Origin of the sequence: Streptomyces sp. NBC_01244 (assembly GCF_035987325.1) — a bacterium.
Classification (GTDB): domain Bacteria; phylum Actinomycetota; class Actinomycetes; order Streptomycetales; family Streptomycetaceae; genus Streptomyces.
This window is the reverse complement of sequence record NZ_CP108488.1, coordinates 2,114,232-2,171,693: the sequence shown is the minus strand read 5'-3', so window position 1 is coordinate 2,171,693 and position 57,462 is coordinate 2,114,232. Positions and strand designations below refer to the sequence as shown.

Sequence of the window (57,462 nt, the reverse complement as noted above, 5' to 3'; positions counted from 1 at the left end):
ACCTCTGGGTCCCTCGGACGGCGGATCCAAACGACCATTCACGTGTGCTGGGACCTCCGGTAGATTCGTCCCCATGAACACGGGGAGTGACCGCGAGACCAACGAGTCCGCCGCCGAATCCGCAGTCGAGTCCGCAGCCGAATCCACCACCGGGGCCGCGGCCGATTCCGCGGCGGGGCCCGCCACCGAGGAGGCGCCGCACGTCTCCAAGGCGCCGGCCTTCATCAAGGCCCGCCGGGGCCTGCATCTGAGCTGGCAGGTCGGCGTCTTCGTCGTCGGCCTCGCCGTCATCGGCGCGGGCATCGCCATGCTGGTCCTGCCCGGGCCGGGCTGGGTGGCGATCTTCGCGGGCCTCGCGATCTGGGCCACCGAATTCGCCTGGGCCCACCTCGCCTTGCGCTGGACCAAGCGCAAGGTCAGCGAAGCCGCCCAGAAGGCCCTGGACCCGAAGGTCCGCCGGCGCAACATCATCCTGACCAGCGTCGGGCTCGTGATCGCGGGCGTCCTGATCGGCTTCTACCTGTGGAAGTACGGGCTCGTGCTGCCCTGGAACCGCGAGGTGGAGTGAGCCCGCCCGACCATGGCGGAGAGCACCGCTGACATGCGGTAATGTTTGCGGTGCGTCCGGGCGATTAGCTCAGTGGGAGAGCACTTCGTTCACACCGAAGGGGTCACTGGTTCGAACCCAGTATCGCCCACCCGGACCAGCGGCCCGGAGACTTTCACAGTCTCCGGGCCGCTGGCGTTTTCACCCGTCCGGCCCCGGCTCCGGCCCCGCCGGGCTACCTCAGCCGGCCGATGGCCTCCCGCAGCCGGCGGGCGTCGCGCAGCCGCTTCTCGTAGGTGGCCCCCACCACCAGCAGCAGCACCCCCGCCAGGGCCGGCGGCAGCCAGCGCGGCAGCGCGTCCACCACCTGGACGACGTACGGGGTCAGCTCGTGCAGGGCCACCGCCGCCAGCGTCGCCCCGCCCAGCAGCAGCGGGGCCCGGAGCCGGCCGCGGGCACCGGCCAGGGTCACCCCGAGCGCGGCCGTCCCCAGCAGCAGCGGCCGCAGCCAGTGCGGATCGCCCCACACCGCGAGGGTGCTCGGCAGCAGGGTCGCCGCCAGACCCGGTCCGTACGCCGCCCAGGACCCGGCCAGCGGATCACGGCGCCGCCGCAGGAACCCCACGGCCAGCGCCGCCGCCGTCACCGGCAGGGTGTACGCCTCGGGCACCGTCACCTCCGAAGCCGCGAGCCGTACCCAGGTCGCCGCGAGGAGCAGCGCCCCGGCCGGCCAGCCCGCCGCCGACCGGCGCTCGGGCCGTACCGCCGCCGCCGCGCACACCACCCCGGCCAGCGCCAGGACCAGCGCGAGCACCGGAGCGTCCCCGGTGGCCAGGGCCACCGCGAGGAGGCCCGCCGCGGCCGCCGCGGCTTCCGCCGGGACCCGTACGGGGCCCAGCCGCGGCCCGAGCGCCGCCACCGCGGCCGGGACCACCAGCAGCGGCGGGGCCCACCAGGCCACCGGCCGCTCCAGCAGTGCGCCCAGCGCCACCACGAGCAGCGCCGCGTACCCGACGGCGAGCGCCGCCGCCCCCGCGCGGGCCCACGCCGGAGCGGCCCGGTACGCCGCCCCCGCGGCGCAGGCGGCCCCCAGCAGGCCGAGCACCCCGAAGGTGGCCAGTCGGCCGTCCAGGGCCGCCACGGACACGTTCCCGGCCCCCGCCAGCGCACACACCCCAGCGGCGATCCCCGCCGGTCCGCGACCGGCGCCCGTGGACCCGGCGCCCGTGGACCCGGCGCCCGCGGGGCTGCCGTCGCCGGCGACCGCCACCTCCGTGGACCGCAGCGCGAGCGCTCCCGCCGCCAGCGTCACCGCGAGCTGGGCCGCGAAGACCGCGCCCGGAGCCGGGTCCAGCACGACGGGCGCCGTGAACAGCGCCGCCCAGCCCAGGGCCACCGCGGCGACCCCCGGTTCCCGGCGCCCCGGGAGCACCCGGACCAGCCACCACGCGGCCCCGGCCGTCAGCAGCAGCGCCACCAGCGGAGCGAGCCCGGGGCCGTTCCCGGCCGCCGTGGCGGGAGTCGTCACCGACCAGACCTCTTCCAACGCCCGCAGCCGGCCCATCAGCACCCTCGCCACCCAGGCCAAGGCGGTGACCGCCTCCAGGACGGCCACCCCCGCACCGGCCAGGGCGAGGCCGCGCCGGACCGGCTCCGGGAGCGCGGAGACCCGTAGCGCCCCCAGCAGGGGGAGGGCCACCACCAGGTATCCGACCGCACCCCAGGGCGGGCGCAGCTCCGGCGCCGCCAGACCTCCCAGGGCGGCCACCGCCGCGAGGGCGCCCGTCACGGCGAACGCCACCGGCATCCGGGCGCTGCGCCAGGCCACCACCACCGCCAGTGCGGCGACCGCCGCCAGCAGCGCCGACGGGCCCAGGGCCCCGCCCGCCGACTCCGCCGCCACCGAATCCGCCAGACCCGTCAGCAGCGCCGCCCCGCCCGCCACCGAGCCCGCCGCCCCCGCCCAGGAGGACCAGCGCCCCGGCCGGAGCAGCGCGAGCCCCGCGTCCAGGGCCCCCGTCGCCAGCAGGGCCCAGCCCAGCTCCGGTCCCGTCGCCCCGCCGGCCAGCGCCGCCAGCGGCAGCGGGAGCTGGGCCGTCAGCAGCGCCGCGGGCAAGGGGGCCCGCAGCGCCCGCGCGGCCGGCACCCAGCCGTACGCGGCCCAGCCCGCGGCCAGTACCGCGGTCGCGCCCGCCGCGTAGGCCGTGCCGTCCACCTCCGGCATGCCGACGGCGTACAGCGCGTACGCGTCCAGCACCGTCAGCAGCAGGCCGACGGCGGCCACCGCCTCGGCGGTCGAGCGCAGCCCCCGGCGCAGCAGCGCCACCGGGGCGCCCAGCGCCGCCGCGGTCACCACGGCGAGCACCGCGCTGCGCCCGGTGATTCCGAGGGATCCCCAGCTGACCAGCGTGAACGCCAGCGCAGCGACCGCGAGCAGCACCGCGCCCAGGACCAGCAGCACGTTCTGCGCACTGGGGGCCGAGGCCTCCGTGGCCTGCGCGGACGCCTTCGGCCGGGCGGGCGCACCCCACGCGTGGGGTGCCTGAGCGGCCAGCAGCCACGCGCGGCGACTCAGCAGGAAGTGGCGCCGGGCGTCGAGTTGGATCAGTTCGCGGTCGATGAGCACGAGCTCCTCGGCCGGCGGCAGGGGGTTGTCCATGGTTCGGAGTGTGGTGCCCGTCACCCCGTCAGGACATGGGTGCGCGTACTCATCTCCGGATGAGTTCCGGCTGAGTACCCGGTGTGCGCCCCCGCCCCGCGCAAGACTGGGGACATGGACCGAAGCAGCCGCGGCGGCAGGCCCGGCCGCGGCCGCGTTGCCCCCGCCAACCCCGGTGGCCGGTGGACCCGTTACCGCTTCCGCAGCGTGTGGGACCTCGACGCGGCGCCCGCCCGGGTCTACGCCGCCCTGGAACGCCCCGAGTCCTACCCCCTGTGGTGGCCCCAGATCCGCTCCGTCGCCCCCGCCGGAGACGGGAGCAGCGGCACCGCCTTCATCCGCTCCGCCCTCCTGTACACCCTGCGCGTGAGCGCGGCCGAACTCCTGCGGGACCCCGTGCGCGGGATCCTGGAGGTCGCCCTGCTCGGCGACCTGGAGGGCTGGGCGCGCTGGACCGTACGACCGCGGTCCGGCGGGACGCGGGCCCTGTACGAGCAGGAGGTCGAGGTGCGCCGCCCCCTGATGCGCGTGCTCGCGTTCCCCGGGCGGCCGGTGTTCCGGCTCAACCACGCCCTGATGATGCGGGCCGGTCGGCGTGGGCTCGCCGCACATCTCGCGGCCCGGCCGGAAGCGGTTTGAACCAGCCCCGAGCCTTCTGTATTGTTCACACCGTTCCCGGGCGATTAGCTCAGCGGGAGAGCACTTCGTTCACACCGAAGGGGTCACTGGTTCGATCCCAGTATCGCCCACCGGGACAGGCCGGTCCGTCTTATGACGGACCGGCCTTCCGCATGTACGGGGCCTTCCGTGCGGGCCCCTTCCGTACCGGCCCTTCCGTGCGGGCCCCTTCCGTGCGGGCCCCTCACGCCGCCGCGGGCAGCTCCGGCCGCAGCGGCCAGTGCGGATCCACCGACTCCGGTGTGCCCTGCCGCGCGAACCACGCCTGCAGTCCCCGCGCCTGAGCCGCGTGCCACACCTGCTGGAGCGTGTGCAGCTCCGCAGGCGACAACCGCTCCAGCCGGCCCGCGAACCGGCGCCCCACGGCCCGTACGAGCTCCAGCGACGCCAGCGCGTCCGCGCCCGCGTCATGGGCCCCCTCCAGCTCTATCCCGTAGTGCGCGCACAGATCCGTCAGCGTCCGGCGCCCCTTGCGGTAGCGGTCCAGATGCTTGTCCAGCACCCGCGGATCCAGCACCGTCAGCGGCCTGTTGTCCAGGTACCGGGCCAGTGAGGACGCCCGGTGCCGGCGCAACTCCCGGTCCAGCAGCGTCAGGTCGAACGGCGCGTTCATCACCACCACCGGCCTCCCCGCCACCTGCTGCTCCCCGAGCGCGCGGGCTATCTCCTCCACCACCGGCGCGGGCCACCGCCCGTTGCGCTGGAGGTGATCGTCGGTCAGACCGTGCACTTCCGTGGCCCCCGGAGGTACCGGGATGCCGGGATTGACCAGCCAGCGCGTCGAGCGGATCCGGCCGCCCGCGCACTCCTGCACGATGAGCGCGGCGGACACGATCCGGTCCCGTTCCACGTCCACCCCGGTCGTCTCCGTGTCGAATGCGGCCAGCGGGCCCTCGTACCAGCGTGTCATGGCGAACTCCTCGTCACCCGTCGGCAGATGGCCCCACCGGGCACCGCGCCCCAGGTCCGCCACCCTTGCCCGAAACGGTGATACCCGGGCTCTTTGCCCCGTACGCCGTTTGCGGCACGCCGACTGCGGAGACAACTCAACTGGGGGACCGCACACATGACCGGTCGTCAACCCCGACACCCTGAAACGGACCTGAATCGGACCGGACGCGGCCTGACACGGCCGCTTGAAACGGGACAGCCCGGAAGGCATGGGGAGCCGGCCATGGCGCTCGCGCAGCCCGAACCGGGCGGGGTGCTCGCGGGACGGATCGCTCCGCGGACCGACCCGCGGAGCGGACCGCTGCGCGGCACGCTCGCCACCACCGCCTGCATGGAGACCCTCCAGGTGGGATACCTGCACGCCGTCGTCGCCGCGGCCGGCTGCTCGCTGTCCCAGCCCTTTCCCGACAACGGCATCGACTGGCACGTCAGTCACGGCGCCCCCGAGCACGTCGTCGACGACGAGGTGACCATCAAGGTCCAGCTCAAGGCGACCTACCAGATACCGGCCGGACCGGCCGGGCCCACCTTCGGCTTCACCCTCGACAACGAGCACCTGGTGAAGCTGGCCCGCACCCCGGTCGCCGTGCACAAGATCCTCGTCGTGATGCTCGTCCCGCGGGAACGCGACCAATGGCTGAGCGCCGGACACGACCGGCTCGACCTGCGGCACTGCTGCTACTGGACCAATCTCGCCGGACACCCCGTGACCGGCCGGCGCCGGACCACCGTACGGATCCCGACCACGCGGATCTTCGACGACCGGGCGCTCTGCGAGATCATGACCCGGGTCGGGTCGGGAGGGACACCTTGATGAACTGGCAGTCACCGCACCTGGAGCCGCTCTCCCCACAGGAGTTCGCCGCGGGCGCCCCCGATCCCGCGGAGATCGATCCGCTCGTGCTCGGCGCACTGCTGCACCGGCACGGCTGGCTGCGCCGCGGCGGCGCCGCCGGACGGTACGGGCGCTGGACGCCGCCAGCCCCGTACGCCACGGGCAGCGGCGGCACCAGCCTCCTCGTCCCCGAGAGCCGGGCCTTCCCCGACTGCGCCGACCTGCTCGAAGAGGCGCTCAGCGCGCTCTCGCGCAGCGCGCTGCCGTCGGCGCGCGAGGTGTTGTACGGGCTCAGCGTGCCGAGCGACGAGATCCGCTGGGACCGCGAGATCCCGCGAGGGGCGTACGGACTCCAGGGCGAGGCTGACTGGACGATCCAGGAACAGCTCCGCTCGGCCGCCCGCCAGCTGCTCCTCGCCGGGGCCCTGGCCGACCGGGCGCGGGCCGGATACTACGGAGCCCGGCACCGGGGCCGGGCGGAGCGGTCGCTGGACGGGGTCCTGGTCGGGCCGGCTCCGGGCGGGCGGCGGCTGACCGCGTACGTCCCCGTCGACGGGGGCCGGGGCACCGTGACCCGGCTTCACCACGCGCTGCACGCCGCCCGAGAGGCCGTGGACTACCGGCGGGCCACCGGCGGCATGGAAGCCTTCGACGCGGCGGTCGAGGCCGGGGTCAGCCGGGAGCTCGCCGAGGCGCTCATCTCGCTGGTCCGCGGCTCGGAGGGGGCCCGGGTGGCCCTCGCGTGGGCCCCTGCGGCGGGGGTCCCGGCGGGGTGCGCGGCCCGGCCGGAGCCGGTGGAGTTCTCGCCCGGCGACCTCCCGGTGCTCCGGGAGGCGGCCGCGCGCTACACGCGGGACGAGCCGGCGGTCCCGGTCCGGGTGGCGGGCGCGGTGGTCAGGATGCGCCGCTCGGCCCCGGGCGGCGGGGGCACGGTCCGGCTGCGGGTCCTCGCCGGGGCGGAGATCCCGTACGTCCGGGTGGTGCTCGACGAGGAGTCGTACCGGGTGGCGGGCCACGCGCACCTGGTCGGCCTGCCGATCCGGGTCAGCGGCCGCCTGCAGCGCCGGGGCGGGTTCCGCCGCCTGACGGACGCGGCGGACGTCCGCCCGGTCCCCCTGGACGAGGTCGAGCGGGACCGGCTGATGAAGTCCCTGGACGAGTCCCTCGACGCCGGGGACGTGCTGCCGTCGGACGACTAGACGTGCAGCTCGGAGGGAAAGCCCGTCCAGCGCAGCTCGGGGGGCAGGTGCCGCATGTCGTTGGAGACGAGGACGCAGGCGGGCCGGCCGGGCGCGTAGCGGATGACCGTGAGGGCGGCGTTGGCGTGGTTGAGGCCGAGCCAGCGCCACCGCGGCGCGTCCATGGCCTCCCGGACGAGCCAGGCGACCAGGAAGTTGTGGGTCACGACCAGCTCGTGCCGGTCCTCCTCACCGTCCACCGGCCCGGTGAACAGGTCCAGCGCCCGCCTGGCCAGCACCGGTCCCCGCGCCCGCTCCTCCTCGGTGACATCCGCGAGGAAGCGGAGGAAGAGGTCCGCGGAATCCGCCGGAAGCTCCTGCCGCGCCGGCAGGTGGGGAACGTAGTCACCGGCAACGTCCGAGACGTGCAGGGGGACGTTCTCCAGCTGCTCGCCGATCAGACGCGCGGTCTGCCGCGCCCGGGGCAGCGGGCCGTGGTGAACGGCCGCGAGAGGGACGTCGCGCAGGCGCCGGCCGAGCAGTACGGCTTGCCGACGGCCGTCTTCCGTCAGCCCGCCCTCCTCCGACACCGCCTCTCCGTGCCGCACGAGATAGAGGTAACGGGTAGCCGTGCCGGTCATCACACACTCCTCCGAGCCCACTGACGATCTTGTGCATCCAGGGACGCCGCCACCTCCGGCGGCGGTTCCCACCGGCCCGGGCGGTAACCGTTTAGCGGCGCGGCCCATCCGCTCGGTACGATTCAGACGCGCAGTGATCCGCTCGCGCACCCCCTGAGTCAGGAGCAGACCGGTGTCAGACGTCCGTGTGATCATCCAACGCGATTCCGAGCGGGACGAGCGCGTGGTGGCCACGGGCACTACGGCGGCAGAGCTCTTCGCCGGCGAGCGCACCATCGTCGCCGCGCGCATCGCGGGTGAGCTGAAGGACCTCGCGTACGAGGTGCGGGACGGCGAGACCGTCGAACCCGTGGAGATCTCCTCCCCGGACGGCCTGGACATCCTGCGCCACTCCACCGCGCACGTCATGGCGCAGGCCGTGCAGGAGCTGTTCCCCGAGGCCAAGCTGGGCATCGGCCCGCCGGTCCGGGACGGCTTCTACTACGACTTCGACGTCGCGAGGCCCTTCACCCCCGATGACCTCAAGGCCATCGAGAAGAAGATGCAGGAGATCCAGAAGCGCGGTCAGCGCTTCGCCCGCCGCGTCGTCACCGATGAGGCGGCGCGCGAGGAGCTGGCGAACGAGCCGTACAAGCTGGAACTCATCGGCATCAAGGGCTCGGCCTCGACCGACGACGGCGCGAACGTCGAGGTGGGCGGCGGCGAGCTGACCATCTACGACAACTTCGACGCCAAGACCGGCGACCTGTGCTGGAAGGACCTCTGCCGAGGCCCCCACCTGCCCACCACCCGCAACATCCCGGCCTTCAAGCTGATGCGCAACGCCGCCGCCTACTGGCGCGGCAGCGAGAAGAACCCGATGCTCCAGCGCATCTACGGCACCGCGTGGCCGTCGAAGGAGGAGCTGAAGGCCCACCTCGACTTCCTCGTGGAGGCCGAGAAGCGCGATCACCGCAAGCTCGGCACCGAGCTCGACCTGTTCTCCGTACAGGACGAGATCGGCTCCGGCCTGGCCGTCTTCCACCCGCGCGGCGGCGTCATCCGCCGCACCATGGAGGACTACTCGCGCAAGCGGCACGAGGAAGAGGGCTACGAGTTCGTCTACACCCCGCACGCCACCAAGGGCACCCTCTTCGAGAAGAGCGGCCACCTGGACTGGTACGCGGAGGGCATGTACCCCCCCATGCAGCTCGACGGTGGTACCGACTACTACCTCAAGCCCATGAACTGCCCGATGCACAACCTGATCTTCGACGCGCGCGGTCGCTCCTACCGCGAACTGCCGCTGCGCCTCTTCGAGTTCGGCACCGTGTACCGGTACGAGAAGTCCGGTGTCGTGCACGGCCTGACCCGCTCGCGCGGTTTCACCCAGGACGACGCGCACATCTACTGCACCAAGGAGCAGATGGCGGAGGAGCTCGACCGCACGCTGACCTTCGTGCTGAACCTGCTCCGTGACTACGGTCTGACCGACTTCTACCTGGAGCTGTCGACCAAGGACCCGGAGAAGTTCGTCGGCTCGGACGAGATCTGGGAGGAGGCCACCGCCACCCTCCAGCAGGTCGCCGAGAAGCAGGGCCTGCCCCTGGTCCCGGACCCGGGCGGCGCCGCGTTCTACGGCCCGAAGATCTCGGTCCAGTGCCGTGACGCGATCGGCCGCACCTGGCAGATGTCGACCGTGCAGCTCGACTTCAACCTGCCGGAGCGCTTCAACCTGGAGTACACCGGCCCGGACGGCACCAAGCAGCGCCCGGTCATGATCCACCGTGCGCTGTTCGGTTCCATCGAGCGGTTCTTCGCCGTCCTGCTGGAGCACTACGCGGGCGTCATGCCGCCGTGGCTCGCCCCGGTCCAGGCGGTCGGCATCCCGATCGGCGACTCGCACATCGAGTACCTGCAGGAGTTCGCCGCCGAGGCGAAGAAGAAGGGCCTGCGCGTCGAGGTGGACGCCTCGTCCGACCGGATGCAGAAGAAGATCCGCAACCAGCAGAAGCTGAAGGTCCCCTTCATGATCATCGTCGGTGACGAGGACATGGCCGCGGGTACCGTCTCCTTCCGTTACCGCGACGGTTCGCAGGAGAACGGCGTCCCGCGCGACCAGGCCCTGGCGAAGCTCGTCGACGTCGTGGAGCGCCGCGTCCAGGTGTGATCGTGCTCACCGCACACGTGGGGCCGGCCCCCGGGAAGTCTCCTTGAGTTCTAGTGGTCGTCGCAACACCCCAGCTCAGGGGATGCGATGGATTTCAAGATCCGGGAGAACCGGGGACCAGGGGGCGGTGGCCGTCTGACGCGTGAGCGGGAGGCATACTCCCGGCTCATGCAGCAGGGCTACAGCAACAGAGAAGCCTGCCGGATCGTCGGTATCAACCTGCGGACCGGCAAGAGATGGCGCAACGGTTGGCACTCGCCGCCGTCTGGGAAGCCGAAGCCTCCGATCACCGTGGAGGCTTCGGCTTCTGGCGTATCCAGGTACCTCCGCGAAGAGGACCGCATCCACATAGCCGACCGACTGCGCGAGAAGGCGTCGATCCGCACCATCGCCGCCGAGCTGGGCCGCAGCCCCTCCACCATCAGCAGGGAGATCCGCCGCAACGGCATTCCCTCACGCGGCGACTCGTCCTGCTGGGCCTACCGGCCCCACGCAGCCCACCGCCGCGCCGAGCAACGGCGCCCCCGCCCCAAGCCCGGCAAGATCCGCCGGAGCGCCGAACTACGCCAGTTCATCCAGGCCCACCTCACACTCCGATGGAGTCCGGAACAGATCTGCCAGGCTCTGCAGGCACGGTTCCCCGCCCGGCCGGAGATGCACGTGGCCCACGAGACGATCTACCAGGCTCTCTACGTCCAGGGCCGCGGAGAGCTCCGCCGCGAACTCACCCGCGCCCTGCGGACGGGCCGGTCCCGCCGCCGGCCACACCGCCAGTCCTACAAGCGCAAGCCGCGCGCCATACCGAACATGGTGATGATCAGCGACCGGCCTGCCGAGGCCGCCGACAGGGCCGTCCCCGGCCACTGGGAAGGCGATCTCATCATCGGAAAGGACGGCAAGTCCGCGATCGGCACCCTCGTCGAACGCACCACCCGCTACGTGATGCTCGCCCACCTGCCCTTCGACCACACGGCGGCCAGCACCCGGGACGCGCTCGTGGAGACGGTGAAGACTCTCCCGCCCCACCTGCGGCGATCCCTGACCTGGGACCAGGGCGTGGAGATGGCCGCCCACCAGGCATTCACCGTCGCCACGAACATCCCGGTCTACTTCTGCAACCCGGCCAGTCCCTGGCAGCGCGGCTCCAACGAGAACACGAACGGCCTGCTGCGGCAGTACTTCCCCAAGGGCACCGACCTGTCCCGGCACACGCCCCAGGACCTGGCCACCGTCGCCGCCGAACTCAACGGGCGCCCACGCAAAACGCTCGGCTGGGAAACCCCAGCCGAGCGCCTGTCTAAACTGCTCGCGGCCTGATCAACCGACCACGTGTTGCAACGACCCCTCGAATTCACCCTCACTTCCCGGGGGCTTCCTCGTCCTCACGCCGGAAGGCCTGCAGCATCCAGGACGAGAACGAACCCGTCACCGCGCCCAGCAGTGCCAGCCCGCCGACCATCATGAACGCCGCGATGATCCGGCCCCCCGGGGTCACCGGGGCCATGTCCCCGTAGCCCACCGTCGTCAGCGTCTCGCACACCCACCACACCGCGTCCCCGAGCGTGAGGATCGAGGCTCCCGGGGCCTGGCGCTCGAAGTGGTGGACGCCGAGGGCGCCCGCGAAGCCGAGCAGCCCTGCCGACAGGCCCGCGTACGACATCACGCGCGCGTACAGGTTCCGGCGCGGGCGGTTGTAGCGGGCCTGGATCGCGTCGTGGACCTTGACCATGCGCAGCGGCCGCAGCAGCGGCAGCAGCACGATCAGGGTGTCCAGCCAGTGCACGCGGACGAAGCGCAGCGGCCGCATGCGGCTCAGGAGCAGCCGGGCCAGGTAGTCCACGACGAAGCAGGCCCAGGTCGCTGCGACCAGGCCGAGGCCGATGTCCCGCCACAGCGGGTGGGCCCGGTAGGCCACGACGGAGAGCGTGTAGCCGGCGAGGAAGAGCAGGGAAGCGTAGAACAGCGGCAGCTCGGTCCGGCGTTCCCAGGCCTGGTCACCGGTCTCGGGTGCATCGTTCATGGGCTCAGCATCGCGTCCCGCACACCGGTGTTCGCCCCGGCGACACGCCGCTCGGGGCCAAGGTCATATGCTGCATCCCATGACGATTGAGCCGGAGCAGCAGATCGGTGTGGGCACGCAGGACGCGTTCCAGCGTCTGTGGACGCCCCACCGGATGGCCTACATCCAGGGGGAGAACAAGCCGACCGGGCCGGAGGCCGGGGACGGCTGTCCCTTCTGCGGGATTCCGGAGATGTCGGACCAGGACGGACTGGTCGTGGCCCGGGGCAAGCACGTCTACGCCGTGCTGAACCTCTACCCGTACAACGGCGGCCACCTGATGGTCGTGCCGTACCGGCACGTCGCCGACTACACGGACCTGGACTCTGCCGAGACCCTCGAGCTCGCCGACCTCACGAAGCGGGCGATGGTCGCGCTGCGCAAGGCCTCCGGTGCGCACGGGTTCAACATCGGCATGAACCAGGGCCAGGCCGCCGGCGCCGGCATCGCCGCGCACCTGCACCAGCACATCGTGCCCCGCTGGGGCGGGGACACGAACTTCATGCCGGTCGTCGGTCACACCAAGGTGCTGCCCCAACTCCTCGCGGACACCCGCCAGATGCTCGCCGGCGCCTGGCCCAACGACTAGGGTGCCGTGCGGATGCCCGTACGGATGCCCGTACGGATGCCCGTACGGGCTCACGCGTCGTAGACGTCCGCCTTGCGCGGTGCGGCGTCCTGGACCATGCCGCTGACGATCATCGAGCGGTTGGTGAAGCGCTCGGTGTCGACGCCGTTCTCCTCCAGGACCCGCATCGCGGCGGTGTGCACCGCCCGCAGGACCGGGGTCGCGGCGCGCATCGCGTCGTCCGCCATGAAGCGGTGGCGCCACGGCTGGCCGGCCCAGACGTGGCGGACGCCGAAGGGCTCGGGGAGGACGAGCTTGCCGCCCAGGAAGTCCAGGAGCGGCGGGTACCAGGTGAAGGGGGCGCGCACGGCGAGGCGTACGACCTCGCTCGTGTCGACCACGGGTCGCTTGAGCTCCACGGTTTCCCAGAAGCGCACGGATTTGGCGACCTCGTCCACCGGGGCCGCCGATTTGGTGGTGAACAGGCCGTGCACCGGGCCGAGGGCGTGTCCGGTGACCTCCACGCGCAGGGTCTTGTAGAGCACGGTGACCGTGACCAGCATGGTGATCACGAGCTGGCCGTCCCAGAGCGGGTACTGGATGCCGAGGTAGTGCCGGTTGCCGGCGCTGAACTGCTGCTCGTTGCAGATCCGGGTGATCTCGTGCGGCTTGACCAGGAAGGTGTCCACGTCCGCTCCGCCGGGGCGGGCCACTTCCTTGGCGCCCTCGCCGACCGGGCTGACGATCCAGTGCTGGATCGAGGCGGGCGGGAGGCCGCCGGTGTGCAGGGGGCCGCGCTCCAGCTTGCGCAACTGGGCGTCGATCGCGCGTATGACGTCCCAGCTGCGGAACGGGTGGATCTCGGAGCCCTCGTTCTTGGGGGCGAGCTCCTCGGCCATCTGCCAGCTGCCCCAGCGGGTGCCCATGCCGAGTATGCCCTTGGGGCCGGCGTAGAAGACGGCGTTGCTGCGGTCCTCGGCGGTGAGCTTGGCCAGGGAGTGGCGCAGGTCCTCGCGGGCCTTCTCGTCGGGGTTGCCGGGGACGGCCTCCGGGATCTTGGCGGCCACCCCGCCGCCGCCCGCGAGCAGCCCGTCCCAGCGGGAGCGCAGGTCCTCGGCGGTGGCCTCGCAGAGCCGGCGGGCGAGGAACCAGCCGAGGACCGGGGCGATGACCATGGCGCGGACGTAGATGCCCAGGACGCCGGTCACCGGGAGCCGGAACATGAGCACGGCGACCGCCAGGCCCACGCCGACGAGGAGCGCGGTGCCCATCCACGAGGCCCGCTTGGCCTCGGAGGCCGCCAGGGCCTTGCGGGCCCAGAACAGGCCGAGCCACAGCAGCAGGCCGGGGAGGAAGACGACCCCGCAGACGAGCATGATCAGGCGGAGCTTGCGGTCGCGCTCCTTGCGGATGCGGGAGGCGGCCAGGCAGTGCTCGACGACGGTCTGCGGGTCGGCGCCGAAGGACTGGATGAGGGGCTTGCGGGTCGGCGGGATGGTGCGGGCCTCGACGGCACGGCAGAAGGCCTCGCCGAGATTGGGGGCCAGCAGGGACACCTTGGGGGGTTTGACGACGGACTCGTGGTACTCGTTGTTGGCCTTGAGTATCTCTTCCAGTTTGGTGTCGCGTCCGCCGTCCCGGTAGGCGGCCGAGGCGAGGGCGTTCGTCGCGGCGGTCTGGCCGCCGCCGCCCTGGAGCGGGATCTGTGCCCCGGGCCTGAAGTCGAATCCGTCGTCCGCCACCGCTGCCCCCATCGCTGTGCGTCGTACTCGTGTGCGGGCCTGCCCGCGATGCCGCCCGCCCCGGGTGGTGTTCCCGGTGCGGCGTTCCCGCCCTGCGTGCTCGGCCTATCCGCTTGGTCTACCCGTTCGGCCTGCCCGCCTCACGCGCGGACGAGCCTATCGGCCGATTCCTCCCCGTGGTCATGGGACAGCCAAATACCGCCCACCGCAAGCGGGTTGGGTGGGCGGCTCGGGTGATGCTATGTCAGCTGGCTTCCCTTCTCGGCCTGTTCGCGCAGCTTGTCCGCTATCTGTGGAGGCATCGGCTCGTGGCGCGCGTACGTACGGCTGAACAGCCCGGTGCCGTGCGATACGGAGCGCAGCTCGACGGCGTACCGGCCGATCTCGATCTCCGGGATCTCGGCGAGGACCCGGGTGCGGCCGGCGCCGGCCGCGTCGGTGCCGACGACGCGGCCCCGGCGGCCGGCGAGGTCGCTCATGACGGGGCCGACGTACTCGTCGGGAACGAGCACCGCGAGTTCGGCGACCGGTTCCAGGAGCCGGACCGCGGCCCCGGCGGCGGCTTCGCGCAGGGCCAGGGCGCCCGCGGTCTGGAAGGCGGCGTCGGAGGAGTCCACCGAGTGGGCCTTGCCGTCGAGCAGGGTGACGCGTACGTCGACCAGCGGATAGCCCGCCGCGAGCCCCCGGGCAGCCTGCGCGCGGACGCCCTTCTCCACGGACGGGATGAACTGTCGCGGCACGGATCCGCCGACCACCTTGTCGACGAACTCGATGCCGCTGCCCGGCGGCAGCGGCTCGACCTCGATCTCGCAGATGGCGAACTGGCCGTGCCCCCCGGACTGTTTGACGTGCCGTCCGCGGCCGCCGGCCTTGGCGCCGAAGGTCTCGCGGAGGCTGACCTTGTGCGGGACCGGGTCGACCTGGACCCCGTACCGGGCGCGTAGCCGTTCGAGGGCGAGGTCCTGATGGGCTTCGCCGAGGCACCACAGGACGAGCTGGCGGGTGTGCGGGTTCTGTTCGAGCCGCATGGTCGGGTCCTCGGCGACCAGCCGGGCCAGGCCCTGGGAGAGCTTGTCCTCGTCGGCCTTGCTGTGGGCCTCGATGGCGAGGGGGAGCAGCGGGTCGGGCATGGACCAGGCCTCCATCAGGAGGGGCTGGTCCTTGGCGGAGAGGGTGTCGCCGGTCTCGGCGCGGGTGAGTTTGGCCACGCAGGCCAGATCGCCCGCGATGCAGTGGGTGAGGGTGCGCTGCTGTTTGCCGAAGGGGGAGGTGAGCGCGCCGATGCGCTCGTCCACGTCGTGGTCCTCGTGCCCGCGGTCGGTGAGCCCGTGCCCGCTCACGTGGACCGTTTCGTCGGGGCGCAGGGTGCCGGAGAAGACGCGGACGAGCGAGACGCGGCCGACGTAGGGGTCGGAGGAGGTCTTCACCACCTCGGCGACCAGCGGCCCGTCGGGATCGCAGGTGACCGCGGGGCGGGCCGCGCCGCCGGGGGTGGTGACGCTGACGGGCGCGCGCTCCAGCGGGGTGGGGAAGCCGCCGGTGATCAGTTCCAGGAGTTCTACGGTTCCCAGGCCCTTGCGGGCTCCGTCGGCGGCGGGGGCGGCCATCAGGACGGGGTGGAAGGTGCCGCGGGCCACGGCGCGCTCCAGGTCGTCGACCAGGGTCTTGAGGTCGATGTCCTCGCCGCCGAGGTAGCGGTCCATGAGGGTCTCGTCCTCGCTCTCGGCGATGATCCCCTCGATCAGCCGGGCACGGGCGTCGGTGATCAGGGCGAGCTCGCCGGGGTCCGGGTCGCGTTCGACGCGGTCGCCGGAGGTGTAGTCGTAGACGCGCTGGGAGAGCAGCCCGAGCAGCCCGGCCACCGGGGCGTGGCCGTCGGGGCCGGCGGGGCCGTGCAGGGGCAGGTAGAGCGGGCGCACGGCATCGGGGTCGTCCGCTCCGAAGGCGTCGCCGCACACCGTGGTCATCTGCGTGTAGTCGGCGCGGGCGGCTTCCAGGTGGGTCACGACGATGGCGCGCGGCATGCCGACGGCGGCGCATTCGTCCCAGACCATCCGGGTGGCTCCGGAGAGACCGTCGCCGTCCTCGGCGGCCGAGACCACGAAGAGGGCCGCGTCGGCGGCGCGCAGGCCGGCCCGGAGCTCTCCGACGAAGTCGGCGTAACCGGGGGTGTCCAAGATGTTGATCTTGATTCCGGCCCACTCCACGGGGACCAGGGAGAGCTGGATGGAGCGCTGTCGGCGGTGCTCGATCTCGTCGTAGTCGGAGAGGGTGGCGCCGTCCTCGACGCGCCCGGCCCGGTTCACGGCGCCGGCGGTCAGGGCCAGGGCCTCGACCAGAGTGGTCTTGCCGGATCCGCTGTGGCCGACCAGCACGACGTTCCGTACGGAGGCCGGGCGGTCGGCCGTCGGCGCCCTGCCGGCGGCTCCGGATTGGTGTGATGCGGCTCCCACGATGCTCGTGCCTCCCGTTTGGAGGGGATGGAGGGGAAAAGACCTCCTTCGAGCTTTGCACTGCCGTCACACCCCGTCCATACGTCGTACCGGGGGCGCCGGGGGAGATGCCGGGGAAGGTGTCCGGAAACATGCCCGGAAACATGCCGCGCCGGGCGTGTGGAACGTGGCGAACGGCCCGAGAACGGCCCGTGTCGTGTGAACCGGTGGGTGCGCGGCGCCGATGGCCCGGGGCCCTGGCTACGATGGGCCAGCCGGTGGCCGTGGTGGCCGTGCGGCCCAGCGACCCTCCGGGAAGGCCATGCTGAACAAGTACGCGCGTGCATTCTTCACGCGTGTTCTCACGCCATTCGCCGCTCTTCTGCTCCGGATGGGAGTGAGTCCCGACGCGGTCACCCTCATCGGCACGGCCGGAGTGGTGGCCGGAGCCCTGGTCTTCTTCCCCATGGGCCAGTTCTTCTGGGGCACGATCACCATCACGCTCTTCGTCTTCTCCGACCTGGTGGACGGGAACATGGCCCGCCAGGCCGGCGTCTCCAGCCGGTGGGGCGCGTTCCTCGACTCCACCCTCGACCGGGTGGCGGACGCGGCGATCTTCGGCGGACTCGCGCTCTGGTACGCGGGTTCCGGGAACAACAACGCGCTCTGCGCGGTCGCCATCTTCTGCCTGGCCAGCGGCCAAGTGGTCTCGTACACCAAGGCCCGCGGCGAGTCGATCGGACTGCCGGTGGCCGTCAACGGGCTCATCGAGCGCGCCGAACGCCTGGTGATCACGCTGGTCGCGGCCGGTCTGTCCGGTCTGGAGACCTTCGGTGTCCCCTCGTGGATCGGTCTGCTGCTGCCGATCGCGCTGTGGGTGGTCGCGGCGGGCTCGCTCGTGACCCTGATCCAGCGCGTGGTGACCGTACGGCGCGAATCGGCCGAGGCCGATGCCGCCGCTGCCGCGGGTGCTCCCTCCGAAGGCGGTACGCCCTGATGGGCAAGGCACAGGACAAGCTGGTCGACGGGCTCTACGGGCTCGGCTGGGCCGGGGTCAAGAAACTGCCCGAGCCGGCCGCGGCGGCCCTCGGCCGGCGGATCGCGGACTTCGTCTGGAAGCGGCGCGGCAAGAGCGTGCTGCGCCTGGAGTCGAACCTGGCCCGGGTGGTGCCCGACGCGACGCCCGAGCGGCTGCGCGAGCTGTCGCACGAGGGCATGCGCTCCTACATGCGGTACTGGATGGAGTCCTTCCGCCTGCCGACCATGGCCAAGGAACGATTCAGCTCCGACGTGGAGATGAAGGACGACCACATCCTGCGCGAGGCCCTGGCCTCCGGGCGCGGAGTGGTGGTCGCCCTCCCGCACCTGGCCAACTGGGACCTCGCCGGCGCCTGGGCCGTCACCCACATCGGAGTCCCCTTCACCACCGTCGCCGAGCGGCTCAAGCCGGAGACGCTCTACGACCGCTTCGTCGCCTACCGCGAGAGCCTGGGCATGGAGGTGCTCCCGCACAACGGCGGCGCCGCCTTCGGCACGCTCGCGCGGCGGCTGCGCTCCGGCGGGCTGGTCTGCCTGGTCGCGGACCGGGACCTGTCGGCCTCCGGGGTGGAAGTCGACTTCTTCGGCTCGACCGCACGGATGCCCGCCGGGCCCGCCCTGCTGGCCCAGCAGACGGGCGCCGTCCTCCTCCCGGCCACCCTGTACTACGGGGACGCGCCGAAGATGTACGGCCGGATCCACCCCCCGGTGGAGGTGCCCGGGAAGGGCACCCGGCAGGAGAAGACGGCCGTCATGACGCAGGCGGTCGCCGACGCCTTCGCGCAGGGCATCGCCGAACACCCGCAGGACTGGCACATGCTCCAGCGGCTGTGGCTGGAGGACCTGGAGGACCTGCGACAGACCACCGACACCGCAGGCCCGCCCGAGGAGCGATCCGCGTGAAGATCGGCATCGTCTGCCCGTACTCCTGGGACGTGCCCGGCGGGGTCCAGTTCCACATCCGGGACCTGGCGGAACACCTGATCGGCCTCGGTCACGAAGTGTCGGTCCTGGCCCCGTCGGACGACGAGACCGGGCTGCCCCCCTACGTGGTGTCGGCGGGGCGGGCGGTGCCGGTGCCGTACAACGGATCGGTGGCCCGGCTCAACTTCGGCTTCCTGTCGGCGGCCCGCGTACGGCGCTGGCTGCACGACGGGGTCTTCGACGTGGTCCACATCCACGAGCCGACCGCCCCCTCGCTGGGGCTGCTGACCTGCTGGGCGGCACAGGGCCCGATCGTGGCCACCTTCCACACCTCCAACCCGCGCTCCCGGGCGATGCTCGCGGCGTACCCGATCCTGCAGCCGGCGCTGGAGAAGATCAGCGCCCGGATCGCGGTGAGCGAGTACGCGCGGCGCACGCTGGTCGAGCACCTCGGCGGGGACGCGGTGGTCATCCCCAACGGCGTGGACGTGGACTTCTTCGCCAAGGCCGACCCGAACCCGGCCTGGTCGGGCCAGACCCTCGGCTTCATCGGCCGGATCGACGAACCGCGCAAGGGCCTGCCGGTCCTCATGGCCGCCTTCCCCCGCATCGTGGAACAGTGCCCGGACGTACGCCTCCTGGTGGCGGGCCGCGGCGACGAGGAGGAGGCGGTCGCCTCCCTGCCGCCCGAGCTCCGCTCCCGGGTCGAGTTCCTCGGCATGGTCTCGGACGAGGACAAGGCGCGGCTGCTGCGCAGCGTCGACGTGTACGTGGCCCCGAACACGGGCGGCGAGAGCTTCGGCATCATCCTCGTCGAGGCCCTCTCGGCCGGGGCGGCCGTCCTCGCGGCCGACCTCGACGCCTTCGCGCAGGTCCTGGACCAGGGGGCGGCGGGGGAGCTGTTCTCGAACGAGGACCCCGACTCCCTGGCCGCTTCGGCCGTGGCCCTCCTGCGCGACCCCGCCCGCCGCGCGGAACTGAGCAGCCGGGGCTCGGCCCACGTACGCCGCTTCGACTGGTCGACGGTGGCGGCGGACATCCTGGCCGTCTACGAGACGGTGACCGACGGCGCGGCGGCGGTGGCCGAGGACGAGCGGATCCCGCTGCGCACCCGCCTGGGCCTCTCTCGCGACACGTAACCCCTCCGGCCCCTGGCCGGGCCCCGTCCGGCTCCGGCCCCCGGGCTCCGGTCCGGGTGGGGCCGCGGCGGCCCGCCCCCGCGGGACCCCGGCCGCGGGTGTGCCGCTGCGCGGTGCGGAGTCCCCTACCCACCCTTCGCCCGTTCCCCGGGGCTGCGCCCCGGACCCCCGCTCCTCAAACGCCGGAGGGGCTGGATTTGGGCCGGCGTCGGTTCTGAGCGGCTGGCCGGGGTTGGATTGCCCGCAGGGCAATTCCAGCCCCGCCGGCGTTTGAGGCGCGGGTCCGGGCGGAGCCCGGGGAACGGTGGAAGGGCGGGTAGGGGACTTCGCCCCGCAGGGCAGCCCACCCGCACCGGCCCAACGGCCCGGCAACTGGCGGCCGTGGCCGCACCCCGCCCGACCACCGCCGGACGGAGTTCGGCGCAGCGGGGCGAAGCCCGGGAAGCGCGCCAGCGCTGAGCGGTGCGAGCTCCGCGTCGAAAGGTAGAGTCGCGGCCCGTGATCGAAACCCTTGTCTGGATTGCCCTCGGCCTCGGCCTCGTCGGGGTTTACCTCAGTTGGACCGCCGGCCGCCTGGACCGGCTGCACTCCCGGATGGACGCCGCCCGCGCCGCCCTCGACGCGCAGCTGGTCCGCCGGGCCTCCGTGGTGCTGGAGGTCGCGACCTCCGGGGTGCTGGACCCCGCCTCCTCCCTCGTGCTGTACGAGGCCGCGCACGCCGCCCGCCAAGCGGAGGAGGAGCACCGCGAGGTCGCCGAGAGCGAGCTCAGCCAGGCACTGCGCGCGGTGTTCGCCGACGTCGGGCAGGTCGACGCGCTCAAGGCGGCCCCGGGCGGCGCGGAGGCCACCGAGGAGCTCGCGGCGGCGGTCCGCCGGGTGCCGATGGCCCGCCGGTTCCTCAACGATGCCGTACGCGCGGCCCGCGCCCTGCGCCGGCACCGCAAGGTCCGCTGGTTCCGGCTGGCGGGCCACGCACCCTTTCCGCTGGCCTTCGAGATGGACGACGAGCCTCCGGTGGATCTGGCGGAACGGCCGTAACTTGTACCCAATGGCCAAATCGCAAGGAGCCACCGGCTGCACATTGGCCCTTGCCGTGGACTGGTCGAGAAGGTTTCCTCGGTCGAGTACCACCAGGTCGCCAGGAGCGACCGCCAGTACCGCCTGAATCTTCCTTTCGAGTGAGGTCAATCCGTGAGCACGCTTCCCTCCACCCCGCAGTCCGCCGAGTCGGCGATCGGCACCTCCCGCGTCAAGCGCGGCATGGCCGAGCAGCTCAAGGGCGGCGTGATCATGGATGTGGTCAACGCCGAGCAGGCGAAGATCGCCGAGGACGCCGGCGCCGTGGCCGTCATGGCCCTGGAGCGGGTTCCCGCCGACATCCGCAAGGACGGCGGCGTCGCCCGGATGTCCGACCCGAACATGATCGAAGAGATCATCGAGGCCGTCTCCATCCCGGTCATGGCGAAGTCCCGCATCGGCCACTTCGTCGAGGCCCAGGTCCTCCAGTCCCTCGGCGTCGACTACATCGACGAGTCCGAGGTCCTGACCCCGGCCGACGAGGTCAACCACTCCGACAAGTGGGCGTTCACCACCCCCTTCGTCTGTGGCGCCACCAACCTGGGCGAGGCCCTGCGCCGCATCGCCGAGGGCGCGGCCATGATCCGCTCGAAGGGCGAGGCCGGCACCGGCAACGTGGTCGAGGCCGTCCGCCACCTGCGTCAGATCAAGAACGAGATCGCCCGCCTGCGCGGCTACGACAACAACGAGCTGTTCGCCGCCGCCAAGGAGCTGCGCGCCCCGTACGAGCTGGTCAAGGAAGTTGCCGAGCTCGGCAAGCTCCCGGTCGTGCTGTTCTCCGCCGGTGGCGTCGCCACCCCGGCCGACGCCGCGCTGATGCGCCAGCTCGGTGCCGAGGGCGTCTTCGTCGGCTCCGGCATCTTCAAGTCGGGCGACCCGGCCAAGCGCGCCGCCGCCATCGTGAAGGCCACCACCTTCTACGACGACCCGAAGATCATCGCGGACGCCTCCCGCAACCTGGGCGAGGCCATGGTCGGCATCAACTGCGACACCCTCCCCGAGTCCGAGCGCTACGCCAACCGCGGCTGGTAGTCATCACCATGACCACCCCCGTGATTGGTGTCCTGGCACTCCAGGGCGACGTACGGGAGCACTTGATCGCCCTGGCCTCGGCTGACGCCGTGGCCAGGCCGGTCCGGCGTCCCGAGGAGCTCGCCGAGGTCGACGCCCTGGTGATCCCCGGCGGCGAGTCCACGACCATGTCGAAGCTCGCCGTGCTGTTCGGCATGCTGGAGCCGCTGCGCGAGCGCGTGCGGGCCGGGATGCCGGTCTACGGCACCTGTGCCGGCATGATCATGCTCGCGGACAAGCTGCTGGACGGCCGTGAGGACCAGGAGACCCTGGGCGGCATCGACATGATCGTGCGCCGCAACGCCTTCGGCCGGCAGAACGAGTCCTTCGAGGCGCAGGTCGACTTCGCCGGCATCGAGGGCGGCCCCGTCGAGGGCGTCTTCATCCGTGCCCCCTGGGTCGAGTCCGTCGGCGGAGCCGCCGAGGTGCTCGCGACGTACGACGGTCACACCGTCGCCGTGCGCCAGGGCAATGTCCTCGCCACCTCGTTCCACCCGGAGCTCACGGGTGACGACCGGGTCCACGCGTACTTCGTCGACATGGTGCGCGCGGGGCTGTAACGGCGTCCCGGTAGGATCTGAGGCGAACATTGTTGGTGACGCGAAGGAGACAGGCAGATGTCCGGCCACTCTAAATGGGCTACGACGAAGCACAAGAAGGCCGTGGTTGACGCCAAGCGCGGCAAGCTCTTCGCGAAGCTGATCAAGAACATCGAGGTCGCGGCCCGTATGGGCGGCGCCGACATCGATGGCAACCCGACCCTTTTCGACGCCATCCAGAAGGCGAAGAAGAGCTCGGTCCCGAACAAGAACATCGACTCCGCGGTCAAGCGCGGCGGCGGCCTCGAGGCCGGCGGCGCCGACTACGAGACGATCATGTACGAAGGCTACGGCCCGAACGGCGTCGCGGTGCTCATCGAGTGCCTCACCGACAACCGCAACCGTGCCGCGTCCGACGTGCGTGTCGCCATGACCCGCAACGGCGGTTCGATGGCCGACCCGGGCTCGGTCTCGTACCTGTTCAACCGCAAGGGCGTCGTGCTGCTGCCCAAGGGCGAACTGTCCGAGGACGACGTGCTGGAGACGGTGCTGGAGGCGGGAGCCGAAGAGGTCAACGACCTCGGCGAGCAGTTCGAGATCATCAGCGAGGCCACCGACATGGTCGCGGTCCGTACCGCGCTCCAGCAGGCCGGCATCGACTACGACTCGGCCGACTCCAACTTCCTGCCGACCATGCAGGTCGAGCTGGACGAAGAGGGCGCGCGCAAGATCTTCAAGCTGATCGACGCGCTGGAGGACAGCGACGACGTGCAGAACGTCTTCGCCAACTTCGACGTTTCGGACGAGGTCATGGAGAAGGTCGACGCCTGACCTGGGGCGTCCGGCGCGCACGGCGCCAAAGCAGCGGGCCGACGGGACACACCCCGTCGGCCCGCTGCGTTGTCATAGGCAGCCGTTAGTCTGGCGACCGCAACCAGCAATTGATCAGCCACGACGGCGAGGCACCACCTCCGCGAGAGCGGCGGCGGTTTAGCCGCAAAGGGGGGAGGCGGCGTGCGCGTACTCGGTGTTGACCCGGGCCTGACCCGATGTGGTGTCGGTGTGGTCGAGGGGGTGGCGGGCCGTCCCCTGACGATGCTGGGCGTGGGAGTCGTACGGACGCCCGCGGACGCAGAGTTGGGTCACCGGCTCGTGGCGATCGAGCAGGGCATCGAGGAATGGCTCGACGAGTACCGGCCCGAAGTCCTCGCCGTGGAGCGGGTGTTCAGTCAGCACAACGTCAGCACGGTGATGGGCACCGCCCAGGCCAGTGCCGTCGCCATGCTGTGCGCCGCGCGCCGCGGCATACCGGTCGCGCTGCACACCCCGAGCGAGGTCAAGGCCGCCGTCACCGGCAGCGGTCGCGCCGACAAGGCACAGGTCGGAGCCATGGTCACCCGGCTGCTGCGGCTGTCCGCCCCGCCCAAGCCCGCGGACGCCGCGGACGCCCTCGCCCTCGCCATCTGCCACATCTGGCGCGCCCCCGCGCAGAACCGCCTCCAGCAGGCCGTCAACCGGCATGCCAGCGCCCTGAAAGGCCGCACCACATGATCGCCTTCGTCAGCGGCACGGTCGCCGCGCTCGCCCCCACCCTGGCCGTCATCGAGGTCGGGGGAGTGGGCATGGCCGTGCACTGCACGCCGAACACCATCGCGGGCCTGCGGACCGGCGAGCCGGCCCGGCTGGCGACGTCCCTGGTCGTACGGGAGGACTCGCTGACGCTGTACGGCTTCGCCGACGACGACGAGCGTCAGGTCTTCGAGCTCCTGCAGACCGCGAGCGGGGTCGGTCCGAAGCTCGCGCAGGCGATGCTCGGGGTGCACAGCCCGGACGCGCTGCGCGTCGCCGTCTCCGTGGGGGACGAGAAGGCGCTGATGGCCGTCTCCGGCATCGGCAAGAAGGGCGCGCAGAAGCTGCTGCTGGACCTGAAGGACAAGCTGGGCGCTCCGCTGGGGTCGAGCGGGATGGTCGGCGCACAGCGTGCGGTGGCCTCCGGCCCGGCGCCGTGGTCGGAACAGCTGTCCGCGGCGCTGATCGGTCTGGGCTACGCGCCCCGCGACGCGGACGAGGCCGTCTCCGCGGTGACCCCGCAGGCGGAGGCCGCGATCGCCGCCGGCGGTTCGGCCCCGGTGCCGCAGCTCCTGAGGGCGGCCCTCCAGTCCCTGAACCGAGCCCGCTGACCCAGGTGCGACGCCGTTGCCGGGGACCAGCCCCCGGACCCCCGCGCCTCAAACGCCGGCGGGTCTTGATTTTGGCCGGCGTCGGCCTGCACGTGCGCGTAGCGCACCGTGCCCCCCTGGGGGGGCTGGTATTCCAGCCCCGCCGGCGATTGAGGCGCGGGGTCTGGGGCGGAGCCCCGGGAAACGGAGAAAGGGCGGGGCGGGGAGAATGCCCCGCAGGGCCGCCCGCACACGACGGACCACCGCTTCACCCCGAGAAGGCAGACTGACACCGTGAACTGGGATGACGAGAGCGACGACCGGATCGTCGCAGCCGCGGCGGACGGCGAGGACACTGCCGTCGAGGCGGCACTGAGGCCCAAGGACCTCGGTGAGTTCGTCGGGCAGGAGAAGGTCCGCCAGCAGTTGGACCTCGTCCTGAAGGCGGCCCGCCAGCGCGGCGCCACCGCCGATCACGTGCTGCTGTCGGGCGCCCCGGGCCTGGGGAAGACCACCCTGTCCATGATCATCGCGGCCGAGATGGGCGCGCCCATCCGGATCACCTCCGGCCCCGCCATCCAGCACGCGGGCGATCTCGCCGCCATCCTCTCCTCCCTCCAGGAGGGCGAGGTCCTCTTCCTCGACGAGATCCACCGCATGTCCCGGCCGGCCGAGGAAATGCTCTACATGGCCATGGAGGACTTCCGCGTCGACGTGATCGTGGGCAAGGGCCCGGGAGCCACCGCCATCCCGCTGGAACTGCCCCCGTTCACCCTCGTCGGGGCCACGACCCGCGCCGGTCTGCTCCCGCCGCCGCTGCGCGACCGCTTCGGCTTCACCGGTCACATGGAGTTCTACGCCCCCGAGGAGCTGGAGCGCGTCATCCACCGCTCCGCCCGGCTCCTCGACGTGGAGATCGACACCGCCGGCGCCGCCGAGATCGCCGGCCGCTCGCGCGGAACCCCCCGTATCGCCAACCGGCTGCTGCGCCGCGTCCGTGACTACGCCCAGGTCAGGGCGGACGGCGTGATCAACCGCGAGGTCGCGGGCACCGCCCTGAAGGTCTACGAGGTCGACGAGCGCGGGCTCGACCGGCTGGACCGGGCCGTCCTGGAGGCGCTCCTGAAGCTCTTCGGCGGGGGCCCCGTGGGCCTCTCGACGCTCGCCGTCGCCGTCGGCGAGGAGCGGGAGACCGTGGAAGAAGTGGCCGAGCCGTTCCTGGTCAGGGAGGGGCTTCTGGCCAGGACCCCGCGGGGGCGGGTCGCGACCCCGGCCGCATGGGCTCACCTGGGACTTGTTCCGCCACAGCAGGGCGGGAACGGATCAAGCGGACAACAGGGCCTCTTCGGGACCTGACGGCGCGGACGTTCGTCCCCTCAGGAACTGCGGTGACATGCTGGGCGTTGTTCCATCGGTGCGGACTCGCCTAGACTCCGCCGATGCCGACCCTTACGGTCGGCCTACCCACCCCCCGTACCAAGGCCGTGCGCTTGTGCGGTCGATGCGAAGGACCTGCGTCCCTTGAATATCATGTCCCTCCTTCCGTTCGTGCTGATCATCGGGGCGATGTTCCTGCTGACCCGCAGCCAGAAGAAGAAGCAGCAGGCGGCCGTGCAGATGCGCGACCAGCTGACCGCCGGCACCGGCGTCCGCACCATCGGCGGCATGTACGCCACGGTGAAGGAGATCGGCGAGGACACCGTCACGCTCGAGGTGGCCCCCGGCGTTTACGCGCTCTACGCGAAGAACTCCATCGGCGCCGTGCTGGAGGACGAGGAGTACAACCGCATCGTCCACGGCATCACCGATGATCTGACGATCGACACGCCGGTCGTCCCGGACGACGCGTCCTCCCTGACCGGGGACGAGGCCCCCAAGCTCGACCTGGGCAAGAAGGACGAGCCCAAGGCCGACGAGCCCGCGGCGGATGAGCCCAAGGGCGACGAGCCCAAGGACGGCAAGACCGACGGCGAGGCCGGCGCGAAGTAGCGCTGGGCCGGGGACCGTGCGGGGCGCCTGACCGGCAGCCCCGGCGGACCCCGCCAGTGACCCTTCTGCGGGGGGCAGGGGTCCCCACACACATTTCGGTGGCCGTCCACGCGCTGACCCGGCGCGGGACGGTTGGACAGGGAGATACGACAAGGTGGCAGCACCGAAGAAGGGCCGGCGGCCCACGGGGGCTCAGGGGAGGCCGGGGCGTTCCCTGGCCATCATCCTGATCGCGATGGTGGCGCTCACCGCGGGGATGTTCCTCACGAAGCAGACGACGCCGCGACTCGGCATCGACCTCGCCGGCGGTACGAGCATCACGCTCAAGGCCAAGAGCGAGCCCGGCAAGCCGGACGCGATCAACGAGACCAACATGAACACGGCGATCGGCATCATCGAACGCCGCGTCAACGGTCTCGGCGTTTCCGAGGCCGAGGTCCAGAAGCAGGGCCGCGACCACATCATCGTGAACATCCCCAAGGGGACGAACGAGCAGCAGGCGCGCGACCAGGTCGGTACCACCGCCCAGCTGTACTTCCGCCCCGTGCTCGCCACGGCGGAGGGTGCCCCGGCAGCCCCCGAGGCCAACCCGAGCGGCTCCCCGAGCGCCGCCCCGAGCGGCTCCGGCAGCCCGTCCGCCAGTGCGGCCACCCCGTCGTCCAGCGCCACTTCCCAGGGCCGTGCGGTCAGTGAGGCCCTCAAGGCCCCGAACGCACCCTCTCCCTCGCCCTCGGCGAGCGGGTCGAAGAAGGCAGACGACAAGGCCACCCCGTCGACGTCGCCGTCCGCGCCGAGCGCCGACCAGGCCGCAGCCGCGGACCTGCAGGCGAAGTTCGCCGCGCTGAACTGCAGCGACGAGGCACAGCGCACCGCGGTCACCAAGAACGTGAAGCCCGAGGACCCGACGCTCGCCTGCGGCAAGCGCGACGGCGTCTGGTACAAGTGGGTGCTCGGCCCGGCGCAGGTCAACGGCCAGGACGTGAAGGACGCCAAGGGCATCATCGACCCGCAGCGCGGCATGTGGATCGTCACGATGCAGTTCACCGACAAGGGCGCCGACAAGTTCGCCAAGATCACCGGTGAGCTCGCGGCCAAGCAGGCCCCGCAGAACCAGTTCGCCATCGTGCTCGACGGCGAGGTCATCTCCGACCCGTCCGTCAGCCAGGCACTGACCGGCGGCAACGCCGAGATCTCCGGCGGCTTCAACCAGCAGTCCGCGCAGGACCTGGGCAACATGCTCTCGTACGGCGCCCTGCCGCTGTCCTTCCAGGAGGACAGCGTCACCACCGTCTCCGCCGCGCTCGGCGGCGAGCAGCTGAAGGCCGGTCTGATCGCCGGCGCCATCGGCCTCGCCCTCGTGGTGATCTACCTGCTGGCGTACTACCGGGGCCTGGCGTTCGTCGCCATCATCAGCCTCATCGTCTCCGGCATCCTCACCTACACGATCATGGCGCTGCTGGGCAAGGGCATCGGCTTCGCGCTGAACCTGCCGGCCGTCTGCGGTGCGATCGTCGCGATCGGCATCACCGCCGACTCGTTCATCGTGTACTTCGAACGCATCCGGGACGAGATCCGCGAGGGCCGCACCCTGCGTCCGGCCGTCGAGCGCGCCTGGCCCCGTGCCCGTCGCACCATCCTGGTCTCCGACTTCGTGTCGTTCCTGGCGGCCGCGGTGCTGTTCATCGTCACCGTCGGCAAGGTGCAGGGCTTCGCCTTCACCCTGGGTCTGACCACCCTGCTCGACGTGGTCGTGGTGTTCCTCTTCACCAAGCCCGTCATGACGCTGCTGGCTCGTACGAACTTCTTCGCCAGCGGTCATCCGTGGTCCGGGCTGGACCCGAAGCGACTGGGCGCGAAGCCGCCGCTGCGACGCTCGCGTCGTACCGGCTCCGACGCGACCGCCGCGACCGTCTCCGTTCCCGTCGACGCAAAGGAGGCGTGAGAGATGTCGAAGCTCGGAGATCTCGGCGCCAAGCTGTACCGAGGTGAGGTCGGCTACGACTTCGTCGGCAAGCGCTTCGTCTGGTACGGCGTTTCCATCCTGATCACCATCACGGCGATCGTGGCCCTGGCCGTTCAGGGCCTCAACATGGGCATCGAGTTCAAGGGTGGTGCCGTCTTCACCACCCCGAAGACCTCCATCTCGGAGACCCAGGCCCGCGAGGACGCGGAGGAGGCCTCCGGCCACGACGCGGTCGTCCAGAAGCTCGGCACCGGCGGACTGCGCATCCAGATCTCGGATCTGGACACCGACGCCGCAGCCGACGTGAAGGCCAAGCTCGCCGCCGGCTTCAAGATCGACGCGGGTCAGATCAACGCGGACCTGGTCGGTCCCAGCTGGGGCGAGCAGATCGCCAACAAGGCCTGGACGGGCCTCGGCGTCTTCATGGTCCTCGTGGTGATCTACCTGGCCATCGCCTTCGAGTGGCGGATGGCGATCGCGGCGCTGATCGCGCTGATCCACGACCTCACCATCACCGTCGGCGTCTACGCGCTGGTCGGCTTCGAGGTGACCCCGGGTACGGTCATCGGTCTGCTGACCATCCTCGGTTACTCCCTCTACGACACCGTCGTCGTCTTCGACGGTCTCAAGGAGGGTTCGAAGGACATCACCAAGCAGACCCGCTGGACGTACAGCGAGGTTGCCAACCGCAGCATCAACGGCACCCTGGTCCGCTCCATCAACACCACCGTCGTCGCGCTGCTCCCGGTCGGGGCGCTGCTCTTCATCGGCGGCGGCTTCCTGGGCGCCGGCATGCTCAACGACATCTCGCTGTCGCTCTTCGTCGGCCTCGCGGCCGGCGCCTACTCGTCGATCTTCATCGCGACCCCGCTGGTCGTGGACCTGAAGGAGCGCGAGCCGGCGATGAAGGCCCTGAAGAAGCGGGTGCTCGCGAAGCGGGCGTCGGCCGAGGCAAGGGGCGAATCGCCCGAGGACGCCGGTACCGAAGGCGCGCCCGAGGTCGTGGCGCAGGGCCGGTCGGGACGGCGCCGGTGACCGCGGAGCTTCCCTCCGGCGTACGGGACCTGCTGCTCAGCCGGATCACGGACGTGGCGGACTACCCGAAGCCGGGCGTGATGTTCAAGGACATCACCCCGCTGCTGGCCGACCCGAAGGCGTTCGGCGCCCTCACCGACGCGCTGGTGGCCCTGGCCGGGCAGTACGGAGCGACGAAGATCGTCGGGCTGGAGGCGCGGGGATTCATCCTGGCGGCTCCGGTGGCCGTGCAGGCGGGCATCGGCTTCGTGCCGGTCCGCAAGGCCGGGAAGCTGCCCGGGGCGACGCTCCTGCAGTCCTACGACCTGGAGTACGGGTCGGCGGAGATCGAGATCCACGCGGAGGCGCTGTGCGCCGACGACCGGGTCATGGTCATCGACGATGTGCTGGCCACCGGTGGCACCGCGGCCGCCTCGCTGGAGCTGATCCGGCGAGCCGGGGCGGAGGTCGCCGGGGTCGCGGTCCTGATGGAACTCTCGTTCCTGCCGGGCCGTGAGCGGCTGGCGCCGACGCTGGGCGATGCTCCGCTCGACGCGCTGATTGTGGTCTGACCTCGCTGTTCCAGAAGCGGGCGTGCACCGGGAAACCCCGGAGCGCGCCCGCTTCGGCGTGTGCGGGCTGCTACGCGGCGTCTGTCCCCCACCCGCTCTTCCGCCGGGTCCCTGGGGCTCCGCCCCAGACCCCGGTCCTCAGACGCCGGACGGGCTGGATGCGGCCGGGCCCGGTAGGAGTCGGGGTGGACTCGGGGAACGGGGTGGCGGAACCCTCGCTACGATGGGTTATCCGGACCGGACACGGGCACCGGATCCTCCCCCACACTCCGTGCGGGGGGACCCCCTGAGGAGCGCTCTTGCCAGACGAGGTCCAGCCAATCTCCGCCGCGCAGCCTGACCCGGAGGCCGAGCAGCCGGCCGCGGCGGCCGCCGCCACGCCCCCGCCGGCTCCGCCGGCCCCGCTGGTCAAGCCCGCGTCCGCGAAGTCGGCCGGGTCCTCCAATCGGGTGCGCGCCCGGCTGGCCCGCCTCGGCGGCCAGCGTTCCAACCCGTACAACCCGGTCCTGGAACCGCTGCTCCGCATAGTCCGCAGCAACGACCCGAAGATCGAGACGGCCACCCTGCGCCAGATCGAGCAGGCTTACCAGGTCGCCGAGCGCTGGCACCGCGGCCAGAAGCGCAAGAGCGGCGACCCGTACATCACCCACCCGCTCGCGGTGACCACGATCCTCGCCGAGCTGGGCATGGACCCGGCCACGCTGATGGCGGGGCTGCTCCACGACACGGTGGAGGACACCGAGTACGGGCTGGAGGACCTGCGACGCGACTTCGGCGACGCGGTGACCCTGCTCGTCGACGGAGTCACCAAGCTCGACCGGGTCAAGTTCGGCGAGGCCGCCCAGGCCGAGACCGTCCGCAAGATGGTCGTGGCGATGGCCAAGGACCCCAGGGTCCTGGTCATCAAGCTCGCCGACCGGCTGCACAACATGCGCACCATGCGCTACCTCAAGCGGGAGAAGCAGGAGAAGAAGGCCCGCGAGACCCTTGAGATCTATGCCCCGCTGGCGCACCGGCTGGGCATGAACACCATCAAGTGGGAGCTCGAGGACCTCGCCTTCGCGATCCTCTACCCCAAGATGTACGACGAGATCGTACGGCTGGTGGCCGAAAGGGCGCCCAAGCGCGACGAGTACCTCACCGTCGTCACCGACGAGGTGATGGCCGACCTCCGCGCCGCCCGCATCAAGGCCACCGTCACCGGGCGCCCCAAGCACTACTACAGCGTTTACCAGAAGATGATCGTGCGCGGCCGCGACTTCGCCGAGATCTACGACCTGGTCGGCATCCGGGTCCTCGTCGACACCGTCCGGGACTGCTACGCCGCCCTCGGCACCGTGCACGCGCGATGGAACCCGGTCCCCGGCCGGTTCAAGGACTACATCGCGATGCCGAAGTTCAACATGTACCAGTCGCTCCACACGACGGTCATCGGACCCAGCGGCAAGCCCGTCGAGCTCCAGATCCGCACCTTCGACATGCACCGGCGTGCCGAGTACGGCATCGCCGCGCACTGGAAGTACAAGCAGCAGACCGTCGCCGGCACCTCGAAGGTACGCACCGACGTGCCGCAGGCGGCCAAGGGCAGCGCGGGCCACGACACCGTCAACGACATGGCCTGGCTGCGCCAGCTGCTGGACTGGCAGAAGGAGACCGAGGACCCGAGCGAGTTCCTCGACTCCCTGCGCTTCGACCTCTCGCGCAACGAGGTCTTCGTCTTCACGCCCAAGGGCGACGTCATCGCCCTGCCGGCCGGAGCCACCCCCGTCGACTTCGCGTACGCCGTCCACACCGAGGTCGGCCACCGGACCATAGGGGCACGGGTCAACGGGCGGCTCGTACCGCTCGAATCGACCCTCGACAACGGCGACCTGGTCGAGGTCTTCACCTCCAAGGCCGAGGGCGCCGGCCCGTCCCGCGACTGGCTGGGCTTCGTCAAGTCCCCCCGGGCCCGCAACAAGATCCGCGCCTGGTTCTCCAAGGAGCGCCGGGACGAGGCGATCGAACACGGCAAGGACGCCATCGCGCGGGCCATGCGCAAGCAGAACCTGCCGATCCAGCGCATCCTGACCGGGGACTCCCTCGTCACCCTCGCGCACGAGATGCGCTACCCCGATATCTCCTCGCTCTACGCGGCGATCGGCGAGGGCCACGTCACCGCGCAGAACGTGGTCCAGAAACTGGTCCAGGCCCTCGGCGGCGAGGACGCGGCCAACGAGGACATCGAGGACACCATCCCGCCGGCCCGCGGCCGCAGCACCCGCCGCGGCAACGCCGACCCCGGCGTGGTGGTCAAGGGCGTCGAGGACGTGTGGGTCAAGCTGGCCCGCTGCTGCACCCCGGTGCCGGGCGACCCGATCGTCGGCTTCGTCACGCGCGGCAGCGGCGTATCGGTCCACCGCGCGGACTGCGTCAACGTGGACTCCCTCTCCCAGGAGCCCGAGCGCATGCTCGAGGTCGAATGGGCGCCCACCCAGTCCTCCGTCTTCCTGGTCGCCATCCAGGTCGAGGCGCTGGACCGGTCCCGGCTCCTGTCGGACGTCACCCGGGTCCTGTCGGACCAGCACGTGAACATCCTGTCGGCGGCCGTGCAGACCTCCCGCGACCGGGTGGCCACCTCCCGGTTCACCTTCGAGATGGGCGACCCGAAGCACCTGGGCCACGTCCTGAAGGCCGTACGGGGCGTCGAGGGCGTCTACGACGTCTACCGCGTGACCTCGGCCCGCAGGCCGTAATACCGCACATGTGAAAGGGTCCCGGTACGCAGTGCGTACCGGGACCCTTTCACGTGCCTGACGGCCGGGACATCAGCCGCCGAACTCCTCGAGGCCCTTCAGCGCCTGGTCCAGCAGGGCCTGACGGCCCTCCAGCTCCCGGGACAGCTTGTCGGCCTTGGAGTTGTTGCCCTGCGCGCGCGCCGCGTCGATCTGGCCGCGGAGCTTGTCGACCGCCGCCTGCAGCTGACCCGTCAGACCGGCCGCACGGGCCCGCGCCTCCGGGTTCGTACGGCGCCACTCGCCTTCCTCGGACTCCTGGATGGCCCGCTCGACGGTGTGCATCCGGCCCTCGACCTTGGGACGCGCGTCCCGCGGTACGTGGCCGATGGCCTCCCAGCGCTCGTTCAGGGAGCGGAACGCGGCACGGGCCGCCTTCAGGTCCGTGATCGGGACGAGCTTCTCGGCCTCGTCGGCCAGCTCCTCCTTCAGCTTCAGGTTCTCCACCTGCTCGGCGTCGCGCTCCGCGAAGACCTCGCTGCGGGCCGCGAAGAACACGTCCTGGGCGCCGCGGAAACGGTTCCACAGGTCGTCCTCGGACTCGCGCTGCGCGCGGCCCGCGGCCTTCCAGTTCTCCATCAGCTCGCGGTAGCGCGCGGCCGTCGGACCCCAGTCGGCCGACTTCGACAGCGACTCGGCCTCCGCGACCAGCTTCTCCTTGACCTTGCGGGCGTCCTCGCGCTGCGCGTCGAGCGAGGCGAAGTGGGCCTTGCGGCGCTTGGAGAAGGCGGAGCGGGCGTGCGAGAAGCGGTGCCACAGCTCGTCGTCCGACTTGCGGTCGAGGCGGGGCAGACCCTTCCAGATGTCCACCAGGGCCCGCAGCCGCTCGCCGGCGCTGCGCCACTGGTCGCTCTGCGCCAGCTCCTCGGCCTCGGCCACCAGCGCGTCCTTGGCCGTACGGGCCTCGTCCGTCTGCTTGGCCTTCTGGACCTTGCGCTCCTCGCGGCGCGAGTCCACGGTCGACACCAGCTTGTCCAGCCGGACGCGCAGCGCGTCGAGGTCGCCGACGGCGTGGTGCTCGTCCACCTGCGTCCGCAGGTGCTCGATGGCCGTCTGGGCGTCCTTGGCGGCCAGATCGGTGGTCCGCACCCGTCGCTCGAGGAGGCCGATCTCGACCACCAGGCCCTCGTACTTGCGCTCGAAGTAGGCCAGGGCCTCCTCCGGGGTGCCGGCCTGCCACGAGCCGACGACCTTCTCGCCATCCGCAGTTCGCACGTACACGGTGCCGGTCTCGTCGACTCGGCCCCACGGGTCGCTGCTCACAGCGCCTCCTCCACCTGATGCCTTGCGAGGGGTTCACCCCCTGGGCATCGTCCACAGTTTCCTGGGGCGGGCCGCGCCCGCCCTGCACAACGCCAACATAGGCGACCGCCGGGCCGGCTGTCCGCATCCAGCACGACGGAATATCGCCGTACCGGAGCGCCGTCGAGGAATTCGAGGAGACAGCCCGGGCCCGGGGCGCCCGGTCCCGGTCAGTTCTTGGTGACGGTGCCCTTCTCGATGGTCACGGGGGTCTTGGGGGCCCCGTCCTGGCCGCCGTCGGCCGTACCGGCCTTGGCCACCTCTTCGAGCACCTTCAGGCCGGCCGCGTCGATCTTGCCGAAGGGGGTGTACGTCGGGGCGAGCGGGCTGTCCTTGTAGACCAGGAAGAACTGGCTGCCGCCCGAGCCGGGCTGGCCGGTGTTGGCCATCGCCACCGTGCCCGCCGGGTAGATGACCTGGCCCGTCGCGTTGGGCTTGCCCAGCGCGTCGAGGTTCTCGTCGGCGATGGTGTAGCCGGGGCCGCCCGATCCGGTGCCCTGCGGGTCACCGCACTGCAGGACGAAGATGCTGCCCGTCGTCAGGCGGTGGCACTTGGTGTTGTCGAAGAAGTTCTTGTCGGCGAGCGACTTGAACGAGTTGACCGTCTGCGGGGTCTTCGCCGCGTCCATCTCGAACGTGATGTCGCCCGCGCTGGTCTTCAGGTCGAAGGTGTACTTCGCCTTGGCGTCGATCGCCATCGCCGGGGAGGCGGACTGCTGCGGGGTGGGCGGGGCCGAGGGGGTCGCGGCCGGGTCGGCCGCCTCGTCCTTCTTGTCCTTGTCGAACACACCGCCGGCCACGAGGCCGACCACCGCGGCAACGACCACGGCCACCGCCGCACCGATCACGGCCAGCCGCTTGCGCGACTTCTGCCGCGCCTCGGCACGCCGCTGCTGCTGGCGTTCGTACTTTTCCCTGGCGAGCTGGCGCCGCCGCTGATCGCTCGTGACCACCGGGTCGTCTCCTTGTGCGTATCTGGTACCACTGTCCGGGCTGGGTTAGGCCGTACCGTATATGGGTTCGCTGTGTAATGAGCGGCGCCGGTACGCTCTGAGCAGCAGCATTCCGAACTGCAGCCTCCCGCCGGACGACGATTGAGGACGAACGTGCTGATTGCCGGATTCCCCGCCGGGGCCTGGGGGACCAACTGCTACGTGGTCGCCCCCGCCGCCGGTGAGGAGTGCGTCATCATCGACCCGGGCCACCAGGCCACCCAGGGTGTCGAAGAGACGTTGAAGAAGCATCGGCTCAAGCCCGTCGCGGTCGTCCTCACCCATGGCCACATCGATCATGTGGCCTCGGTGGTCCCGGTGTGCGGAGCACACGACGTACCGGCCTGGATCCACCCCGAGGACCGCTTCATGATGAGCGACCCGGAGAAGGCCCTCGGCCGTTCCCTCGGCGCCCAGCTCATGGGCGAGCTCACGGTGGGGGAGCCCTCCGACGTCAAGGAGCTCACCGACGGTGCGCGGCTCGCCCTGGCCGGCATGGAGCTCACCGTGTCGCACGCCCCCGGCCATACCAGGGGGTCGGTGACCTTCGGGATGCCCGCGGCCGCGGACATCCCGCCGCTGCTGTTCTCGGGCGACCTGCTCTTCGCCGGCTCCATCGGGCGTACGGACTTCCCCGGCGGCAGCCACGCCGACATGCTCGAGTCGCTGGCCCGCGTGTGCCTGCCGCTCGACGATTCGACCGTGGTGCTGCCCGGACACAACGAGCACACGACCATTGGCCGTGAGCGAGCCACCAACCCGTACCTGCGGCAGGTGGCCGCCGGCCTGGGAGACGGCTTCACGTCTCCACGACGAGGAATGTGACGAGAGTTTCGTGAGTACTTTTCAGGCCCCCAAGGGCACGTACGACCTGCTGCCGCCCCGCTCGGCCACCTTCCTGGCGGTGCGCGAGGCGATCTCCGCGCCCCTGAAGAACTCCGGCTACGGGTACGTCGAGACCCCCGGCTTCGAGAACGTCGAACTGTTCTCGCGCGGAGTCGGCGAGTCCACCGACATCGTCAGCAAGGAGATGTACACCCTCACCACGAAGGGCGGCGACCAGCTCGCGCTGCGCCCCGAGGGCACCGCCTCCGTGCTCCGCGCCGCCCTGCAGGGCAACCTGCACAAGCTCGGCGGCCTGCCCGTCAAGCTCTGGTACTCCGGCTCCTACTACCGCTACGAGCGGGCGCAAGCGGGCCGCTACCGCCACTTCTCCCAGGTCGGCGCCGAGGCGATCGGAGCCGAGGACCCGGCGCTGGACGCCGAGCTGATCATCCTGGCCGACCAGGCGTACCGCTCGCTGGGGCTGCGCGACTTCCGCATCCTGCTGAACTCGCTCGGCGACAAGGAGTGCCGCCCGGTGTACCGGGAGGCCCTCCAGGCCTTCCTGCGCGGGCTCGACCTGGACGCGGAGACCGTGCGCCGGGCCGAGATCAACCCGCTGCGCGTGCTCGACGACAAGCGGGCCGACGTGCAGAAGCAACTCGTCGGCGCCCCGATGCTGCGCGACTACCTCTGCGACGCCTGCAAGGCGTACCACGAGGAGGTGCGGGCGCTGGTGACGGCGGCCGGGGTCGCCTTCGAGGACGACGAGAAGCTCGTGCGCGGCCTGGACTACTACACCCGCACCACCTTCGAGTTCGTCCACGACGGTCTGGGCTCCCAGTCCGCGGTGGGCGGCGGCGGCCGCTACGACGGCCTCTCCGAGATGATCGGCGGACCGGCGCTGCCTTCCGTGGGCTGGGCGCTGGGCGTGGACCGTACGGTGCTGGCGCTCGAAGCGGAGGGCGTCGAACTGGACATCCCGTCCGCGACCTCCGTCTTCGCGGTGGCGCTCGGCGCGGCGAAGCCGGTGCTGTTCGGTCTGGTGACCGAGCTGCGGCGGGCCGGTGTGGCCGCGGACATCTCCTACGGGGGCAAGGGCCTCAAGGGTGCGATGAAGGACGCGAACCGGAGCGGGGCGCGGTTCGCGGTGGTCGCGGGGGACCGTGACCTCGAAGAGGGCGTGGTCCAGCTGAAGGACATGCAGTCCGGGGAGCAGACCCCGGTGGCCGTCGCCGATCTCGTGGAGACGGTTCGGGCGAAGCTGGCCTGAGGCTCGCCGCCTGGTGGGGCGGGGCCGGGGGATCCGCTGCGCGGCACTCTCCCCGCCCCGCCCTTTCGCCGTTTCCCGGGGCTAGGCCCCGGACCCCGATACCGGGCGCTGCGCGCCCGGTGCGCTCAAACGCCGCGCGGGCTGAATTTGCCCGGCGGAGCCGGCAAATCCAGCCTCGCCGGCGTTTGAGGCGCGGGGTCTGGGGCGGGGCCCCAGGAAACGGAGAAAGGGCGGGGTGGGGGAAGGCCCCGCGCAGCGGACGCCGTTACAGCAAGCCGTGCCGCATGGCCGTGGTGACGGCGGCGGTGCGGTCCGTGACCTCCAGCTTTCCGAAGATGCGCAGCATGTGCGTCTTGACCGTGGACTCCGCCACGAACAGCCGCCGCCCGATCTCGGCATTCGTCGCGCCCTCCGCGACCAGGCGGAGCACCGCCACCTCCCGGTCGGAGAGCCGCGGCAGCGACGGGCGGGTCCGGAGCCGGTCCACCAGGCGGCCCGCCACCGTCGGGGCGAGGACCGTCTCGCCGCGCACCGCCGCGCGGACCGCGGCCGCCAGTTCCGCCCGCGCCATGTCCTTCAGCAGGTAGCCCGCCGCCCCCGCCTCCACCGCGCGCAGGATGTCCCGGTCCTCCTCGTACGTGGTCAGCACCACGACCCGTACCGGCAGCCGGGCCGCCGTGATGCGGGCGATCGATTCGACTCCGTCGCCGCCCGGCATCCGCAGGTCCATCAGGATCAGGTCCAGGCCGCCTTCGGGGGCCAACCGCGCGGCCGGCGCCTCCGCCTGCGGGCCGCTCGAGGCCTCCGCCACGACCTCCAGGTCCGGTTCGGCGGCGAGCATGCCGCGCAGACCCTCCCGTACCACCGGGTGGTCGTCGGCCAGCAGGATGCGGATCATGTCGTACGGCTCCTCAGCGGATCGGGAGGGTGACGGTGACGGTGGTACCGGCCGAGGCCGCGCTGTCGACCGTCGCGGCGCCGCCCACCTCCGCCGCGCGGGCGAACAGCCCCCGCAATCCGTAGCCCGGTGCGGGGGCCGCCGGGTCGAAGCCCCGCCCGGTGTCCCGGACCGTGAGGGTCAGCTCCGAGCCGCCGTAGGCGAGGGACACCGTGCAAGGTGCCTGCGGTCCGGCGTGCTTGGCCGCGTTCGACAGGGATTCCTGGCAGGACCGCAGGGCCACGACTTCCAGTACCGCGGCCAGGGGCCGGGCCTCCCCGGTCACCGAGACGGCCGCCGGCGGATCGTGCCGGGCCGCGAGCCGCCGTACCGCGTCGGGCAGCGAACCGCCGTCGAGATCGGCGGGCGCGCCGCCCGCGACCAGCGCGCGGGCCTCGGCCAGGCTCTGCCGGGCGGTGACGGCCATCAGCTCCAGATGGCGCCTGGCCCGCTCCGGGTCGGTGTCCAGCTCGGACTGCACGGCCTGTACGAGCATCAGCAGACTGGTGAAGCCCTGGGCGAGGGTGTCGTGGATCTCGCGGGACATGTGTTCCCTTGTCGCTTGGGCGCCGCGTTCGGCGGAGAGCCGGGCCACCTCCTCCCGGCTGGCGTCGAGTTCCGCGATGAGGGAGGCCCGGTGCCGGCTCTGCTCGATGATCCGGATGATCCAGGCACCGAAGAAGGCGGAGAAGAGGAAGCTGACGAGCGCGCCGAGCGCGCTCGCGAAGACGAAGTGCCCCTCCGGCCGCCAGACCAGCGCCCAGCCCGCCACCGGCAGCAGGCACAGCAGGCCCACCGCGCCGACCGCGCGCCGCAGGGGCAGCAGCATGAAGCACTGCGGGGCCAGGGCGAAGGTGATCAGCCGGGTCTCGCCGGCCAGGGCGGCGGCCGGCAGGAAGAGGGCCAGCGCCACGCCCAGGTAGCGGGCGGAGCGCCGGGGCGCGGCGCCGGGCTCCAGCAGGAGCAGCGGGCGTCCGGCGCCGAGGTAGCAGGGGACCAGGAGGGCGAGCAGGACGACGGTGGTGATCCGGTACGCCGGCCCGGGGGAGTCCGAGGCCAGGACGAAGGCCGCGGTCGCGACCCACACGACCCCGAAGTAGAGGTCCCACGGGCCGAACGCGCGGTCCCAGACGTGGGACTCGCGCGCTCCGGCCGCCTCGGTGAAGGCGCTCAGCCGTCGCGCCGGTTCTTCCACTTGAAGGTCAGCAGGCACAGCACCAGCCCTCCGAGCACCCAGGCGCCCAGGATCAGGGCGACCCGCCCATACTCCCAGGCACCGGTCTGCTCGAAAACGGCGGCGGATTCGGGAAGGAACACCCCGCGCAGTCCCTGGCACATCCACTTGAGCGGGAACAGCGCACCGATGTTCAGCAGCCAGTCGGGGATCTGGTGGACCGGGATGAACACCCCCGAGACGAACTGCAGGATCAGGAACGGCAGGACCACGACCGAGCTGGCGCTCTTGCCGGACTTGGGCAGGCTGCTGATCGCGATGCCGAGCAGGGCGCAGCCCGTCAGGCCCAGAGTGAAGATCCAGGCGAAGGTCAGCCACTTGACGGCTGACGTCGACAGATCGAGGTCGAAGAGGGTGGCCCCGACGAACAGCAGGACCGCGGTCTCGGCGAGGCCGGTGAGCAGCACCAGCCAGACCTTGCCGAGGAAGTACGCGGCCGGGGGCATCGGGGTTCCGCGCAGGCGGCGCAGCACCTTCTCGTCGCGTTCGACGGCGATGGAGATGCCGAGGGACTGGAAGCTGGTGGACATGATCCCGGCGGCGACCATGCCGGCCGCGTACAGCTGGGAGGCGGTGACCCCGGTGCTCCCCACGCTGCCGCCGAAGATCGAGGCGAAGAGCGCGAGGAAGACGATGGGGAAGGCGAAGGTGAAGATCACCGCGTCGCGCTGGCGGACGAACTGCCTGATCTCCAGCGTCCCGCGGCTCATACCGAGGGACCAGGCGCCGGGCAGCGCCCCGGCCCCGCCGGCGCCCGTACCGCGTCCTTGCCCGTACCGGTCGTCGTAGTCATCGGGACTCCTCCTGCCGCGTCGTATTCCGGTCGAGCCGGCCCGTGAGGCGCAGGTACACGTCCTCCAGGGTGGGGCGGGTGATCCTCAGGTCCGGGACCTCCCCGTCGAAGCGGGCCGCCAGCTCGGCGACCGTACGGGTGGGCGTCTCGGTAGAGGTGCTGCGCGGGCCGCCGTCCCGGTCGGTCCACTCGACGGTTGCGCCGGTCTCGGAGCCGGAGCCGGAGTGGGTACGGAAGCCAGCTGGCTCGCGCTTGGTCACGACTTCGTCGCTTGCAGTAACCGTGAGGCGCTGCTACGGTCGTCGACGATCGTGGTTCCAGGCTCAGGCTGCTATCGCGTAGGTGTGACTGCGTACGACCAGATGGATCGTGCGGAGAGAGCTACCCCGCGGGCCCCAGCCAATGGCCACGGCAGGCAGGGGCTACCGGACTTGCGAGGATGCCGCGCACCGCGACAAGCGGGCAAGACGTGTGTACGCCGAGCTCGACCCCGGTCCCTGCGCCCCCGAAGACCGTTCGCGGGGCATCAGGCGGAAACGCCTGGCTCGTGGTGATGCGGCAGCGACTGGCCGATAGCCGAAGGAACGGTAGTAGCGGGCGAAGTGCTCGCCATCTCACGGACCGTGAGTTCCGTGGGCGCGGACCCGGCCACTGCCAGACGGGCCTGACGCGCGAGCGCCAGGCCCGCCCGGCCCGCGCCGGGTCCGCCCCCAGGACGGAGACCTCGCCGCCGTCCCGTGCCCGGTGGCCCTGCAGGATCTCCACCGTCGTGCTCTTGCCGGCGCCGTTGGGCCCCAGGAGGCCGAAGACCTCGCCCCGCCGGATCGTCAGGTCCAGTCCGTCCACCGCGGTGACCTCGCCGTACTGCTTGCGGAGCCCCCGTACTTCCACCGCGTTCTCTGTGATGTCTCCCATGGTGTGGCGGAAGCCCGCCCACCGGTCCCCCCGTGCGTACCTCCTCCTGTCCGTCGAACGATGGACAGTGGAGAGTGGACGGTCCGGCCGGGTACGGCACAATGGCCGGTGCTTGTTGACCTTGCAGATGTGGAGCGGGCCGGATGACGACACGAGGGACCGATACGGACACCGCCGAGCCGCGGACGGCCGTCGGCGGCAGCCGGGCGCTCGCCCTGCTGCTGGTGATCACGGGAGCCGCGGGACTGCTCGCCGCCTGGGTCATCACGATCGACAAGTTCAAGCTGCTGGAGGACCCGGACTTCGTCCCGGGCTGCAGCCTCAACCCGATCGTCTCCTGCGGCAACATCATGAAGAGCGACCAGGCGTCGGTCTTCGGCTTCCCGAACCCGATGCTGGGGCTGGTCGCCTACGGCATGGTCGTCTGCGTCGGCATGAGCCTGCTCGCACGGGCGCGCTTCCCGCGCTGGTACTGGCTCACCCTGAACGCCGGGATGCTCTTCGGCGTCGGCTTCTGCACCTGGCTGATGTACCAGTCGCTCTACACCATCAACTCCCTGTGCCTGTGGTGCTGCCTGGCCTGGGTCGCCACCATCGTCATGTTCTGGTACGTCACCTCGCACAACGTCCGGGGCCGCCTGCTGCCGGCCCCGGGCTGGCTGCGGAGCTTCTTCGACGAGTTCACCTGGGTGCTGCCCGTCCTGCACATCGGGATCATCGGGATGCTGATCCTGACCCGCTGGTGGGACTTCTGGACCTCCTGAGCCCGGCAGGCGTGACGGGCGGGAGTGTCGGTGGGCTCGCATAGGCTTCCGGTGTGGAACCAGATCTCTTCACCGCCGCCGCCGAAGACCGCCAGGCGAAGGACCCCTCCAGTTCTCCGCTCGCCGTCCGGATGCGTCCGCGCACCCTGGACGAGGTCGTCGGTCAGCAGCACCTGCTGAAGCCCGGTTCCCCGCTGCGGCGGCTCGTCGGGGACGGGGCGGGCGGGCCCGCCGGTGCCTCCTCGGTGATCCTCTGGGGCCCTCCGGGCATCGGGAAGACCACGCTCGCGTACGTGGTGAGCCAGGCGACGAAGAAGCGGTTCGTCGAACTGTCCGCGATCACCGCCGGCGTGAAGGAAGTACGGGCCGTCATCGAGGGCGCCAAGCGGGCGGCCGGCGGATACGGCAAGGACACCGTCCTCTTCCTCGACGAGATCCACCGCTTCAGCAAGGCGCAGCAGGACTCGCTGCTGCCGGCCGTGGAGAACCGCTGGGTCACGCTGATCGCCGCGACCACGGAGAACCCGTACTTCTCGATCATCTCCCCGCTGCTGTCGCGCTCGCTGCTGCTGACGCTGGAACCGCTGACGGACGAGGACCTGAGCGCCCTGATGCACCGGGCGCTGACGGAGGAGCGGGGCCTCGGCGGCGCGGTCACCCTGCCGGAGGACGCGGAGGCGCACCTGCTGCGGATCGCGGGCGGGGACGCGCGGCGCGCGCTGACGGCCCTGGAGGCGGGTGCGGGCTCCGCGATCTCCAAGGGCGAAGCGGAGATCAGCCTCCAGACGGTGGAGGAGGCCGTCGACCGGGCCGCGGTGAAGTACGACCGCGACGGGGACCAGCACTACGACGTGGCGAGCGCCCTGATCAAGTCGATCCGGGGCTCGGACGTGGACGCGGCCCTGCACTATCTGGCGCGCATGATCGAAGCGGGGGAGGACCCCCGGTTCATCGCGCGCCGGCTGATGATCTCGGCGAGCGAGGACATCGGGCTGGCCGACCCGACGGCCCTGCCGCTCGCGGTGGCCGCGGCCCAGGCGGTGGCGATGATCGGCTTCCCCGAGGCCTCGCTCACGCTGTCGCACGTGACGATCGCGCTCGCGCTGGCCCCGAAGTCGAACACCGCGACGACGGCGATCGGCGCCGCGCTGGCCGATGTCCGGGCGGGGCTCGCGGGGTCCGTGCCGACGCACTTGCGTGACGGGCACTACAAGGGGGCGGCGAAGCTGGGGCACGCGGTGGGGTACGTGTACCCGCACGACGTGCCCGGCGCGATCGCCGCGCAGCAGTACGCACCGGACGAGGTGCACGGGAAGCGGTATTACGAGCCGACCCGGTACGGGGCCGAAGCCCGCTACGCGGACGTGGTGGAAAAGGTCCGCGAGCGCCTCCGGGGCGCTGGGTCCTGACCTGCGGCGCCGTTCCCGGACCCCCGCGCCTCAAACGCCGGCGGGGCTGGATTTTCGCCGGCGTTTGAGGCGCGGGGTCTGGGGCGGAGCCCCAGGGAACGGTGGAAGGGCGGGTAGGGGACTTCGCCCCGCGCAGCGGGGTCGTGTCGCGGGCACGGGACCAGGGAGCCGGGCCTAGGCTCCGTCGCATGGGACGTCCCGCTCCGCTCATCGCCGTCGCGGCCGCGCTGCTGCTCGGCGGGTGTCACCACGGAGACGGCGAAAGGGCACAGGCCAGCGCCGCCGCACTCGTCGCCCAGGTCCCCCTCGCGAGCGCGGGCTTCCCGCCCGCCGCGGCCGCCGCCAAGACCGAGCTCGGCAAGCTCAAGGTCGAGTGGGGCAAGAACTGGGAGACGTACAAGCGCGAGAACTTCGGCAAGTACTGGTCCGACGAGACCGACGCCATCGGCGGCCGCAACGGCTGCGACACCCGCGACGACGTCCTGCGCCGGGACCTGCGGGAGCTGCGCGAGGGCGACAGGAACCCCTGCGTCGTGCTGTCCGGGGTGCTGAAGGACCCGTACACGGGGAAGGAGCTCCCCTATTACTACCGCCGCGCCTCGCAGATCCAGACCGACCACGTCGTCGCCCTCGGCGCCGCCTGGCGCGGGGGCGCGTACGCCTGGACCCCGCAGCGGCGCCTGGAGTACGCCAACGACCTGGACGTGCTGCTCGCCGTGGACAAGCAGACGAACTACGACAAGAGCAGCAAGACCGCGGACAAGTGGAAGCCGCCCCAGAAGGGCTACTGGTGCGAGTACGCGCGGCGGTACACCGGGATCAAGGCGAAGTACGCGCTCTCCGTGACCCCGCCGGAGAAGCAGGCGCTGCAGGAGATGCTCGGCACCTGCCCCTAGGGGTCCACGGCCTAGCCGGCGAACAGCGTGCTCATCGCCCGGCGCAGGCCGCAGACGTCGGTCACCGGCTCCGGGAAGTCGAAGCGGGCGTCGAAGGCGGTGGCGCCGCGGGTGAAGCGCACCCGCAGGCCCAGCCGGTCCAGCGCGAGGGGGACCGCCGTCAGGTCCGCCGTCTCCCGGGTGCCCAGCAGGCCGCACAGGTCACCCATCCGGTCCCCGTGCGAAGAGGCCAGGTGCTGGAGGAGCTCCGTCTCGTGGGCCACCATCGGGTCCGGCTCGGCCGCGGCCAGCAGCTCCGGGTCCACGTGCTCGGCGCCCCAGAGGTCGTCCACCGAGATCTCGCCGACCTCCAGGCGCAGCAGCATCCACGCGGGCCGGCCGGCGGGCGGGGCGTCGAGCGACTCGGTCAGGCCGAGGAGTTCGCCGACCGGGTGCCGCTCGGCCAGCAGGGCCGCGCAGGCCGCCCGGTCGGCGGCCCCGCGCACCGGGGTGAGCCACCCGGCGAGCCACGCTCGGCCTCGGATACGATGGGGCACGGACACCGGCGCCACATCCGTGATCTCGATCACGGCGGTGAGGTCGTCGTCCTGGGCGTGAGCGGCTGCCCTGGCAGCCGCGGATTCCCCTGATACCAGGAGAATCACGTCCCCGTCCGGGGTGACGGTCCTAGCGGCCGGCACCCCTGTCCCGAGCTCCTCCCGGTCATAAGCACCCGGGAGCGTGAGGGATACTGAGGCGTTGGACTCTACGAGGGTTCGTACGCGTTCGGCTCCGGTGAGCTGCCGAACGCCTTCCCTGGGACGCGGCTGACCTTGCTTATCGTCGCCGAAAGCAGATCCTGTTTCGTTTGGATCTGAACTTCGGTGCGCACTGGGCAGGGGGATCCCATGTGGTCGAGACATTACGTCCTCCTCGCTAAGGTAAGCCTCACCTAACTTACATGGAGGTAGGTTCCACGTGAACCAGAAGCGACCCAAGGTCAAGAAGTCGCGTGCCCTCGGCATTGCGCTGACCCCGAAGGCCGTCAAGTACTTCGAGGCCCGCCCCTACCCGCCGGGCGAGCACGGCCGTGGCCGCAAGCAGAACTCGGACTACAAGGTTCGTCTGCTGGAGAAGCAGCGTCTGCGCGCTCAGTACGACATCTCTGAGCGTCAGATGGCCCGCGCGTACGACCGCGCCAAGAAGGCCGAAGGCAAGACGGGCGAGGCGCTGGTCGTCGAGCTCGAGCGTCGCCTCGACGCCCTGGTCCTGCGTTCGGGCATCGCCCGCACCATCTACCAGAGCCGTCAGATGGTCGTTCACGGCCACATCGAGGTCAACGGCGACAAGGTCGACAAGCCGTCGTTCCGCGTCCGTCCCGACGACGTCATCACGGTGCGCGAGCGCAGCCGCGAGAAGGTTCCGTTCCAGGTTGCCCGTGAGGGTGGCTACGCAGGCGAGGGCGAAACCCCGCGTTACCTGCAGGTCAACCTGAAGGCCCTGGCCTTCCGCCTGGACCGCGACCCGAACCGCAAGGAAATCCCGGTCATCTGCGACGAGCAGCTCGTCGTCGAGTACTACGCCCGCTGATTTAGCAGTACCAGCGGACATAGCCTCACAGGCTGGTTCAGCCCGCCGGTTCCCCCTTGGGGGAGCCGGCGGGTTTCCTGCTTTTCGGCTCCGGGTGCTCCATCAGCCGATCCGCCCGGTCCGCGGCGCCGCGCGGCCTCGGCAGCGGGCCCGCCGGCACGGGCGCCGGCTCCGGTCCCCGTAGGGCCCGCTCCACCAGAACGTCCAGCGGCAGCGTCCGGCCGTGCCGGGCGCAGGACGCGTACCGCTCGGCGCCCAGCAGCTCGCCCGCCCGCTCCTGGCACATCAGCCGCGGGGCGTTGAAGTAGCCCGAGCCGAACAGCCGCATCCCCACCCCGTCCCACAGCGGCTCCGCCGCGCCCTGCAGGACCGCCGCCTCCGCCGGATGCCCCTCGGCCACCGTGACCAGTGCCAGCAGCTCCACCGCCAGCACCAGCCCCACCAGATCGCGGAACGTGTGGTTGATGGCCACGCACTCGGCCAGCAGCCGCCGCGCCTCGGCCGTGCCCCCGGCGTCCAGCGCCGCGTACGCCAGGACGTACAGGGCGTACGCCTTCGTCCAGCGCTCCCCGCGCTCCTCGCAGATGTCCCGGACCTCCCGGCACAAGGTGAGCGCGCCCGCCAGCTCCCCCTGGAAGGCCAGCGCCATCGCGAGCTCCACCTGGCACATCAGGACGTTGCTGTTGAGCTCCCCGGCCTCCCGGTACCGCTCCAGCGCCGAGCCCAGCAGCTCCCCGGCCCGGGTCATGTCGTCCGAGACCAGTGCGAGACAGCCCATGCGGTGCACGGCGTACGCCGCCGCCAGCGGGTTCTCGCTCCGTGCGGCCCCGTCCCGGCACTCGTACAGCGCGCTCATCGAGGCCACCGAGTCGCCCTGCAGCGCCGCGACGTACCCGAGCACCCACAGCGCCTTCAGCCGGGAGCTCTCGTACTCCGCCCCGGCGAGCCCGAGGTCGCCCTCCAGGGTCCGGTCCAGCCAGTGCCGGCCCTCGGTGAGCCGGCCGCAGCCCGCCCAGTAGAACCAGAGGGTGCCCGCCAGGTACTGGCCGAGGTGGATCTCCTCCGGCTCGTCCAGGCAGCACTCCAGCGCGAGCCGCAGGTTCGCCAGCTCCGCCTCCACCAGCGCGGCCACCTCCTCCTGGCGCGGGCTGAACCAGTCCAGCTCGCACCAGGTGGCCAGGCCCATGTACCAGTCCCGGTGCCGGCGCCGCAGCCGCCGGGCGTCGCCCAGCGACTCCAGCCAGCCCGCCCCGTAGATCCGTACGCTCTCCAGCATCCGGTAGCGGACCCCGGCAGCCGTCTCCTCGCGGACCAGCAGGGACTGCCCCAGCAGCTCCCCGATCAGGTCCAGCACCGAATCCACCGGCAGGTCCGGCCCCGCGCACACGTACTCGGCGGCGTCCAGGTCGAACTGCCCGGCGAAGACCGAGAGCCGCGCCCACAGCAGCCGCTCCCCGGACGTGCACAGCTCGTGGCTCCAGCCGATCGCCGTGCGCAGCGCCCGGTGCCGGGGCAGCGCGCCGCGCGAGCCGCCCGTCAGCAGGGCGAAGCGGTCCTCGAGCCGGGACAGCACCTGCCCCGGCGACAGCGTGCGCAGCCGCCCCGCCGCCAGCTCCAGCGCCAGCGGCAGGCCGTCGAGGCGGGCGCACAGCTCGGCCAGCTCCGCCCGGTTGGACTCCGTCAGGGCGAAGGCCGGATCGGCCGCCGAGGTCCGCTCGATCAGCAGGGCCAGGGCCTCCTCCGGCCCCAGCGGGGCCAGCGGCCAGGACAGCTCCCCGTCGAGGGTCAGCGGGCGCCGACCGGAGGCGAGCACGCGCAGGCCGGGGGAGCGGCGCAGGAGGTCCCGTACCAGGTCGGCCGTCTCGTCGACCAGCTGCTCGAAGCCGTCCAGGACCAGCAGCAGCCGCCGCTCGGCCAGGTGTTCGGCAAGGACCGTCCGGGGCGGACGGGTGGTGTGGTCGGTCAGCCCGAGCGCCTCGGCGAGCGTCAGCTCCAGCAGCGCCGGATCCCGTACGGAGGCCAGCTCGGCCAGCCACACGCCGTCGCAGTAGCGTTCCTGCGCCGGGTCCGGAGTACCACCGGTTTCGCCGGGGCCGGCCGCCGCGTCGGCGACCGCCCTGGCCGCCGCCAGTACCAGCCGGGTCTTGCCCACGCCGCCCGCGCCGGTCACCGTGACCAGCCTCGAGGCGTCCAGCAGCCGCCCCAGCTCGGAAAGTTCCCCGCCCCGCCCCACGAAGCCGCTCAGGTCCGAGGGAAGATTGCCCGGCGTCCTTCGTGGAATGGGTCTTTGTCGCATGGGACACGGAGCGTACTGGTCCGCATGCGCTGCGTACAAGACGGGTCGGTTCCCGGCACCCGACGGGCGCGGCGCCCCGGAATTCCGGTACTGCGGCGGATCTCCGGCGCGATAGGGTCGGAGGACGACTTTTTCGCTTGGTGATCAATCTGTAGAGAGCGGTGTGAACGTGTCCGGTGGAGAGGTGGCCGGGATCCTCGTGGCCGTCTTCTGGGCCATCCTGGTCTCCTTCCTCGCCGTGGTGCTGGTGAGGCTGGCCCAGGTGCTCAAGGCGACCACCAAGCTCGTGGCCGACGTGACCGAGCAGGCCGTCCCGCTGCTCGCGGACGCCTCCACCACCGTCCGCTCCGCGCGCACCCAGCTCGACCGGGTCGACGCCATCGCGAGCGACGTACAGGAAGTCACCTCCAACGCCTCCGCGCTGTCCTCCACCGTCGCGTCGACCTTCGGCGGCCCGCTCGTCAAGGTCGCGGCCTTCGGTTACGGCGTCCGCAAGGCGCTGGGCAAGGGCGGCGCCGCCGCGCAGGACGCGCCGGCCAAGACCCCCCGACGGACCGTGATCGTCGGCCGTACGGTGCCGGCGGCCCGGCGCCGGAAGCAGAAGGGCTGAGATCTCCGATGTTCCGCCGAGCCTTCTGGTTCACCGCCGGCGCGGCCGCCGGCGTGTGGGCCACCACCAAGGTCAACCGGCAGCTCAAGAAGCTGACGCCGGAGAGCCTCGCCGCCCAGGCCGCCGACAAGGCGATCGAAGCGGGCCACCGCCTGAAGGACTTCGCCCTCGACGTCAAGTCGGGGATGTCGCAGCGCGAGGACGAGCTGAACGACGCACTGGGACTCCACCAGGATCCCGACCTGCCCGGCAACGTCACCGCCCTTCCCGGGCCGCGGCGGCTGCGGGCCATCGAGCACGACCAGACCAAGAACCGTTCGAACCACTTGAGCGGGCCGTACAACCGGAATGAGGACCACTGATGGAGTCGGCTGAAATCCGCCGCCGCTGGCTGAGCTTCTTCGAGGAGCGCGGTCACACCGTTGTCCCTTCGGCGTCGCTCATCGCGGACGACCCGACTCTGCTGCTGGTGCCCGCGGGCATGGTGCCGTTCAAGCCGTACTTCCTCGGCGAGGTCAAGCCGCCCGCGTCCACGCTCACCAGCGTGCAGAAGTGCGTCCGTACGCCGGACATCGAAGAGGTCGGCAAGACCACCCGCCACGGCACGTTCTTCCAGATGTGCGGCAACTTCTCCTTCGGCGACTACTTCAAGGAAGGCGCCATCAAGTACGCCTGGGAGCTGCTCACCAGCTCCGTGGCGGACGGTGGCTACGGCCTCGAGCCCGAGAAGCTCTGGATCACGGTCTACCTCGACGACGACGAGGCCGAGGCCATCTGGCGTGACGTCGTCGGCGTCCCGCAGGAGCGCATCCAGCGCCTGGGCAAGAAGGACAACTTCTGGTCCATGGGCGTCCCGGGCCCCTGCGGTCCCTGCTCGGAGATCAACTACGACCGCGGTCCCGAGTTCGGCGTCGAGGGCGGCCCCGCCGTCAACGACGAGCGCTACGTGGAGATCTGGAACCTGGTCTTCATGCAGTACGAGCGCGGCGCCGGCGACGGGAAGGAAGACTTCCCGATCCTCGGTGACCTGCCGTCGAAGAACATCGACACCGGTCTCGGCCTCGAGCGCCTCGCCATGATCCTGCAGGGCGTACAGAACATGTACGAGACCGACACCCTGCGCGTGGTCATGGACAAGGCCACCGAACTGACCGGCGTGCAGTACGGCGCCGAGAAGGGCACGGACGTCTCGCTGCGCGTGGTCGCCGACCACATCCGCACCTCGACCATGCTCATCGGCGACGGTGTGTCCCCCGGCAACGAGGGCCGCGGCTACGTGCTGCGCCGCATCATGCGCCGCGCCATCCGCAACATGCGCCTCATGGGCGCCACCGGTCCGGTCGTCCAGGACCTGGTCAACGTGGTCATCGAGACGATGGGGCAGCAGTACCCGGAGCTCGTGACCGACCGCAAGCGCATCGAGACCGTCGCGCTCGCCGAAGAGGCCGCCTTCCTCAAGGCCATCAAGGGCGGCACCAACATCCTCGACACCGCCGTGACCGAGACCAAGGCCGCCGGCGGCACGGTCCTGGCCGGCGACAAGGCGTTCCTGCTCCACGACACCTGGGGCTTCCCGATCGACCTCACCCTGGAGATGGCCGCCGAGCAGGGCCTCGCCGTGGACGAGCCCGGCTTCCGCCGCCTCATGCAGGAGCAGCGCGACCGCGCCAAGGCCGACGCCAAGGCCAAGAAGACCGGCCACGCGGACATGTCCGCCTACCGGGAGATCGCCGACGGCTCCGGCGCCACCGAGTTCACCGGCTACGCCACCAACCAGGGCGAGTCCACCATCGTCGGCCTCCTGGTCAACGGCGTCTCCGCGCCCGCCGCCTCCGAGGGCGACGAGGTCGAGGTCGTCCTGGACCGCACCCCCTTCTACGCCGAGGGCGGAGGCCAGCTCGCCGACCAGGGCCGCATCAAGCTCGACTCGGGCGCCGTCATCGTCGTCCGCGACGTGCAGCAGCCGGTGCCCGGCGTCTCCGTGCACAAGGGCTCCGTCCAGGTCGGCGAGGTGACGGTGGGCGCCTCCGCGTACGCCGCCATCGACATCCAGCGCCGCCGGGCCATCGCCCGCGCCCACTCGGCCACGCACCTGACGCACCAGGCCCTGCGCGACGCGCTCGGCCCGACGGCCGCCCAGGCCGGTTCCGAGAACTCGCCCGGCCGCTTCCGCTTCGACTTCGGCTCGCCGAACGCGGTGCCCGGCTCGGTGCTCACCGACGTCGAGCACAAGATCAACGACGTGCTCTCGCGCGAGCTCGACGTCACCGCCGAGATCATGAGCATCGACGAGGCGAAGAAGCAGGGCGCCATCGCCGAGTTCGGCGAGAAGTACGGTGAGCGCGTGCGCGTCGTGACCATCGGCGACTTCTCCAAGGAGCTGTGCGGCGGCACGCACGTCGGCAACACCAGCCAGCTCGGTCTGGTGAAGCTGCTCGGCGAGTCCTCCATCGGCTCCGGCGTGCGCCGCGTCGAGGCCCTCGTCGGCGTGGACGCGTACAACTTCCTCGCCAAGGAGCACACGGTCGTCGCCCAGCTCCAGGAGCTGGTCAAGGGCCGTCCGGAGGAGCTTCCGGAGAAGATCGCCTCCATGCTCGGCAAGCTGAAGGACGCCGAGAAGGAGATCGAGAAGTTCCGCGCGGAGAAGGTCCTCCAGGCCGCCGCCGGTCTCGCTGCCAACGCCCAGGACATCCACGGCGTCGCCCTCGTCGTGGGCACCGTCCCGGACGGCACCGGCGCCGACGACCTGCGCAAGCTGGTCCTCGACGTCCGCGGCCGGCTGCAGCAAATTACAGGCGCGGGCGACCGCCCGGCCGTCGTGGCCCTCTTCACCACGGCCAATGACCGCCCGCTGACCGTCATCGCCACCAACGAGGCCGCCCGCGAGCGCGGTCTCAAAGCCGGCGACCTGGTCCGTACGGCCGCCAAGACCCTCGGTGGCGGCGGTGGCGGCAAGCCGGACGTGGCCCAGGGCGGTGGCCAGAACCCGGCCGCCATCCCCGAGGCCATCGCCGCGGTCGAGCGCCTCGTCGTAGAGACGGCCTGAAGATGACACTGCGCCGCGGCCGCCGTCTGGCCATCGATGTCGGTGACGCCCGGATCGGGGTCGCCTCGTGCGACCCCGACGGGGTGTTGGCCACACCGGTGGAAACCGTTCCGGGCCGGGACATCCCCTTCGCCCACCGGCGGCTGCGGCAGCTCGTCGCGGAGTACGAGCCCATCGAGGTGGTGGTCGGTCTGCCCCGCTCGCTCAGCGGGCGGGAAGGGCCGGCCGCGGCCAAGTGCCGCGCCTTCGCCATGGAACTCGCCAAGGGCATCAAGCCCGTGACGGTGCGTCTGGTGGACGAGCGGATGACGACGGTCACCGCCGCCCAGGGCCTGCGGGCCTCGGGGAAGAACGCGAAGAAGAGCCGGTCGGTCATCGACCAGGCGGCCGCCGTGGTGATCCTGCAGAACGCTCTTGAGACCGAACGGGTATCAGGTAATCCGCCCGGTGAGTGCGTCGAAGTGGTTGTCTGATCGCGATACGGTAACGTTCCGCGCGATGTGACGGCATTCGAACAGCCGTCGCCCATCAGAAGAGGCGGCACCGTGTGCCGCGGCGGACGGAGCCGCGGCCAACGCCCTGCGGCGCGCTAGGGGATCGATGACTGAGTATGGCCGGGGCCCTGGCCCCGAACCGTGGCATCCCGAGGACCCGCAGTACGGGGACCAGGGGTGGACCGGGCACGAGGCCCAGCAGGGTCAGATGCCCTACGTCGGAGGCCCGCAGCAGTACCAGCAGGAGCCTCAGCCCCAGCAGGTCTACTACACGCAGCAGCAGGGCCAGGACCAGTACTCCCAGGCCCAGCAGATGCAGTACCAGCAGCAGATGCCGTATCCGCAGCAGGTGCAGCAGCACCCACAGCAGCACGCGCAGCAGCCACAGCAGCCACAGGCGTACGGGGATCAGGGCCAGGTCTGGGACACGGGCCAGCACCAGGTCTGGGACACCGGCCAGGGCCAGTACGCCGCGGTCCCGCAGGCGGCCGACCCGTACGCGGGCGCGGATCCGTACGCGCAGCAGCAGGCGAGCGGCTACCCCGGTGAGGCCCCCGACCTCTACGGCACCCCCGAGGCCTTTCCGCCCCCGCGGCCCCCGAGCATGAGGCACCTGCAGACCGAAGAGCCGTGGCAGGAAGAAGAGGACGCCGCGGCGGACTCCTTCCTCGCGGGCGGCAGCGGCGGTGACGACGGCGACGACGACGGTGACGACGGCGGACGCGACGGCCGCCGGCCGGGCCGCTCCGGCGGCAAACCGAAGAAGCGCAGCGGCATGGCCTGCCTCATCGCGGCGGTGGTCATCATCGGCGTGGTCGGCGGTGGTGGCTACTACGGCTACAGCTACCTGAAGGACAAGTTCTCCGCGGCCGAGGACTTCGCGGGCGAAGGCACGGGCTCGGTCACCGTCGACATCCCCAAGGGCGCAGGCACAGGGGAGATGGGCCGCATCCTCAAGGCGGCCGGCGTGGTCAAGAGCGCTGGTGCCTTCGTAGCCGCTGCCGCGGCCAACCCCAAGGGCAACGCCATCCAGGCCGGCTCGTACACGATGAAGGAGCGCATGTCGGCCAAGGCCGCCGTGGCCCTCATGGTGAACGGGGCTGGAATGAACGCCATGGACGTCATTCCCGGCTGGCGCAACGTCCAGGTCTACGAGGCGATCGACCAGCGGCTCAAACTCTCCCCGGGCACGACCAAGTCGGTCGCCGCGAAGGAGGCCAAGAACCTCGGGTTGCCGGATTGGGCCAACACCAACAAGGACATCAAGGACCCGCTGGAGGGCTTCCTCTACCCGGCGCGTTATGACCTGGGCAAGGACGTGACCCCCCAGTCGCTGCTCAAGCAGATGGTGGGCAAGGCCAACGAGGCCTACGGCAACGCGGACCTCAAGGGGCAGGCGTCCAAGCTGGGGCTGAACAACCCGCTCCAGCTCGTCACCGTTGCGAGCCTCGTCCAAGCCGAGGGCAAGTACCAGCACGACTTCGACAAGATCTCGCGAGTGGTCTACAACCGCCTGAAGCCCGGAAACACCGAGACGTACGGCCTGCTCGACTTCGACTCCACGATCAACTACATCAAGGGACAGAGCACCCTCGATGTGGGTTCGGTCAACGACCTGCGCAAGCTCGACGACCCGTACAACACGTACAAGATCAAGGGTCTGCCCGCGGGTCCGATCGGCAACCCGGGCCCCGACGCACTTAAGTCGGCGCTCAACCCGGAGCCGGGCCCCTGGTACTACTTTGTGTCAGTGAATGAGGATAAGACTCTATTCGCCGTCACAAATGACGAGCACAATCGAAATCGTGAAGAGTACGAGAAGGAACGTGGGCGATAGCAGCTTGGTGGCTTGAAATGTCACCGGCGGGCTCCCGGCTGATCGCAAGGTCAGGTGGGGGCCCGCTCTGCTGTGGCGAACCGTGAGGATGGCCGGATCGCCTATTGTGCAACGCCGCGTGCGGACGGTGACGCCAACGGAGCTGTTCTTGCGGTCGGGAACCGCTCTGGTGGAGATGATTGGCGGTTTCATCGGTCCGGTTATCCGTGTTCCATAGGATGCTAAAATCGCGTCCCGTGATGAGGGAAACTGGAATTCGGCGTTTTAGGAGTGCTATGCACGGCAGTCGGGCCGCGGTGCTGGGTTCGCCCATCGAGCACTCCCTCTCACCGGTGCTGCACCGCGCCGCGTACCAGGAGCTCGGCCTCGGAGACCGGTCGTACGACCGGTTCGAGATCGACGAGGCCGCGCTCCCCGGTTTCCTCGCACAGCTCGGCCCCGAGTGGGCCGGGCTGTCGCTGACGATGCCGCTCAAGCGGGCGATCATCCCGCTGCTCGACGAGATCAGCGACACGGCCGCCTCCGTGGAGACGGTCAACACCGTCGTCTTCACCGAGGACGGCCGCAAGGTCGGTGACAACACCGACATCCCCGGCCTCCTCGCGGCGCTGGGCGAGCAGGGCGTTCAGAAGGTGGAGTCCGCCGCCGTCCTCGGCGCGGGCGCCACCGCCTCCTCGGCGCTCGCCGCGCTGGCCCGGATCTGTACGGGCGAGGTGACCGCGTACGTACGCTCCGAGGCCCGGGCCGCGGAGATGCGCGCGTGGGGCGAGCGGCTCGGCGTGGACGTCCGTACGGCCGACTGGTCGCGGGCGGCCGAAGCGCTGGCCGCGCCGCTGGTCATCGCCACCACCCCGGCCGGTGCCACGGACGAGCTGGCGGCCTCCGTACCCGCCGCCGCGGGCACCCTCTTCGACGTCCTCTACGACCCCTGGCCCACGCCCCTGGCCGCGGCCTGGACTCAGCGGGGCGGCAAGCTCCTCGGCGGCCTCGACCTCCTGGTCCACCAGGCGGTCCTCCAGGTCGAGCTGATGACCGGCTGCCCCACCGCTCCGCTCGGGGCCATGCGCGCCGCGGGCGAGGCGGCGCTGCGCGCCCGCCACTGAGCCGAAACGGAACCCTTTCTAGATCCACATGTCGCCCCGGGCAGGGGTGCGCCGCCGTCCGACAGCTGGACCGGAGGGCGGTGTACCGGCCCGGACATGGGAGGATCGGGTGAAGGCGGGTCAGGGCCGCGCACCCGATCGCGCCATCGATGAATCAGGCGCGAGCACGAGGAGCATCGTTGAGCAGGTTGCGTTGGCTGACGGCCGGGGAATCTCACGGCCCGGCTCTGGTAGCGACGCTGGAGGGGCTTCCCGCCGGCGTTCCGGTCACCACCGAGCTGGTGGCCGACCACCTGGCGCGGCGCCGGCTCGGCTACGGCCGCGGTGCCCGGATGAAGTTCGAGCAGGACGAGGTGACATTTCTCGGGGGTGTTCGCCACGGACTTTCCCTCGGTTCCCCGGTCGCCGTGATGGTGGGCAACAGCGAGTGGCCCAAGTGGGAGACGGTCATGTCGGCCGACCCGGTCGACCCCTCGCTGCTCAAGGAAACCGGCCGCAACGCGCCGCTGACCCGGCCGCGGCCCGGTCACGCCGACCTGGCCGGCATGCAGAAGTACGGCTTCGACGAGGCCCGGCCGATCCTGGAGCGCGCCAGCGCCCGGGAGACCGCCGCCCGCGTGGCCCTCGGCGCCGTCGCCCGGTCCTTCCTCAAGGAGGTCGCGGGCATCGAGATCGTCTCCCACGTCGTGGAGCTGGCCGCCGCCAAGGCCCCGTACGGCGTCTACCCGACCCCCGCGGACGTCGAGAAGCTCGACGCCGACCCGGTGCGCTGCCTCGACGCCGACGCGTCGAAGGCGATGGTCGCGGAGATCGACCAGGCCCACAAGGACGGCGACACCCTCGGCGGCGTCGTCGAGGTCCTCGCCTACGGGGTGCCCGTCGGCCTCGGCTCGCACGTGCACTGGGACCGCCGCCTCGACGCGCGCCTCGCGGCCGCGCTCATGGGCATCCAGGCCATCAAGGGCGTCGAGGTCGGCGACGGCTTCGACCTGGCCCGCGTGCCCGGCTCGCAGGCGCACGACGAGATCGTGAACACCCCCGAGGGCATCAAGCGCACCTCCGGCCGCTCCGGCGGCACCGAGGGCGGGCTGACCACCGGCGAGCTGCTGCGCGTACGCGCCGCGATGAAGCCGATCGCGACCGTGCCGAAGGCCCTCGCGACCGTGGACGTCGCCACCGGCGAGGCCACCGTCGCGCACCACCAGCGCTCCGACGTCTGTGCCGTGCCCGCCGCGGGCATCGTCGCCGAGGCCATGGTCGCCCTGGTGCTGGCCGACGCGGTGGTCGAGAAGTTCGGCGGCGACTCGGTCCCCGAGACGCGCCGCAACGTCCGGTCCTACCTCGACAACCTGCAGATCCGGTGACGGGCACCAGCGCGACCGGACCCCTGGTGGTCCTCGTCGGCCCCATGGGGTCCGGCAAGTCCACCGTCGGCGAGCTGATCGCCCGGCGGCTCGGAGTCTCCTACCGGGACACCGACGCCGACATCGTCGCGGCCCAGGGCCGGGAGATCTCCGACATCTTCGTGGACGAGGGCGAACCGCACTTCCGTGAGCTGGAGCGGGAGGCGGTGGCCGCGGCCCTCGCCGGCCACGAGGGCGTCCTCGCCCTCGGCGGCGGCGCCGTCCTCGACGAGAAGACGCGCGAGCTGCTGACCGGGCTGCCCGTCGCCTACCTCTCGATGGATGTCGAGGAAGCGGTCAAGCGCGTGGGCCTCGGCGCCGCGCGCCCCCTGCTGGCCGTCAACCCGCGCCGCCAGTGGCGCGAGCTGATGGACGCCAGGCGTCCCCTGTACACCGAAGTCGCGCGCGTCGTGGTGGCCACCGACGAGCGCACGCCCGAAGAGGTCGCCCAGGCGGTCCTCGACGCTCTGGAGTTGAAGAACGCATGACGGACAAGGTGACGCGGATTCAGGTCGGCGCGAGCGCCGGGCACGATGCCTACGAGGTGCTGGTCGGCCGGCAACTGCTCGGTGAGCTGGGCTCCCTGATCGGTACGAAGGCCCAGCGGGTCGCCGTCATCCACCCCGAGGCCCTCGCCTCGACCGGTGAGGCCCTGCGCGACGACCTCGCGGCCCAGGGGTACGAGGCCGTCGCCATCCAGGTGCCGAACGCCGAGGAGGCCAAGACGGCCGAGGTGGCGGCGTACTGCTGGAAGGCGCTGGGCCAGTCCGGCTTCACCCGCACCGACGCCATCGTCGGCGTCGGCGGGGGATCCACCACCGACCTCGCGGGCTTCGTCGCGGCCTCCTGGCTGCGCGGGGTGCGCTGGATCGCCGTCCCGACCACCATCCTGGCGATGGTGGACGCGGCCGTCGGCGGCAAGACCGGCATCAACACCGCCGAGGGCAAGAACCTCGTCGGCGCCTTCCACCCGCCGGCCGGCGTGCTCTGCGACCTGGCCGCGCTGGAGTCGCTGCCGGTCAACGACTACGTCAGCGGTCTCGCCGAGATCATCAAGGCCGGATTCATC

General features: G+C 71.3%; 52 protein-coding genes and 2 tRNA genes (1 of these 54 cut by a window edge). 39 read left to right on the top strand and 15 right to left on the bottom strand.

Annotation, left to right across the window (positions count from 1 at the left end; genetic code table 11):
• Nucleotides 1-73: 73 nt before the first annotated feature.
• Both OG247_RS09485 and OG247_RS09480 read left to right on the top strand, forming a co-directional pair.
• Nucleotides 74-568: a TIGR02611 family protein gene (locus OG247_RS09485; RefSeq protein ID WP_327251821.1), complete on the top strand. Its 495-nt coding sequence runs from the start codon at nucleotides 74-76 to the stop codon at nucleotides 566-568.
• Nucleotides 569-626: 58 nt separating this feature from the next.
• Nucleotides 627-698 (top strand) — tRNA-Val (locus OG247_RS09480).
• Between the two features lie 84 nt (nucleotides 699-782).
• Here the strand turns inward: OG247_RS09480 and OG247_RS09475 are convergent.
• Nucleotides 783-3,206 carry an SCO7613 C-terminal domain-containing membrane protein gene (locus OG247_RS09475; protein ID WP_327251820.1) on the bottom strand — a complete coding sequence of 808 codons (2,424 nt, stop codon included), beginning with the start codon at nucleotides 3,204-3,206 and terminating at the stop codon, nucleotides 783-785.
• A gap of 114 nt (nucleotides 3,207-3,320) precedes the next feature.
• Between OG247_RS09475 and OG247_RS09470 the strand changes: the two genes are divergently transcribed.
• Both OG247_RS09470 and OG247_RS09465 read left to right on the top strand, forming a co-directional pair.
• A complete protein-coding gene (locus OG247_RS09470) occupies nucleotides 3,321-3,845 on the top strand; it encodes an SRPBCC family protein (RefSeq protein WP_327251819.1) in 525 nt (174 codons plus the stop codon).
• Between the two features lie 38 nt (nucleotides 3,846-3,883).
• Nucleotides 3,884-3,955, top strand: a tRNA-Val gene (locus OG247_RS09465).
• Between the two features lie 113 nt (nucleotides 3,956-4,068).
• On the opposite strand, the gene OG247_RS09460 is transcribed toward OG247_RS09465, so the two are convergent.
• Entirely contained in the window at nucleotides 4,069-4,794 is a 726-nt protein-coding gene (locus OG247_RS09460) for a 3'-5' exonuclease (RefSeq protein WP_243334222.1), read from the bottom strand.
• A gap of 264 nt (nucleotides 4,795-5,058) precedes the next feature.
• Between OG247_RS09460 and OG247_RS09455 the strand changes: the two genes are divergently transcribed.
• Nucleotides 5,059-5,649, top strand: coding sequence for a DUF4365 domain-containing protein (locus OG247_RS09455; RefSeq protein ID WP_327251818.1), 591 nt, complete (start codon nucleotides 5,059-5,061; stop codon nucleotides 5,647-5,649).
• Nucleotides 5,649-6,869, top strand: coding sequence for a hypothetical protein (locus OG247_RS09450; protein WP_327251817.1), 1,221 nt, complete (start codon nucleotides 5,649-5,651; stop codon nucleotides 6,867-6,869). Before OG247_RS09455 ends, OG247_RS09450 begins: the two co-directional genes overlap by 1 nt.
• Here the strand turns inward: OG247_RS09450 and OG247_RS09445 are convergent.
• Nucleotides 6,866-7,489, bottom strand: coding sequence for a histidine phosphatase family protein (locus OG247_RS09445; RefSeq protein WP_327251816.1), 624 nt, complete (start codon nucleotides 7,487-7,489; stop codon nucleotides 6,866-6,868). The genes OG247_RS09450 and OG247_RS09445 overlap by 4 nt on opposite strands.
• Before the next feature lie 172 nt (nucleotides 7,490-7,661).
• On the opposite strand from OG247_RS09445, the gene thrS reads away from it, so the two are divergent.
• Nucleotides 7,662-9,638, top strand: coding sequence for a threonine--tRNA ligase (gene thrS, locus OG247_RS09440; protein WP_327251815.1), 1,977 nt, complete (start codon nucleotides 7,662-7,664; stop codon nucleotides 9,636-9,638).
• An 87-nt stretch (nucleotides 9,639-9,725) separates the two neighbouring features.
• Nucleotides 9,726-10,955, top strand: a complete 1,230-nt coding sequence (locus OG247_RS09435; protein WP_442813242.1) for an IS30 family transposase — start codon at nucleotides 9,726-9,728, stop codon at nucleotides 10,953-10,955.
• A gap of 40 nt (nucleotides 10,956-10,995) precedes the next feature.
• On the opposite strand, the gene OG247_RS09430 is transcribed toward OG247_RS09435, so the two are convergent.
• A complete protein-coding gene (locus OG247_RS09430) occupies nucleotides 10,996-11,658 on the bottom strand; it encodes a potassium channel family protein (RefSeq protein ID WP_327251813.1) in 663 nt (220 codons plus the stop codon).
• A 67-nt stretch (nucleotides 11,659-11,725) separates the two neighbouring features.
• Here OG247_RS09430 and OG247_RS09425 point away from each other — a divergent pair, with 67 nt between their 5' ends.
• Complete coding sequence (locus tag OG247_RS09425; RefSeq protein ID WP_327251812.1) at nucleotides 11,726-12,286, top strand: HIT family protein; 561 nt, start codon at nucleotides 11,726-11,728, stop codon at nucleotides 12,284-12,286.
• Nucleotides 12,287-12,336: 50 nt separating this feature from the next.
• Here OG247_RS09425 and OG247_RS09420 read toward each other — a convergent pair whose 3' ends face one another.
• Together OG247_RS09420 and OG247_RS09415 are read right to left on the bottom strand one after the other, a co-directional pair.
• Entirely contained in the window at nucleotides 12,337-14,007 is a 1,671-nt protein-coding gene (locus OG247_RS09420; RefSeq protein WP_327251811.1) for a hypothetical protein, read from the bottom strand.
• Between the two features lie 239 nt (nucleotides 14,008-14,246).
• On the bottom strand, nucleotides 14,247-16,460 hold the full coding sequence (locus OG247_RS09415; protein ID WP_327251810.1) for an elongation factor G-like protein EF-G2: 2,214 nt from the start codon (nucleotides 16,458-16,460) through the stop codon (nucleotides 14,247-14,249).
• A gap of 301 nt (nucleotides 16,461-16,761) precedes the next feature.
• Between OG247_RS09415 and pgsA the strand changes: the two genes are divergently transcribed.
• The 15 genes from pgsA (at nucleotide 16,762) to OG247_RS09340 (ending at nucleotide 32,659) form a co-directional block, all read left to right on the top strand.
• Nucleotides 16,762-17,436 carry a phosphatidylinositol phosphate synthase gene (pgsA, locus tag OG247_RS09410; RefSeq protein WP_327251809.1) on the top strand — a complete coding sequence of 225 codons (675 nt, stop codon included), beginning with the start codon at nucleotides 16,762-16,764 and terminating at the stop codon, nucleotides 17,434-17,436.
• The gene (locus tag OG247_RS09405) at nucleotides 17,436-18,380 is read left to right on the top strand and encodes a phosphatidylinositol mannoside acyltransferase (protein ID WP_327251808.1); all 945 of its coding nucleotides are present in this window, start codon (nucleotides 17,436-17,438) and stop codon (nucleotides 18,378-18,380) included. Before pgsA ends, OG247_RS09405 begins: the two co-directional genes overlap by 1 nt.
• A complete protein-coding gene (locus OG247_RS09400) occupies nucleotides 18,377-19,540 on the top strand; it encodes a glycosyltransferase family 4 protein (protein ID WP_327251807.1) in 1,164 nt (387 codons plus the stop codon). The genes OG247_RS09405 and OG247_RS09400 overlap by 4 nt, the downstream gene beginning before the upstream one ends.
• Nucleotides 19,541-20,038: 498 nt before the next feature.
• Entirely contained in the window at nucleotides 20,039-20,578 is a 540-nt protein-coding gene (locus OG247_RS09395) for a hypothetical protein (protein ID WP_327251806.1), read from the top strand.
• Between the two features lie 153 nt (nucleotides 20,579-20,731).
• Entirely contained in the window at nucleotides 20,732-21,649 is a 918-nt protein-coding gene (pdxS, locus tag OG247_RS09390; protein WP_030294529.1) for a pyridoxal 5'-phosphate synthase lyase subunit PdxS, read from the top strand.
• Nucleotides 21,650-21,657: 8 nt separating this feature from the next.
• Nucleotides 21,658-22,248, top strand: coding sequence for a pyridoxal 5'-phosphate synthase glutaminase subunit PdxT (gene pdxT, locus OG247_RS09385; protein WP_250744713.1), 591 nt, complete (start codon nucleotides 21,658-21,660; stop codon nucleotides 22,246-22,248).
• A 57-nt stretch (nucleotides 22,249-22,305) separates the two neighbouring features.
• On the top strand, nucleotides 22,306-23,058 hold the full coding sequence (locus tag OG247_RS09380) for a YebC/PmpR family DNA-binding transcriptional regulator (RefSeq protein WP_243334244.1): 753 nt from the start codon (nucleotides 22,306-22,308) through the stop codon (nucleotides 23,056-23,058).
• Nucleotides 23,059-23,241: 183 nt separating this feature from the next.
• A complete protein-coding gene (ruvC, locus tag OG247_RS09375; protein WP_327251805.1) occupies nucleotides 23,242-23,778 on the top strand; it encodes a crossover junction endodeoxyribonuclease RuvC in 537 nt (178 codons plus the stop codon).
• On the top strand, nucleotides 23,775-24,407 hold the full coding sequence (gene ruvA, locus OG247_RS09370) for a Holliday junction branch migration protein RuvA (protein WP_327251804.1): 633 nt from the start codon (nucleotides 23,775-23,777) through the stop codon (nucleotides 24,405-24,407). The genes ruvC and ruvA overlap by 4 nt, the downstream gene beginning before the upstream one ends.
• 273 nt (nucleotides 24,408-24,680) lie before the next feature.
• Nucleotides 24,681-25,742, top strand: a complete 1,062-nt coding sequence (ruvB, locus tag OG247_RS09365; RefSeq protein WP_327251803.1) for a Holliday junction branch migration DNA helicase RuvB — start codon at nucleotides 24,681-24,683, stop codon at nucleotides 25,740-25,742.
• A gap of 165 nt (nucleotides 25,743-25,907) precedes the next feature.
• On the top strand, nucleotides 25,908-26,375 hold the full coding sequence (yajC, locus tag OG247_RS09360) for a preprotein translocase subunit YajC (protein WP_327251802.1): 468 nt from the start codon (nucleotides 25,908-25,910) through the stop codon (nucleotides 26,373-26,375).
• A gap of 154 nt (nucleotides 26,376-26,529) precedes the next feature.
• On the top strand, nucleotides 26,530-28,317 hold the full coding sequence (gene secD, locus OG247_RS09355; protein WP_327251801.1) for a protein translocase subunit SecD: 1,788 nt from the start codon (nucleotides 26,530-26,532) through the stop codon (nucleotides 28,315-28,317).
• Between the two features lie 3 nt (nucleotides 28,318-28,320).
• Nucleotides 28,321-29,373, top strand: a complete 1,053-nt coding sequence (secF, locus tag OG247_RS09350) for a protein translocase subunit SecF (protein ID WP_327251800.1) — start codon at nucleotides 28,321-28,323, stop codon at nucleotides 29,371-29,373.
• Nucleotides 29,370-29,924 carry an adenine phosphoribosyltransferase gene (locus OG247_RS09345; RefSeq protein ID WP_243334256.1) on the top strand — a complete coding sequence of 185 codons (555 nt, stop codon included), beginning with the start codon at nucleotides 29,370-29,372 and terminating at the stop codon, nucleotides 29,922-29,924. Before secF ends, OG247_RS09345 begins: the two co-directional genes overlap by 4 nt.
• A 299-nt stretch (nucleotides 29,925-30,223) precedes the next feature.
• On the top strand, nucleotides 30,224-32,659 hold the full coding sequence (locus OG247_RS09340) for a RelA/SpoT family protein (RefSeq protein ID WP_327251799.1): 2,436 nt from the start codon (nucleotides 30,224-30,226) through the stop codon (nucleotides 32,657-32,659).
• 72 nt (nucleotides 32,660-32,731) lie between these two features.
• On the opposite strand, the gene OG247_RS09335 is transcribed toward OG247_RS09340, so the two are convergent.
• Nucleotides 32,732-33,961 (bottom strand): DUF349 domain-containing protein, encoded by a 1,230-nt coding sequence (locus OG247_RS09335; RefSeq protein WP_327251798.1) that lies wholly within the window; start codon nucleotides 33,959-33,961, stop codon nucleotides 32,732-32,734.
• 209 nt (nucleotides 33,962-34,170) lie between these two features.
• Nucleotides 34,171-34,953 (bottom strand): peptidylprolyl isomerase, encoded by a 783-nt coding sequence (locus tag OG247_RS09330; RefSeq protein ID WP_327251797.1) that lies wholly within the window; start codon nucleotides 34,951-34,953, stop codon nucleotides 34,171-34,173.
• Nucleotides 34,954-35,106: 153 nt separating this feature from the next.
• Here OG247_RS09330 and OG247_RS09325 point away from each other — a divergent pair, with 153 nt between their 5' ends.
• Nucleotides 35,107-35,817, top strand: a complete 711-nt coding sequence (locus OG247_RS09325) for an MBL fold metallo-hydrolase (protein ID WP_274547944.1) — start codon at nucleotides 35,107-35,109, stop codon at nucleotides 35,815-35,817.
• Between the two features lie 10 nt (nucleotides 35,818-35,827).
• A complete protein-coding gene (gene hisS, locus OG247_RS09320; RefSeq protein WP_327251796.1) occupies nucleotides 35,828-37,087 on the top strand; it encodes a histidine--tRNA ligase in 1,260 nt (419 codons plus the stop codon).
• A 265-nt stretch (nucleotides 37,088-37,352) separates the two neighbouring features.
• On the opposite strand, the gene OG247_RS09315 is transcribed toward hisS, so the two are convergent.
• The 5 genes from OG247_RS09315 to OG247_RS44795 all read right to left on the bottom strand — a co-directional run bounded on the left by OG247_RS09315 (nucleotide 37,353) and on the right by OG247_RS44795 (nucleotide 40,966).
• Entirely contained in the window at nucleotides 37,353-37,985 is a 633-nt protein-coding gene (locus tag OG247_RS09315) for a response regulator transcription factor (RefSeq protein WP_327251795.1), read from the bottom strand.
• A gap of 13 nt (nucleotides 37,986-37,998) precedes the next feature.
• Nucleotides 37,999-39,237 (bottom strand): sensor histidine kinase, encoded by a 1,239-nt coding sequence (locus tag OG247_RS09310; RefSeq protein ID WP_327251794.1) that lies wholly within the window; start codon nucleotides 39,235-39,237, stop codon nucleotides 37,999-38,001.
• Nucleotides 39,195-39,968, bottom strand: coding sequence for an ABC transporter permease (locus OG247_RS09305; RefSeq protein WP_327251793.1), 774 nt, complete (start codon nucleotides 39,966-39,968; stop codon nucleotides 39,195-39,197). The genes OG247_RS09310 and OG247_RS09305 overlap by 43 nt, the downstream gene beginning before the upstream one ends.
• Nucleotides 39,969-40,047: 79 nt before the next feature.
• Entirely contained in the window at nucleotides 40,048-40,311 is a 264-nt protein-coding gene (locus OG247_RS09300; RefSeq protein ID WP_442813241.1) for a hypothetical protein, read from the bottom strand.
• 121 nt (nucleotides 40,312-40,432) lie between these two features.
• Nucleotides 40,433-40,966, bottom strand: a complete 534-nt coding sequence (locus OG247_RS44795; protein ID WP_442813240.1) for an ATP-binding cassette domain-containing protein — start codon at nucleotides 40,964-40,966, stop codon at nucleotides 40,433-40,435.
• 143 nt (nucleotides 40,967-41,109) lie between these two features.
• Here OG247_RS44795 and OG247_RS09290 point away from each other — a divergent pair, with 143 nt between their 5' ends.
• The 3 genes from OG247_RS09290 to OG247_RS09280 all read left to right on the top strand — a co-directional run bounded on the left by OG247_RS09290 (nucleotide 41,110) and on the right by OG247_RS09280 (nucleotide 44,035).
• Nucleotides 41,110-41,730, top strand: coding sequence for a vitamin K epoxide reductase family protein (locus OG247_RS09290; RefSeq protein ID WP_327251792.1), 621 nt, complete (start codon nucleotides 41,110-41,112; stop codon nucleotides 41,728-41,730).
• Nucleotides 41,731-41,783: 53 nt separating this feature from the next.
• On the top strand, nucleotides 41,784-43,139 hold the full coding sequence (locus tag OG247_RS09285; RefSeq protein ID WP_327251791.1) for a replication-associated recombination protein A: 1,356 nt from the start codon (nucleotides 41,784-41,786) through the stop codon (nucleotides 43,137-43,139).
• Nucleotides 43,140-43,327: 188 nt separating this feature from the next.
• Entirely contained in the window at nucleotides 43,328-44,035 is a 708-nt protein-coding gene (locus OG247_RS09280; protein WP_327251790.1) for an HNH endonuclease family protein, read from the top strand.
• Nucleotides 44,036-44,046: 11 nt separating this feature from the next.
• On the opposite strand, the gene OG247_RS09275 is transcribed toward OG247_RS09280, so the two are convergent.
• Complete coding sequence (locus OG247_RS09275) at nucleotides 44,047-44,937, bottom strand: DUF2470 domain-containing protein (protein WP_327251789.1); 891 nt, start codon at nucleotides 44,935-44,937, stop codon at nucleotides 44,047-44,049.
• Nucleotides 44,938-44,992: 55 nt separating this feature from the next.
• Between OG247_RS09275 and rpsD the strand changes: the two genes are divergently transcribed.
• The gene (gene rpsD, locus OG247_RS09270; protein WP_112446798.1) at nucleotides 44,993-45,604 is read left to right on the top strand and encodes a 30S ribosomal protein S4; all 612 of its coding nucleotides are present in this window, start codon (nucleotides 44,993-44,995) and stop codon (nucleotides 45,602-45,604) included.
• A 37-nt stretch (nucleotides 45,605-45,641) separates the two neighbouring features.
• Here rpsD and OG247_RS09265 read toward each other — a convergent pair whose 3' ends face one another.
• Nucleotides 45,642-47,900, bottom strand: a complete 2,259-nt coding sequence (locus tag OG247_RS09265) for an ATP-binding protein (RefSeq protein WP_327251788.1) — start codon at nucleotides 47,898-47,900, stop codon at nucleotides 45,642-45,644.
• Nucleotides 47,901-48,069: 169 nt separating this feature from the next.
• On the opposite strand from OG247_RS09265, the gene OG247_RS09260 reads away from it, so the two are divergent.
• The 9 genes from OG247_RS09260 to aroB all read left to right on the top strand — a co-directional run.
• A complete protein-coding gene (locus OG247_RS09260) occupies nucleotides 48,070-48,510 on the top strand; it encodes a DUF948 domain-containing protein (RefSeq protein WP_327251787.1) in 441 nt (146 codons plus the stop codon).
• Nucleotides 48,511-48,518: 8 nt separating this feature from the next.
• Entirely contained in the window at nucleotides 48,519-48,872 is a 354-nt protein-coding gene (locus OG247_RS09255) for a DUF6167 family protein (protein WP_327251786.1), read from the top strand.
• Entirely contained in the window at nucleotides 48,872-51,556 is a 2,685-nt protein-coding gene (gene alaS, locus OG247_RS09250) for an alanine--tRNA ligase (protein ID WP_327251785.1), read from the top strand. The genes OG247_RS09255 and alaS overlap by 1 nt, the downstream gene beginning before the upstream one ends.
• 2 nt (nucleotides 51,557-51,558) lie before the next feature.
• Nucleotides 51,559-52,029 carry a Holliday junction resolvase RuvX gene (gene ruvX, locus OG247_RS09245; protein ID WP_327251784.1) on the top strand — a complete coding sequence of 157 codons (471 nt, stop codon included), beginning with the start codon at nucleotides 51,559-51,561 and terminating at the stop codon, nucleotides 52,027-52,029.
• Nucleotides 52,030-52,156: 127 nt separating this feature from the next.
• Complete coding sequence (gene mltG, locus OG247_RS09240) at nucleotides 52,157-53,887, top strand: endolytic transglycosylase MltG (protein WP_327251783.1); 1,731 nt, start codon at nucleotides 52,157-52,159, stop codon at nucleotides 53,885-53,887.
• A gap of 275 nt (nucleotides 53,888-54,162) precedes the next feature.
• Nucleotides 54,163-54,990 carry a shikimate dehydrogenase gene (locus OG247_RS09235; protein WP_327251782.1) on the top strand — a complete coding sequence of 276 codons (828 nt, stop codon included), beginning with the start codon at nucleotides 54,163-54,165 and terminating at the stop codon, nucleotides 54,988-54,990.
• A gap of 179 nt (nucleotides 54,991-55,169) precedes the next feature.
• On the top strand, nucleotides 55,170-56,354 hold the full coding sequence (aroC, locus tag OG247_RS09230) for a chorismate synthase (RefSeq protein ID WP_327251781.1): 1,185 nt from the start codon (nucleotides 55,170-55,172) through the stop codon (nucleotides 56,352-56,354).
• 44 nt (nucleotides 56,355-56,398) lie between these two features.
• Nucleotides 56,399-56,881: a shikimate kinase gene (locus OG247_RS09225; RefSeq protein WP_327257398.1), complete on the top strand. Its 483-nt coding sequence runs from the start codon at nucleotides 56,399-56,401 to the stop codon at nucleotides 56,879-56,881.
• A protein-coding gene (gene aroB, locus OG247_RS09220; RefSeq protein WP_327251780.1) for a 3-dehydroquinate synthase crosses the window boundary here: on the top strand, nucleotides 56,878-57,462 show its 5' portion. The gene runs 507 nt beyond the window's last position; 585 of the gene's 1,092 nt are visible here — the first part of the coding sequence; it begins with the start codon at nucleotides 56,878-56,880; its stop codon lies off the right edge, out of view. The genes OG247_RS09225 and aroB overlap by 4 nt, the downstream gene beginning before the upstream one ends.

Coding starts and splice junctions, on each gene's coding strand:
- OG247_RS09305 (WP_327251793.1), bottom strand. CDS start 39,968: ATGAGCCGCGGGACGCTGGAGATCAGGCAGTTCGTCCGCCAGCGCGAC.
- OG247_RS09470 (WP_327251819.1), top strand. CDS start 3,321: ATGGACCGAAGCAGCCGCGGCGGCAGGCCCGGCCGCGGCCGCGTTGCC.
- OG247_RS44795 (WP_442813240.1), bottom strand. CDS start 40,966: ATGGGAGACATCACAGAGAACGCGGTGGAAGTACGGGGGCTCCGCAAG.
- OG247_RS09405 (WP_327251808.1), top strand. CDS start 17,436: ATGGGCAAGGCACAGGACAAGCTGGTCGACGGGCTCTACGGGCTCGGC.
- OG247_RS09425 (WP_327251812.1), top strand. CDS start 11,726: ATGCTGCATCCCATGACGATTGAGCCGGAGCAGCAGATCGGTGTGGGC.
- OG247_RS09475 (WP_327251820.1), bottom strand. CDS start 3,206: ATGGACAACCCCCTGCCGCCGGCCGAGGAGCTCGTGCTCATCGACCGC.
- OG247_RS09255 (WP_327251786.1), top strand. CDS start 48,519: ATGTTCCGCCGAGCCTTCTGGTTCACCGCCGGCGCGGCCGCCGGCGTG.
- OG247_RS09435 (WP_442813242.1), top strand. CDS start 9,726: ATGGATTTCAAGATCCGGGAGAACCGGGGACCAGGGGGCGGTGGCCGT.
- alaS (WP_327251785.1), top strand. CDS start 48,872: ATGGAGTCGGCTGAAATCCGCCGCCGCTGGCTGAGCTTCTTCGAGGAG.
- OG247_RS09485 (WP_327251821.1), top strand. CDS start 74: ATGAACACGGGGAGTGACCGCGAGACCAACGAGTCCGCCGCCGAATCC.
- ruvX (WP_327251784.1), top strand. CDS start 51,559: ATGACACTGCGCCGCGGCCGCCGTCTGGCCATCGATGTCGGTGACGCC.
- pgsA (WP_327251809.1), top strand. CDS start 16,762: ATGCTGAACAAGTACGCGCGTGCATTCTTCACGCGTGTTCTCACGCCA.
- OG247_RS09460 (WP_243334222.1), bottom strand. CDS start 4,794: ATGACACGCTGGTACGAGGGCCCGCTGGCCGCATTCGACACGGAGACG.
- OG247_RS09430 (WP_327251813.1), bottom strand. CDS start 11,658: ATGAACGATGCACCCGAGACCGGTGACCAGGCCTGGGAACGCCGGACC.
- OG247_RS09450 (WP_327251817.1), top strand. CDS start 5,649: ATGAACTGGCAGTCACCGCACCTGGAGCCGCTCTCCCCACAGGAGTTC.
- pdxT (WP_250744713.1), top strand. CDS start 21,658: ATGACCACCCCCGTGATTGGTGTCCTGGCACTCCAGGGCGACGTACGG.
- OG247_RS09225 (WP_327257398.1), top strand. CDS start 56,399: ATGGGGTCCGGCAAGTCCACCGTCGGCGAGCTGATCGCCCGGCGGCTC.
- secF (WP_327251800.1), top strand. CDS start 28,321: ATGTCGAAGCTCGGAGATCTCGGCGCCAAGCTGTACCGAGGTGAGGTC.
- mltG (WP_327251783.1), top strand. CDS start 52,157: ATGACTGAGTATGGCCGGGGCCCTGGCCCCGAACCGTGGCATCCCGAG.
- OG247_RS09455 (WP_327251818.1), top strand. CDS start 5,059: ATGGCGCTCGCGCAGCCCGAACCGGGCGGGGTGCTCGCGGGACGGATC.
- OG247_RS09275 (WP_327251789.1), bottom strand. CDS start 44,937: ATGTCTCGACCACATGGGATCCCCCTGCCCAGTGCGCACCGAAGTTCA.
- OG247_RS09280 (WP_327251790.1), top strand. CDS start 43,328: ATGGGACGTCCCGCTCCGCTCATCGCCGTCGCGGCCGCGCTGCTGCTC.
- OG247_RS09315 (WP_327251795.1), bottom strand. CDS start 37,985: ATGATCCGCATCCTGCTGGCCGACGACCACCCGGTGGTACGGGAGGGT.
- ruvA (WP_327251804.1), top strand. CDS start 23,775: ATGATCGCCTTCGTCAGCGGCACGGTCGCCGCGCTCGCCCCCACCCTG.
- OG247_RS09265 (WP_327251788.1), bottom strand. CDS start 47,900: ATGCGACAAAGACCCATTCCACGAAGGACGCCGGGCAATCTTCCCTCG.
- OG247_RS09290 (WP_327251792.1), top strand. CDS start 41,110: ATGACGACACGAGGGACCGATACGGACACCGCCGAGCCGCGGACGGCC.
- OG247_RS09445 (WP_327251816.1), bottom strand. CDS start 7,489: ATGACCGGCACGGCTACCCGTTACCTCTATCTCGTGCGGCACGGAGAG.
- OG247_RS09235 (WP_327251782.1), top strand. CDS start 54,163: ATGCACGGCAGTCGGGCCGCGGTGCTGGGTTCGCCCATCGAGCACTCC.
- OG247_RS09380 (WP_243334244.1), top strand. CDS start 22,306: ATGTCCGGCCACTCTAAATGGGCTACGACGAAGCACAAGAAGGCCGTG.